This window comes from Pseudomonas sp. NPDC089407, from assembly GCF_044900445.1.
Lineage (GTDB): Bacteria > Pseudomonadota > Gammaproteobacteria > Pseudomonadales > Pseudomonadaceae > Aquipseudomonas.
This window is the reverse complement of record NZ_JBJDNB010000004.1, coordinates 114,810-170,652: the sequence shown is the minus strand read 5'-3', so window position 1 is coordinate 170,652 and position 55,843 is coordinate 114,810. Positions and strand designations below refer to the sequence as shown.

Annotated in this window: 55 protein-coding genes and 3 pseudogenes (2 of these 58 only partly in view); 38 read left to right on the top strand and 20 right to left on the bottom strand. The window is 61.6% G+C overall.

Annotated elements, in window-relative coordinates; translation table 11 throughout:
* The 4 genes from ACI2KG_RS05130 to ACI2KG_RS05115 form a co-directional block, all read left to right on the top strand.
* A protein-coding gene (locus tag ACI2KG_RS05130; RefSeq protein WP_404661059.1) for a (2,3-dihydroxybenzoyl)adenylate synthase crosses the window boundary here: on the top strand, positions 1-675 show its final stretch. Its footprint begins 975 nt before the window's first position; only the last 675 of its 1,650 coding nucleotides appear in the window; the start codon falls outside the window, past its left edge; its stop codon occupies positions 673-675.
* A gap of 1 nt (position 676) precedes the next feature.
* Entirely contained in the window at positions 677-1,447 is a 771-nt protein-coding gene (locus ACI2KG_RS05125) for a crotonase/enoyl-CoA hydratase family protein (protein WP_404661058.1), read from the top strand.
* A gap of 42 nt (positions 1,448-1,489) precedes the next feature.
* Complete coding sequence (locus ACI2KG_RS05120) at positions 1,490-2,683, top strand: acetyl-CoA C-acyltransferase (RefSeq protein ID WP_404661057.1); 1,194 nt, start codon at positions 1,490-1,492, stop codon at positions 2,681-2,683.
* A 61-nt stretch (positions 2,684-2,744) separates the two neighbouring features.
* Positions 2,745-3,683 (top strand): transporter, encoded by a 939-nt coding sequence (locus ACI2KG_RS05115; RefSeq protein ID WP_404661056.1) that lies wholly within the window; start codon positions 2,745-2,747, stop codon positions 3,681-3,683.
* Positions 3,684-3,827: 144 nt separating this feature from the next.
* Here ACI2KG_RS05115 and ACI2KG_RS05110 read toward each other — a convergent pair whose 3' ends face one another.
* Positions 3,828-4,289, bottom strand: coding sequence for a MaoC/PaaZ C-terminal domain-containing protein (locus ACI2KG_RS05110; RefSeq protein WP_404661055.1), 462 nt, complete (start codon positions 4,287-4,289; stop codon positions 3,828-3,830).
* A gap of 547 nt (positions 4,290-4,836) precedes the next feature.
* Between ACI2KG_RS05110 and ACI2KG_RS05105 the strand changes: the two genes are divergently transcribed.
* Positions 4,837-5,127, top strand: coding sequence for a hypothetical protein (locus ACI2KG_RS05105; protein ID WP_404661054.1), 291 nt, complete (start codon positions 4,837-4,839; stop codon positions 5,125-5,127).
* A 42-nt stretch (positions 5,128-5,169) separates the two neighbouring features.
* On the opposite strand, the gene ACI2KG_RS05100 is transcribed toward ACI2KG_RS05105, so the two are convergent.
* The gene (locus ACI2KG_RS05100) at positions 5,170-5,406 is read right to left on the bottom strand and encodes a hypothetical protein (protein WP_404661053.1); all 237 of its coding nucleotides are present in this window, start codon (positions 5,404-5,406) and stop codon (positions 5,170-5,172) included.
* Positions 5,407-6,250: 844 nt separating this feature from the next.
* On the opposite strand from ACI2KG_RS05100, the gene ACI2KG_RS05095 reads away from it, so the two are divergent.
* The 3 genes and pseudogenes from ACI2KG_RS05095 to ACI2KG_RS05085 form a co-directional block, all read left to right on the top strand.
* Positions 6,251-6,550: a hypothetical protein gene (locus ACI2KG_RS05095; RefSeq protein ID WP_404661052.1), complete on the top strand. Its 300-nt coding sequence runs from the start codon at positions 6,251-6,253 to the stop codon at positions 6,548-6,550.
* Positions 6,551-7,794: 1,244 nt separating this feature from the next.
* Positions 7,795-8,214, top strand: a complete 420-nt coding sequence (locus tag ACI2KG_RS05090) for a hypothetical protein (protein ID WP_404661051.1) — start codon at positions 7,795-7,797, stop codon at positions 8,212-8,214.
* A gap of 178 nt (positions 8,215-8,392) precedes the next feature.
* Positions 8,393-8,593, top strand: a pseudogene (locus tag ACI2KG_RS05085) (ABC transporter permease); the annotation flags it as partial.
* A 78-nt stretch (positions 8,594-8,671) separates the two neighbouring features.
* Here ACI2KG_RS05085 and ACI2KG_RS05080 read toward each other — a convergent pair.
* The 3 genes from ACI2KG_RS05080 to paaY form a co-directional block, all read right to left on the bottom strand.
* Positions 8,672-9,016 (bottom strand): helix-turn-helix domain-containing protein, encoded by a 345-nt coding sequence (locus ACI2KG_RS05080; protein ID WP_404661050.1) that lies wholly within the window; start codon positions 9,014-9,016, stop codon positions 8,672-8,674.
* A gap of 510 nt (positions 9,017-9,526) precedes the next feature.
* A complete protein-coding gene (gene paaX, locus ACI2KG_RS05075) occupies positions 9,527-10,450 on the bottom strand; it encodes a phenylacetic acid degradation operon negative regulatory protein PaaX (protein ID WP_404661049.1) in 924 nt (307 codons plus the stop codon).
* A gap of 77 nt (positions 10,451-10,527) precedes the next feature.
* Entirely contained in the window at positions 10,528-11,127 is a 600-nt protein-coding gene (gene paaY / locus ACI2KG_RS05070; RefSeq protein WP_404661048.1) for a phenylacetic acid degradation protein PaaY, read from the bottom strand.
* Positions 11,128-11,483: 356 nt separating this feature from the next.
* Between paaY and paaF the strand changes: the two genes are divergently transcribed.
* The 16 genes and pseudogenes from paaF (at position 11,484) to ACI2KG_RS04990 (ending at position 27,694) form a co-directional block, all read left to right on the top strand.
* On the top strand, positions 11,484-12,257 hold the full coding sequence (paaF, locus tag ACI2KG_RS05065) for a 2,3-dehydroadipyl-CoA hydratase PaaF (RefSeq protein WP_404661047.1): 774 nt from the start codon (positions 11,484-11,486) through the stop codon (positions 12,255-12,257).
* A gap of 34 nt (positions 12,258-12,291) precedes the next feature.
* The gene (gene paaG / locus ACI2KG_RS05060) at positions 12,292-13,083 is read left to right on the top strand and encodes a 2-(1,2-epoxy-1,2-dihydrophenyl)acetyl-CoA isomerase PaaG (protein ID WP_404661046.1); all 792 of its coding nucleotides are present in this window, start codon (positions 12,292-12,294) and stop codon (positions 13,081-13,083) included.
* Between the two features lie 2 nt (positions 13,084-13,085).
* A complete protein-coding gene (gene paaH, locus ACI2KG_RS05055; RefSeq protein ID WP_404661045.1) occupies positions 13,086-14,603 on the top strand; it encodes a 3-hydroxyacyl-CoA dehydrogenase PaaH in 1,518 nt (505 codons plus the stop codon).
* Positions 14,596-15,036, top strand: coding sequence for a hydroxyphenylacetyl-CoA thioesterase PaaI (gene paaI / locus ACI2KG_RS05050; protein WP_404661044.1), 441 nt, complete (start codon positions 14,596-14,598; stop codon positions 15,034-15,036). The genes paaH and paaI overlap by 8 nt, the downstream gene beginning before the upstream one ends.
* Positions 15,029-16,249, top strand: a complete 1,221-nt coding sequence (gene pcaF / locus ACI2KG_RS05045; protein WP_404661043.1) for a 3-oxoadipyl-CoA thiolase — start codon at positions 15,029-15,031, stop codon at positions 16,247-16,249. Before paaI ends, pcaF begins: the two co-directional genes overlap by 8 nt.
* 121 nt (positions 16,250-16,370) lie before the next feature.
* Positions 16,371-17,690: a phenylacetate--CoA ligase PaaK gene (gene paaK / locus ACI2KG_RS05040; protein ID WP_404661042.1), complete on the top strand. Its 1,320-nt coding sequence runs from the start codon at positions 16,371-16,373 to the stop codon at positions 17,688-17,690.
* Between the two features lie 276 nt (positions 17,691-17,966).
* Entirely contained in the window at positions 17,967-18,956 is a 990-nt protein-coding gene (paaA, locus tag ACI2KG_RS05035; RefSeq protein WP_404661041.1) for a 1,2-phenylacetyl-CoA epoxidase subunit PaaA, read from the top strand.
* A gap of 25 nt (positions 18,957-18,981) precedes the next feature.
* A complete protein-coding gene (paaB, locus tag ACI2KG_RS05030) occupies positions 18,982-19,263 on the top strand; it encodes a 1,2-phenylacetyl-CoA epoxidase subunit PaaB (RefSeq protein WP_400618640.1) in 282 nt (93 codons plus the stop codon).
* Between the two features lie 8 nt (positions 19,264-19,271).
* Positions 19,272-20,030, top strand: a complete 759-nt coding sequence (gene paaC, locus ACI2KG_RS05025; RefSeq protein WP_404661040.1) for a 1,2-phenylacetyl-CoA epoxidase subunit PaaC — start codon at positions 19,272-19,274, stop codon at positions 20,028-20,030.
* Positions 20,017-20,550, top strand: coding sequence for a 1,2-phenylacetyl-CoA epoxidase subunit PaaD (gene paaD, locus ACI2KG_RS05020; protein WP_400618646.1), 534 nt, complete (start codon positions 20,017-20,019; stop codon positions 20,548-20,550). Before paaC ends, paaD begins: the two co-directional genes overlap by 14 nt.
* 15 nt (positions 20,551-20,565) lie before the next feature.
* Positions 20,566-21,642 carry a 1,2-phenylacetyl-CoA epoxidase subunit PaaE gene (paaE, locus tag ACI2KG_RS05015; protein WP_404661039.1) on the top strand — a complete coding sequence of 359 codons (1,077 nt, stop codon included), beginning with the start codon at positions 20,566-20,568 and terminating at the stop codon, positions 21,640-21,642.
* Between the two features lie 226 nt (positions 21,643-21,868).
* Entirely contained in the window at positions 21,869-22,177 is a 309-nt protein-coding gene (locus ACI2KG_RS05010) for a DUF485 domain-containing protein (RefSeq protein WP_012272262.1), read from the top strand.
* Positions 22,168-23,736 (top strand): annotated as a pseudogene (locus tag ACI2KG_RS05005) (cation acetate symporter); the annotation flags it as partial. The gene ACI2KG_RS05010 and the pseudogene ACI2KG_RS05005, both read left to right, overlap by 10 nt.
* A gap of 39 nt (positions 23,737-23,775) precedes the next feature.
* On the top strand, positions 23,776-25,008 hold the full coding sequence (locus ACI2KG_RS05000) for an OprD family porin (RefSeq protein WP_404661038.1): 1,233 nt from the start codon (positions 23,776-23,778) through the stop codon (positions 25,006-25,008).
* Positions 25,009-25,046: 38 nt separating this feature from the next.
* On the top strand, positions 25,047-27,101 hold the full coding sequence (gene paaZ / locus ACI2KG_RS04995; protein WP_404661037.1) for a phenylacetic acid degradation bifunctional protein PaaZ: 2,055 nt from the start codon (positions 25,047-25,049) through the stop codon (positions 27,099-27,101).
* Between the two features lie 293 nt (positions 27,102-27,394).
* Positions 27,395-27,694, top strand: coding sequence for a hypothetical protein (locus ACI2KG_RS04990; RefSeq protein WP_404661036.1), 300 nt, complete (start codon positions 27,395-27,397; stop codon positions 27,692-27,694).
* 33 nt (positions 27,695-27,727) lie between these two features.
* Here ACI2KG_RS04990 and ACI2KG_RS04985 read toward each other — a convergent pair whose 3' ends face one another.
* Positions 27,728-29,371, bottom strand: a complete 1,644-nt coding sequence (locus tag ACI2KG_RS04985) for a hybrid sensor histidine kinase/response regulator (RefSeq protein ID WP_404661035.1) — start codon at positions 29,369-29,371, stop codon at positions 27,728-27,730.
* 116 nt (positions 29,372-29,487) lie between these two features.
* Here ACI2KG_RS04985 and ACI2KG_RS04980 point away from each other — a divergent pair, with 116 nt between their 5' ends.
* Together ACI2KG_RS04980 and ACI2KG_RS04975 are read left to right on the top strand one after the other, a co-directional pair.
* Positions 29,488-30,102 carry a LuxR C-terminal-related transcriptional regulator gene (locus tag ACI2KG_RS04980; protein ID WP_404661034.1) on the top strand — a complete coding sequence of 205 codons (615 nt, stop codon included), beginning with the start codon at positions 29,488-29,490 and terminating at the stop codon, positions 30,100-30,102.
* A gap of 148 nt (positions 30,103-30,250) precedes the next feature.
* The gene (locus ACI2KG_RS04975; RefSeq protein WP_404661150.1) at positions 30,251-30,421 is read left to right on the top strand and encodes a hypothetical protein; all 171 of its coding nucleotides are present in this window, start codon (positions 30,251-30,253) and stop codon (positions 30,419-30,421) included.
* A gap of 26 nt (positions 30,422-30,447) precedes the next feature.
* On the opposite strand, the gene ACI2KG_RS04970 is transcribed toward ACI2KG_RS04975, so the two are convergent.
* Together ACI2KG_RS04970 and ACI2KG_RS04965 are read right to left on the bottom strand one after the other, a co-directional pair.
* Positions 30,448-30,717: a DUF6555 family protein gene (locus ACI2KG_RS04970; protein WP_400618663.1), complete on the bottom strand. Its 270-nt coding sequence runs from the start codon at positions 30,715-30,717 to the stop codon at positions 30,448-30,450.
* Between the two features lie 143 nt (positions 30,718-30,860).
* Positions 30,861-31,070: a general stress protein gene (locus tag ACI2KG_RS04965; RefSeq protein WP_400618665.1), complete on the bottom strand. Its 210-nt coding sequence runs from the start codon at positions 31,068-31,070 to the stop codon at positions 30,861-30,863.
* Positions 31,071-31,333: 263 nt separating this feature from the next.
* Between ACI2KG_RS04965 and ACI2KG_RS04960 the strand changes: the two genes are divergently transcribed.
* On the top strand, positions 31,334-35,473 hold the full coding sequence (locus ACI2KG_RS04960) for a CheR family methyltransferase (protein ID WP_404661033.1): 4,140 nt from the start codon (positions 31,334-31,336) through the stop codon (positions 35,471-35,473).
* A 92-nt stretch (positions 35,474-35,565) separates the two neighbouring features.
* Positions 35,566-35,964: an NUDIX hydrolase gene (locus ACI2KG_RS04955; protein ID WP_400618671.1), complete on the top strand. Its 399-nt coding sequence runs from the start codon at positions 35,566-35,568 to the stop codon at positions 35,962-35,964.
* A gap of 171 nt (positions 35,965-36,135) precedes the next feature.
* Here the strand turns inward: ACI2KG_RS04955 and ACI2KG_RS04950 are convergent, their stop codons facing one another.
* On the bottom strand, positions 36,136-36,687 hold the full coding sequence (locus ACI2KG_RS04950) for an ATP-dependent Clp protease proteolytic subunit (RefSeq protein ID WP_404661032.1): 552 nt from the start codon (positions 36,685-36,687) through the stop codon (positions 36,136-36,138).
* A 191-nt stretch (positions 36,688-36,878) separates the two neighbouring features.
* On the opposite strand from ACI2KG_RS04950, the gene ACI2KG_RS04945 reads away from it, so the two are divergent.
* From ACI2KG_RS04945 to ACI2KG_RS04925, 5 genes are read left to right on the top strand one after another with little or no spacing between them, the layout of a single operon-like run.
* Positions 36,879-37,796: a DUF72 domain-containing protein gene (locus tag ACI2KG_RS04945; protein ID WP_404661031.1), complete on the top strand. Its 918-nt coding sequence runs from the start codon at positions 36,879-36,881 to the stop codon at positions 37,794-37,796.
* Positions 37,793-38,578 (top strand): endonuclease/exonuclease/phosphatase family protein, encoded by a 786-nt coding sequence (locus ACI2KG_RS04940; RefSeq protein ID WP_400618679.1) that lies wholly within the window; start codon positions 37,793-37,795, stop codon positions 38,576-38,578. The genes ACI2KG_RS04945 and ACI2KG_RS04940 overlap by 4 nt, the downstream gene beginning before the upstream one ends.
* A complete protein-coding gene (gene clsB / locus ACI2KG_RS04935; protein ID WP_404661030.1) occupies positions 38,575-39,777 on the top strand; it encodes a cardiolipin synthase ClsB in 1,203 nt (400 codons plus the stop codon). Before ACI2KG_RS04940 ends, clsB begins: the two co-directional genes overlap by 4 nt.
* The gene (locus ACI2KG_RS04930; protein WP_404661029.1) at positions 39,777-40,724 is read left to right on the top strand and encodes a lysylphosphatidylglycerol synthase domain-containing protein; all 948 of its coding nucleotides are present in this window, start codon (positions 39,777-39,779) and stop codon (positions 40,722-40,724) included. The genes clsB and ACI2KG_RS04930 overlap by 1 nt, the downstream gene beginning before the upstream one ends.
* A 31-nt stretch (positions 40,725-40,755) precedes the next feature.
* Positions 40,756-41,184 (top strand): hypothetical protein, encoded by a 429-nt coding sequence (locus ACI2KG_RS04925; RefSeq protein WP_404661028.1) that lies wholly within the window; start codon positions 40,756-40,758, stop codon positions 41,182-41,184.
* A 744-nt stretch (positions 41,185-41,928) separates the two neighbouring features.
* Here ACI2KG_RS04925 and ACI2KG_RS04920 read toward each other — a convergent pair.
* Positions 41,929-42,153, bottom strand: coding sequence for a metallothionein (locus ACI2KG_RS04920; protein WP_400618691.1), 225 nt, complete (start codon positions 42,151-42,153; stop codon positions 41,929-41,931).
* A complete protein-coding gene (locus ACI2KG_RS04915) occupies positions 42,150-42,614 on the bottom strand; it encodes a phosphotransferase system, HPr-related protein (protein ID WP_404661027.1) in 465 nt (154 codons plus the stop codon). The genes ACI2KG_RS04920 and ACI2KG_RS04915 overlap by 4 nt, the downstream gene beginning before the upstream one ends.
* 149 nt (positions 42,615-42,763) lie before the next feature.
* Here ACI2KG_RS04915 and ligD point away from each other — a divergent pair, with 149 nt between their 5' ends.
* Genes ligD through ACI2KG_RS04890 form a run of 5 tightly spaced genes read left to right on the top strand, consistent with a single transcriptional unit; the run spans position 42,764 to position 48,371 of the window.
* Complete coding sequence (gene ligD / locus ACI2KG_RS04910) at positions 42,764-45,265, top strand: DNA ligase D (RefSeq protein ID WP_404661026.1); 2,502 nt, start codon at positions 42,764-42,766, stop codon at positions 45,263-45,265.
* Positions 45,266-45,305: 40 nt separating this feature from the next.
* Positions 45,306-46,349, top strand: coding sequence for an acyl-CoA dehydrogenase (locus tag ACI2KG_RS04905; RefSeq protein WP_404661025.1), 1,044 nt, complete (start codon positions 45,306-45,308; stop codon positions 46,347-46,349).
* On the top strand, positions 46,346-47,101 hold the full coding sequence (locus ACI2KG_RS04900) for a PIG-L deacetylase family protein (RefSeq protein WP_400618703.1): 756 nt from the start codon (positions 46,346-46,348) through the stop codon (positions 47,099-47,101). The genes ACI2KG_RS04905 and ACI2KG_RS04900 overlap by 4 nt, the downstream gene beginning before the upstream one ends.
* Before the next feature lie 11 nt (positions 47,102-47,112).
* Entirely contained in the window at positions 47,113-47,712 is a 600-nt protein-coding gene (locus ACI2KG_RS04895; RefSeq protein ID WP_404661024.1) for an SAM-dependent methyltransferase, read from the top strand.
* Positions 47,709-48,371, top strand: a complete 663-nt coding sequence (locus ACI2KG_RS04890; RefSeq protein ID WP_404661023.1) for a glycosyltransferase — start codon at positions 47,709-47,711, stop codon at positions 48,369-48,371. Before ACI2KG_RS04895 ends, ACI2KG_RS04890 begins: the two co-directional genes overlap by 4 nt.
* A 50-nt stretch (positions 48,372-48,421) precedes the next feature.
* Here ACI2KG_RS04890 and ACI2KG_RS04885 read toward each other — a convergent pair whose 3' ends face one another.
* From ACI2KG_RS04885 to ACI2KG_RS04845, 9 genes and pseudogenes are all read right to left on the bottom strand, one after another.
* A complete protein-coding gene (locus ACI2KG_RS04885; protein ID WP_400618712.1) occupies positions 48,422-49,243 on the bottom strand; it encodes a Ku protein in 822 nt (273 codons plus the stop codon).
* 300 nt (positions 49,244-49,543) lie between these two features.
* Entirely contained in the window at positions 49,544-50,131 is a 588-nt protein-coding gene (locus tag ACI2KG_RS04880) for a nucleosidase (protein WP_404661022.1), read from the bottom strand.
* A 56-nt stretch (positions 50,132-50,187) separates the two neighbouring features.
* Positions 50,188-51,291, bottom strand: a complete 1,104-nt coding sequence (locus ACI2KG_RS04875) for a carboxylate-amine ligase (protein WP_404661021.1) — start codon at positions 51,289-51,291, stop codon at positions 50,188-50,190.
* A gap of 5 nt (positions 51,292-51,296) precedes the next feature.
* Positions 51,297-52,250 carry a methyltransferase gene (locus tag ACI2KG_RS04870; RefSeq protein ID WP_404661020.1) on the bottom strand — a complete coding sequence of 318 codons (954 nt, stop codon included), beginning with the start codon at positions 52,248-52,250 and terminating at the stop codon, positions 51,297-51,299.
* The gene (locus ACI2KG_RS04865; protein ID WP_404661019.1) at positions 52,250-53,581 is read right to left on the bottom strand and encodes an iron-containing redox enzyme family protein; all 1,332 of its coding nucleotides are present in this window, start codon (positions 53,579-53,581) and stop codon (positions 52,250-52,252) included. The genes ACI2KG_RS04870 and ACI2KG_RS04865 overlap by 1 nt, the downstream gene beginning before the upstream one ends.
* 24 nt (positions 53,582-53,605) lie before the next feature.
* Positions 53,606-53,803 (bottom strand): hypothetical protein, encoded by a 198-nt coding sequence (locus ACI2KG_RS04860; RefSeq protein WP_400618727.1) that lies wholly within the window; start codon positions 53,801-53,803, stop codon positions 53,606-53,608.
* A 58-nt stretch (positions 53,804-53,861) separates the two neighbouring features.
* A pseudogene (locus ACI2KG_RS04855) lies at positions 53,862-53,981 on the bottom strand (KGG domain-containing protein); the annotation flags it as partial.
* A gap of 204 nt (positions 53,982-54,185) precedes the next feature.
* Positions 54,186-55,469 carry an NTP/NDP exchange transporter gene (locus tag ACI2KG_RS04850; protein ID WP_404661018.1) on the bottom strand — a complete coding sequence of 428 codons (1,284 nt, stop codon included), beginning with the start codon at positions 55,467-55,469 and terminating at the stop codon, positions 54,186-54,188.
* A gap of 4 nt (positions 55,470-55,473) precedes the next feature.
* Positions 55,474-55,843, bottom strand: the end of a protein-coding gene (locus ACI2KG_RS04845) for an aldo/keto reductase (protein WP_404661017.1). The gene runs 539 nt beyond the window's last position; the window shows 370 of its 909 coding nt (coding positions 540-909); its start codon lies off the right edge, out of view; its stop codon occupies positions 55,474-55,476.

The window sequence follows — 55,843 nt, the reverse complement described above, 5'->3', positions numbered from 1 at the left end:
CTGACCGAGCATGTGCTGCGCAATTGCACAGTGCAGGAGAACTTCGGCATGGCCGAAGGACTGCTGATGTTCGTCCGACTTGATGACCCGCTGGAGGTGCGTCGTGAATCGGTGGGCCGACCGGTGTGCGAAGACGATGAGATCATGTTGCTGGGGGAGGACGACCAACCCGTGCCGTTGGGAGTACCTGGAGAGCTTTGCTGTCGCGGCCCTTATACCCTGCGCGGCTATTTCAATGCCCCCGAGCATAACGCACGGGCCTTCACTCCGGATGGGTTCTACCGATCCGGCGACATGATGCGTGAATTGCCCTCCGGCAACTATGTGGTCGAGGGCCGCAAGAAGGATCTGATCAACCGAGGGGGCGAGAAGATCTCTGCCGAGGAGATCGAAAACCTGGTGCTAGCGCACCCTGCAGTGACCAATGTTGCCTGCGTGGCCATGCCTGACCCGGTGCTGGGCGAGAAAATGTGCGCCTTTGTTATCCTAAAACCGGCAGCGAAGCTCAGCCTTGAGGAACTGGTCAGCTATCTGCAGACCCAGGAAATTGCCCGTTTCAAGCTCCCTGAACGCCTTGAGCTGGTAGACAGATTCCCGTTGTCGACCTTCGGCAAGGTGTCCAAAAAAGACTTGGTGGAGCGCGTCAGTGCAAAACTCAAGGAAGAGGCTGCCTGATATGAGCGACTTTATCGAGTACAGCTTCGACGAGGGTATCGTCACCTTGACCCTGTCCGCGCCAGAGCAGCACAACGCGTTGAGCCATCAGATGCAGTTCGATGCTATCGCTGACGTGTGTGGGCGGATCAATCGTGACCCTCGTGTTTCAGTGGTCATTCTCACCGGCGCCGGCAAATCGTTCTGCGCCGGCGGCAACGTCAAGGACATGAAGGCGCGAACGGGGCTTTTTGCTGGCAGTCCTTACGAGCTGCGCGACGGTTATCGGCATGGCATCCAACAGATTCCTCTGGCGGTCTTTCACCTGGAGGTGCCGACCATCGCGGCGGTGAACGGCGCCGCGATCGGTGCCGGTTGCGATCTGGCCCTGATGTGCGATATCCGAATCGCTTCGCAGCAGGCCCGCTTTGCCGAAAGCTTCGTCCGCCTTGGCATCGTTCCCGGTGACGGTGGCGCCTGGCTGCTCCCCAGAGCACTGAACAACCTTTCCCGAGCATATGAGTTGTCGTTTACCGGCGAGACCATCTCGGCGCAGCAGGCGTTCGAGTATGGCCTGGTGTCGCAAGTTGTCGAACCGGACGCCCTCATGGCCTGCGCACTCGATCTGGCCCGACGCATTGCTGCCAATCCTGGCCATGCCTTGAGGCTGACCAAGAAGCTGCTGCGTGAAGGGCAACACACCCGCCTGGAACCCTTACTCGAACTGTCGGCGGCCTATCAGGCACTTTCTCATCACACCGAAGCTCACCAGGCCATCGTCCAGGCGCTTTGATCATGGCCGGGTGCTGGCAACAGCGCCCGGCAGGAGAGTCCCATGCATGACGCGGTAATCGTTGCATACGCCCGGTCTGCCATCGGCAAGGCGTATCGAGGTGCTTTCAATCACACGCCAATGCCCAGCCTGGCCGCGCCGATCATCCAAGCCATTCTCGAACGTTCGGAGTTGAAAGGTGACGAGGTGGAAGAGCTGGTGATGGGCTGCGGTCGACCCGAGGGCACCCAGGGCAAGAACGTCGCGAGACTGAGTGCGCTGCGAGCTGGATTGCCGGACAGCGTGGCCGCGCAGACAGTCAGCCGACATTGTGCGTCTGGTCTTCAGGCGATCGCCAGTGCCGCCCAGCGCATTCAGCTCGGCGAGTGCTCAATCATGCTGGCGCTGGGTGGCGAATCCATCAGTCTGGTGCAGAACGCGCATACCAATGAGCACTTCGGCCAGGATCCGTGGTTGTTGCAGCACAGGTCTGACGCCTACATCAGCATGCTCGAGACCGCAGAACGGGTTGCTCAGCGCTACGGGGTAACGCGTGCTGACCAGGATGAATACGCGCTGATCAGCCAGCAGAGAGTCGCCCAGGCTCAGCGTGATGACCTGTTTGCGCAGGAAATCGTGCCGTTGGATGTGGTCACGCGCGCCTTGGACAAGGCCTCGTATGAGTATTACGACAAGCCTGTGCGTATGGACAAAGACGAATGCAACCGCCCTGGTACGCAGTCGGATCAGTTGGCCGCGCTAGCGCCGGTGCTCGACGGCGCACAACGCTCGGTCACAGCTGGCAATGCGTCACAGCTCAGTGATGGCGTTGCAGGGTGCGCATTGATGAGCGCTGATCACGCACGTGACCGTGGCCTCAAGCCGCTGGGCATATTCAGGGGATTTGCCAGCGCTGGCTGCGCCCCGGATGAGATGGGGATAGGCCCGGTCTTGACCGTACCCCGGCTGTTGGCTCGGCATGGGCTGAATATCGGCGACATCGACTTATGGGAGTTGAACGAAGCGTTTGCGTCTCAGGTGCTGTATTGCCAGCGCCAGTTGGGCATTCCATTGGAGCGGCTAAATGTCAACGGCGGTGCCATCGCGCTGGGACATCCATACGGCATGTCGGGTGCGCGCATGGCGGGGCATGTCCTGTTCGAGGGGCGTCGGCGCGGGGCTCGGTTTGTCGTGGTGACCATGTGCGTCGGAGGCGGGCAGGGCGCCGCAGCGCTCCTTGAGGTGTGTCATGACTGACGGCTAACAACAGGCATCACTCATCGCTGTGTCTCTACAACAACAAAAAGAGGGACTACCCATGAATGCTGTGCACGTTCGTGTTCTGCAAGCCGCCGGTTTGCTGATCTGTCTACAAGGTACTGCCAGCGCAACCGAGGGCAATGGCAACTCCTACCCGTTGGGTGTGGAGACCAACATGTCTGGGATGATGCTGCCTGAAGGCCTCAATGCTCTGTTGTACTACACCCACTATGAGGCTACGCACGTCAAAGCCAACGATGGTCGAGACAATCCCAACATTGCTCGCTATCGCCTCAAGTCCGATGTCGTATCCTTACGCCTCAGCTACGTATGGCCCGGTGTGAAATGGCTGGGCGCAAACGTCGAGACCCGAACAGCGCTTGCGGTACCTACCATCGATCTGACTTTGGACGTCGCGCGTCCATCGCCCTTGGCCCCATTGGATAAAGGCGGTACGGCTACCAACCTGGGCGACCTCAGCTTCGCGCCAATATTGCTTGGTTGGCATGCCGAAACCTTGCACCAAACGGCAGGCATAGAAACATTCTTGCCCACAGGCGACTACGACAAGGATGAGCCGGTGAATACGGGTCGCAACTACTATCAGTTCGCACCGTTCTACGCGGTTACTTGGCTACCGTCGGAGCGGTGGGAAGCAAGCGCGAAGCTGCGCTACGGCATCAACACCCGGAATGAAAAGACCGACTACCGTTCGGGTGATGAGACGACGCTGGAGTTCAGTGGCGGTTATCGCTTCAGCCAGGCGTTCAGTGCAGGTATCAACGGCTACCTGTACCGTCAAACCACCGACGACAGGCTCGACGGCGATGCGGTCAATGGCAACGGCAATCGCGGCTCGGTCAACGCCCTCGGGCCGTATGCCATGTACCGTTTCACCAAGGATTTCGCCGTAGTGGCCAAGCTGCAGGAAGAGTTCGGGGCGAAGAACAAGGCGGAAGGTACACGCATCTGGCTGCAAGCTCGACTGCCATTCTGAGCCATGAGCGCACCACACCACGGCGGCTCAAACACAACAAGGGCCGCGGCAGTTAGATGATGTAGGCTCTCTCGTGAGGTCAGATCTAGCCGAGCAATGGCTCGGTTAGATCTTGCACTCCTTGAAGCACAGGCCCTGGAGAAACTAGCCTGCTCGATGCCAACGTCCGATTAGGACTGTGACGTCGTAACTCAGCACCGTTACCCCCTCCACGTAAACCTTTACCGTGAACGTCACCCAGCCGCAGTCCTCTCGACGATGATGGGCATTAGTTTCCAAGACCTCGGCAGTAATGCTCAGAACATCACCCGCCACCACGGGCTTTCGCATGACGAAACAATCTATCCTGTGTCCGGCTACGACCTTCGTTCTTGTGAACAAAGCGTCGCACAGCATCCGCTGCGAAAGGGCGAAAGTGTGAACACCGCTCGCGCAGTGCATACCCAATGGCTCGTTCAAGGCAAGTTCAGGGTCTGTGTGAACTATCAGAGGGTCAAACTCCTTGGCAAACGCAATGATCTCATCTTGTTGGAGAGCCATTGACCGCTGATTCTGCCAAGTCTGACCGTTCGAAAAGTCTTCCCAGCCATATATTTTATCGTTCATGAGAAGCTGAGCCTTCCTTGATGATCAACGCTTTTGAACTCTGCATAACGTCGCCTCGACCGTCCCGTTGGCGAAGCTGGCGTGATCGCAGGCGGCCAAGTTTACCTCATACCTTCCCTTGAAGCAGAGTCAATAGATGACCCTATGCTCGGGAATCAGCCTAGGAGCTTCCGAGCCCTTCAGATGCATCAGCAAATAGAGCCACGAGATCGATACCGAAGACCCGGCCGCTGCGTTTAATGATCCGCCCATCCGCGATGACCGTAGTGGCTTTTTTAGCCGTACCGTCCATTTGGTAGACGTCCACGGAGAATGCTGAACCACAGCCATGATTGACGGATCGAATGATGATCAAGTCCCAGCCTTGACCATGTGATCCTTCCACACGTCATTTCAGAGAAGAAAATTTGTACAAGAAAATTTATTTGTATCAGAAATCAAACCAGTTGTCCGATACCGATACTTGTCGATATCACAGTCATTGAACCGCCGTCTTGCTTTGCTATGGTTAGGTTTCCGTATAAGACTAAAGTCGTAGGAGGGCGGCATGCGTATTCGTGGTGATGTTTTTTGGGATTGGGCTGATCCAGTGCTTCATCATCGTACCCATGACGAGGAGCTCGATGATGGCACGACCATCGATGTCCAGGTCAGGCTATCGCGGACAGGCCAGACGCAAATGTTCATCGGCGTTTACGCCGGTGGTGGGATGGCTTTACACGAAGAAGCCTTCGATTCACGGCCCGGTGAATCCATGACCCGAGCTCTAGCTTGGGGTGTCGGACGCGGAAGGCGTCTTGCTACAGATAAGCAGCCTGCCGTAAGACAGGTGGCTTAAGCCTTTAAATCTAGGCTTACAGGTGGTCGCTTCACCCCAGGGTCAACGGCCACCGCCTTCATAAATCCACGCGGTGTATGCAGATATCAACGTCGGTGAGAGCTCGGGCAAGGCATCCGAGGTCTCAACCAACCGGGTTGGGCTTTTGAACCAATCCGCTAACCAGGCGAGTAGTCGAAGCCTGGACGTCGGGCAGGTCTCAACCTGTCTTTCCAGCTCATCAGCGATCAGTCCGAGTTGCTCGATATCTTTATCCAGCTGATCTATCTGGTTTGTCATGAGCCGCTTGATCTCAGTTTAAGGAAAGCTTTTGCAGCCGGCTGTCGATCTCGTCCCGCTGTCCAGATCATAGTTCTCGTGATCCTCTCGCCCTCTCGAACCTTTTCATGGGAATGGTGATCGAGATCTATGTCGGCCCAAGCCCAAATATCTCGCCTCGATGTCCCATCCATGTCTCTTGGCAAATATCCATTCAGGAAGCTTAGACCGTATCGTCTAGATCGGCGGTTTCGGATGATTTCCAGTTGTGGCAGCGATATCAAATTCACTCGGTACCGCTGTGTGCACCATCGTAAGCGGAGCGCGCCGGCCCAGGGACGGGCCATAGGCGTGAGGGTGGAAACCCCTTAGGGCCCAGACCGGCAGGGTCGGGCTCTCGGGTTACGACAGCCGTACCCGGCAGGTGCCCGCCCAGGTATGTCCGGAGCGATTCCCTGTAATGTCGGTAGCTACTTTTCAATCTTCTCGATCCTACCCCCGCAAGCCACATACTTTTCTTTGTAACCAGAGCGGCAGTAATTGGCCACCTTGGTGGGGCTCGGCGTAGGAGGACAGGCATTGGGCGAATTGGAGGTATTGAAGTGCTCGCACTGCTGCGTGGAACGTGCCTGCGTTCGTCTGTGGGGCGATGTAGCGATATTGAGTGCAGGCTGTCAGCAGAACCGCCAACGCTAAAAAGGAAAGTCTGGTCAACAACGTCGTGGCTCCGTGCAGTATGCGCCTGACTGATTCGAGCATCGGAGAAGATATCGGTTCAGCGGCCCGGTCAATCTCGTAGCGTCCAAACCAAGCCTCGGCATCTCTGTCAGAATGCTAGGCTGCGAATTCACGTGTAAGGAACATCATGCTCATAGCGTCGGAATTCAGGTTATTAGCTCGAGCCGCACAACAAAGTCTTCCATCTTGGTCGCGCTTCGTGGCTCAGACGGAGTTTGTCTGGCAAAACCCTGCTTTGGTGTTAGATCCTGCTGCGTGGCAGAAGCTCTGGTTTGAGATGGAGATCGTCAACGCCCTAGCCTTGGCCGAGTGGGAGGAGGAGGGCTGCCCTCAAGATTGGTCGCACCGGTGGAGAGAAAGATACGAACAGGATGTGCGCGGCTTGGTTTCAGAGCTTACTCTTTTGATCGCCGCAGAGACAAACTGACGCGGCTATCGAGTATGTGTGCGGATTTCAGTTAGCTTCGTCCTCGCAGCGAGGGATGGCTGAAATCGGAAAGCGGAGCGGCCATCGACCCTGGTAGCACCCTTGAACCCTGGTATTCCTCCATCATTTTGCAGGATGCTCGATTTCGGAGCGCAGGCTGTCAACGAGATCTGCTGGAGGTCTACCGTCTGCTCACTCAGACAAAAGTCCCCGGGATTGCCATGCCAGCGCAAAGCGTGGATAGGAAAGGAAGTGGGTTTTGTGATTAAAGAAATCATCCTAATGCGTCATGGTCAGCCAAATCTGACCTTTGTAGACAAGGTTTCTGCGCTCGAGATGAAACTATTCAGCTGTACAGCGATTCGCTCACGCAATGCGGTATTTAACATAATATGCATTATGCGTGAGTCTGTATATGGTCACCAGGTCATGAGTCAGCCACTTTTGGACCAGGACAAGTACTCCAGTCGACCCTTGCCGCATCGGTCACTCTTTCTGAACACCATTACCAATGCTCAACAGGAATTGCCTAAGCCTATTCCGGCCACAGCTCTAGGTACGACAGCACTCTGCGCTGCGATCCACGGTTAAGTCTCAGCATTCATACCTTGACGCTGGCGTGACTGCACGTCCTGAAACCCGTGGCAACGCTGCGCAACACAGATATCGGTTCCTGGTCGGCTACGTGATCTCACTACCTGCAGCGCCACTGCGCCATTGACGGCCACGCTAAACAGGTTTGATGTGCGCCAGATTCACAGGCGACAACGTCAAGCATGCGAGGCGCTTGCACCAAGCTTACGGTTAACAGTGAAATCTCGCTATTCAGGCTGTTTCAGGACTCTTTAAACCCGGCGCCACGCGTTACCGCAGTGGTTTGCTCACAGTCACGGTTTACCCGTGTCGACGCTTGGTGCAGCCCACACAGAGCACGGATTTCGACCGCGCCTGCAATTTGAACGTCGTGGGAAGACGTGCCAACTTTGCTCTGCAACTCAGAATTCACGCTTTAACACAGACCCTAAGGGCTGCGTATCAGGGCAATTGTTTAATCGCTGTAGTTGTATTGGTTTGATTGTTTGCACGTGTAGAATGCCCTGCTTTAGTATATATATTGAGTGCGATAAAATTATAACTACGCTAAATACTCATTTAGTGTAGTTATTGCTGCGCACTTAGCGAACATCTCAGGAAACATGAGATTATACCCTTCTCTGAAGCCACTCTCACTCGGGACCGGAATCATGCGCAGGTCGATGCTGTTGCTCGCAATCACGGCAGTTGCTGGTTGTCAGACGCCCATGCCAACTCCCAACCCCCAGATGGCCTGGGTCGATCTCTCGGTGCCCTTCCCCAATGACAGGGTGTTGATGGCCGAACGCCTGGATAGAGAGCGTTTGCGCGACGGGCGCTTTTTTCAGGTCAGCCCAGGTAGCCATGTGTTGCTCGTTCGCTTCGACTATGAAGTGGGCGGTGGCGGCGGCATGAGCTTAATGGGCGGCACCACTGTTCGCGAATGCTACCTGACCCTTTCATACGCGTATTTCAACGCGGGTGAACGTTACTTGCTGGAGGCTCGCTCGATGGCGCTGACACCGGAGGCACGCTTGTACGATGCCAAGCGCAATGTGGTGGCAGAGGTCAGCGAATTCTATTGCCTGTGATCATCGCTGCCGGCATGCCAGCGCTGCCTGAGCGAAACAGCGTCATTGAGCTGAAGTCCAAGGCCCCTGCCCTTGTTGCCGTTGATGGTGGTAATGACATTGATTGCCGTCGCCCTGGGTATCGAGCGCATGACCCGCGAACTGACTAGCCAGCGCCCGGTGGTGGACATGGTCCTGTGTCAGCTTGCCGGGCATGATGACCGGGCAGATTCTGGCCGGTCAGCAGCCCGAAGATGCCGTGCTCTATCAGATTGTCATCATGTTCCTGATCGCCGCCGCTTCGGCGCTGGGCACGGTCTGCGCCGTGCTGATGACCTTCAACCGGCTGTTTTCGCCCGCACACCAGTTCATGGCGCACAAGCTGGTCAGGCGGGGCTGAGACTGGCCAGCTCCGCTCTTTTGCATTTGGACGCTCTCACTGCTTTTCGGGAGCTATATAAGATGTACACGCGCGACATCAGAATGCCCTTGGCTTGGGCTTTGCCAACCGAACGCGCCTGGTTGCGATACCCTCCAACGGATCGCTAGCTTGAGTAAAACGTGTGATCTGTGAGCTGTTTTCCAATCCTTCCAGTGAAGCGAACACGGTATCGCTGATACCAAGCCGCCATAGCACCAGCATGAACGAACGCAGGTCAACATGCTCTGAGCCGCCCTCGATCTTGCGCAAGGTGTGCGCTGAAACGCCGATGGCAGCCTTGAGGTCGGCCTGGCGCATGCCGAGAGCCAGGCGGCGTGCCTTGACCAACAACCCGGTTTTGCTAAGCGTATCGGCACATGTGACGGGGAAATAGTCCGGCATAAGGTCTACCATGGTTGACGTTAATCCATATAAGGTTAACCCTCATGAATCTTATGTGGTGGAAATTTAAGATTGATGGCGATCTAGTATCAAGGCAGGCACAGAACCTGTAGGTGCGGCCTTGCGTCGCGATGGCCCCGGCAATTTGTGCATCTGTGCGCAAACCCCGGGGCTGCTGCGCAGCCCATCGCGACGCAAGGCCGCTCCTACAAAGGCCAGTGCTGCAGGAGAGATATGTAAGGCAGTTGCTGCCACATCTGTTCCTGGCCAATCACTCCTGTGACATTTTTGCGCCCTCTCGCGCACGGCGCAATATCGAGTCGTACAGACAAGGCGGACAGCGATGATCCCAAAGGAGAGACTGGCCTGAAACAGATGTGGGAGCGGCCTTGTGCCGCGAAGCGCCGCGCGGGCGGCGCTCGATCTCACCAGCACCCCAAGTCTCAAGGCAAACCCTAGTCAGTCCTTACCGCTTGACTGACTGGGATAACACCATAGTGAGCCTTATTATCAGGCCAACCCACCAAAGCGCTTGTAGAAGCTCTCGTTCACATCAGGCAAAGGCCCATCCGCCGTCTCGAGCGCTGCGTTAAGCCATTCTTCCGCCTTGGCGTACACCAGGCGATACAGGTTGCGGCACAGTTGGCGGGCGGCGCGGCCTTCCCAGTCGCCGGGCAGCAGTTCGTCCGGCAGTTGCGGGTCGCGCAGCAGCAGCCTGCGGTACTCGTGAATAAGCAGTGTGCGCGCCAGGAAGCAATCCTGGGCCTCCAGCGCATCCTGCTCTTTAAGGCTTTGCCATAACGGCCGGAACAGCTGGATGAACTCGCTGTACTGCTGGCCCAGTTCGTCGATACGCCAGCTCTCCCGTACCTGGGCGCGCATGGCCTTGGAGGCCAGTACTTCCTGGGTATGGGTTTCAAAGACGATGCTGTCGTCGCTGGCTTCCAGTTCGCGCAAGGTAGCCGCCAGGTCGCCTCGGTCGGCGCGTGGGCAGCCGAGCAGGTTAGGTGCCATCGCCCCGAAGCCTTGCCATTCCAGTTCTTCGCGCACGGCCTTGCGCTTGCCGGCGTCGAGTTGCGACAGCAGCACCAGGGTCCAGGCGCCATCCCAGGCCGGCTGGCTTGGGCTATAAACGCGCTTGAAGGCTTTTTCGAAGCGCCGACGCCCCGTGCCGGTCAGGCTGTAATAGCTGCGTCGGCCCACCTTTTCGGCGGTCAGCCAGCCTTCCTTGGTCAGGCGGAAAATCGACGTGCGGATCAGGCGCTCATTGATGCCGATCGGCTCCAGCAGGTTGATCAGGCTACCCAGCCAGACGGTGCCGCCGTGCGGTTCGATGGCATCGCCATACAAGGTGATGATCAGCGAGCTGGCGCGGATTGGCGTCTGCTCCTGGAAGCGGGTGATCAAAGTGTTCAGTGGGGCAAGAGTGCTCATGGGCGAACTGTGCGCGGATAAAGCCCCGACTATACCTGCGCGGCGGGCCGCCTGGCCATTGCGTGTCGCTGCAAGGCTCATGCGCTGGCCTGGCCTTTTGGGCGGACTCCGGTATCTTCCATGCGCGGGCGCCCAGGTTCGGCTGCAGTCAGCGGCGGGCATTCGACCATGCTGTTCATGCAGCGCTGCGCCAGGTGCTGGTACTCGGCGGTGCCGCGCTGCTTCCAGGCCAGCTCCTGATCGGTCAACGGGCGTTTGACCTGCGCAGGCGCACCCATCACCAGGCTTTGCGCCGCACACTCGAAGCCTGCCTTGACCAAGGCCGTGGCTGCGACAATGCAGCGTGGCGCAACGTGGGCGCCATCCATCACCACTGCATTCATGCCGATCAAGGCGTCTTCGCCTACGCGGCAACCGTGCAGCACCGCGCCATGGCCAATGTGCCCGTTGCGTTCCACCACCGTGTCGCCACCCGGGAAACCATGCATCACGCAAGTGTCCTGCAGGTTGGCGCCCTCCTCCAGCACAATGCGGCCGAAATCGCCCCGCAGCGAGGCCAGCGGGCCAATGTAGCAATGCGCGCCGACGATAACGTCGCCAATCAGGACTGCGCTGGGGTGCACATAGGCTGTCGGGTGAACCACCGGCGTCAGGCCGTCCAGTCGATAGCAAGGCATGGCAAAACTCCTGAAATGATTCGAAACGTGGCCTGATCTTGTATCACTCTGTATTTGAGCGTCAATTGCTTAAATCGTGTATCACTTCTGCTGCCTAGGCCCGCGAGCCATTATCGCTAGTGATCCTCTGCGAAATCGACTGGAAAAATCGTTTTTATGACGCTTGCGTCGTATTTTTGATACCTATATGACTTCCATAATAAGATACACGAAACAATTTATCATCTTGCATTCATGTATCGCGTAATGCATATACTGGCTGCACGTGGACGTGATCCCGCATCTCGCCCCCTGCAAACAATTCCAAGAAATGCCGGCCCCACGATGTGCCGTGCGTGCAGCCAGAGGAACCCGATATGCCGCGATATCTCGCTGTGCAGGCGCCCGAACACGGCGTACAGCTCATTACCCTGCAACGGCCCGAGGCGTTGAACGCCCTGTGCACCGAGCTTCTGGCAGAGCTGGCTGCGGCATTGGGCGCTGCCGATCAAGACCAGCAGGTTGGCGCGGTAGTGATCACCGGCAGTCGCAAGGCATTCGCTGCGGGTGCCGACATCCGCGAAATGGCCGAGCGCGACCTGGTCGGCATTCTCAATGACCCGCGCGTAGCCCACTGGCAACGCATCGCTGCCTTTGCCAAGCCGCTGGTTGCCGCCGTCAACGGTTATGCGTTGGGTGGTGGTTGCGAGCTGGTGATGTGTGCCGACATCGTCATTGCCGGCAGCGACGCCCGTTTCGGCCAGCCAGAAATCAACCTCGGCATCATTCCCGGTGCCGGTGGCACCCAGCGCCTGTTGCGCGCGGTCGGCAAGCCGCTGGCCATGCAGATGGTGCTGACCGGCGAAGCGATCACCGCCCGCCATGCCCAGCAAGCCGGCCTGGTCAGTGAAATCACCCAGCCCGAATTGACCGTCGAGCGCGCCCTACAAGTGGCCCGCAGCATCGCCGCCAAGGCGCCGCTGGCCGTGCGCCTGGCCAAAGAGGCGCTACTCAAGGCCGGTGATACCGACCTGGCCAGCGGCCTGCGCTTCGAGCGCCATGCCTTCACGTTGCTGGCCGGTACTGCCGACCGCGACGAAGGCATCCAGGCCTTTCAGGAAAAACGCCAGGCCCGTTTCCTGGGCCGCTGATCATCCTTCCCTCGACTGACGGAGCGAGTCTTTCATGACTTTCCAGCACATCCTGTTTTCCATCGAGGACGGCGTTGCCCTCCTTTCATTGAACCGCCCTGAGCAGCTGAACAGTTTCAATACGGCCATGCACCTGGAAGTGCGAGAAGCGCTCAAACAAGTGCGCCAAAGCAGCGACGCGCGCGTGCTGCTGCTGACGGCTGAAGGCCGCGGCTTCTGCGCCGGCCAGGACCTGTCCGACCGCAACGTCGCCCCCGGCGCCGAAATGCCAGACCTGGGCGAATCGATCGACACGTTCTACAACCCGCTGGTGCGCACCCTGCGCGACCTGCCGCTGCCGGTCATCTGTGCGGTCAACGGTGTGGCCGCCGGTGCCGGCGCCAATATTCCGCTGGCCTGCGACCTGGTGCTGGCCGCGCGCTCGGCCAGCTTCATCCAGGCCTTCTGCAAGATCGGCCTGGTGCCAGACTCTGGCGGTACCTGGCTGCTGCCGCGCCTGATCGGCATGGCGCGGGCCAAGGCCCTGGCCATGCTGGGCGAGCGCCTGGGCGCTGAGCAGGCCCAGCAATGGGGGCTGATCCACCGCGTGGTAGACGATGCGGCGCTGCGTGACGAAGCACTTACCCTCGCCCGCCAGCTCGCCACCCAGCCTACCTACGGCCTGGCGCTGATCAAGCGCAGCCTCAATGCCAGTTTCGACAACGGTTTTGATGAGCAACTGGAACTGGAGCGCGACCTGCAGCGCCTGGCCGGGCGCAGCGAGGATTACCGCGAAGGCGTCAGCGCCTTCATGAATAAGCGCACACCAGCCTTCAAGGGGCGCTGAACATGGGCGCACTTGCAAACACTGTACAGGTGGCGGTAATCGGTGCCGGCGCCATGGGGGCCGGCATCGCTCAGGTCGCAGCCCAGGCCGGCCACCCGGTAAAACTCTATGACAACCGCCCGGGCGCAGCCGCCCAAGCGGTGGCAGGCATTGATCGGCAACTGGCTCGGCTGATGGATAAAGGCAAGCTGCCAGCCACTGAGCGCGAAGCCATCAGCGCCCGGCTGTGCCCGGTCGACAGCCTGGAGGCGTTGGCTGATGCCGGCCTGGTGATCGAAGCCATCGTCGAGAACCTGCAGGTCAAACAGACGTTGTTCAGTCAGCTTGAAACCCTGTGCGCCAGCGACTGCATCCTCGCCAGCAACACCTCGTCGCTGTCCATCACCAGCCTGGCTGCTGGCCTGCAACGCCCCGGGCACGTGGTTGGCATGCACTTTTTCAACCCGGCGCCGCTGATGGCGCTGGTCGAGGTGGTGTCGGGCCTGGCAACCGACCCGGCGATAGCCGCCTGCATTTACGCTACCGCCCAGGCGTGGGGCAAGCAGCCGGTGCACACGCGCTCTACCCCGGGCTTTATCGTCAACCGTGTGGCGAGGCCGTTCTATGCCGAAAGCCTGCGGCTATTGCAAGAAGGCGCAGCAGATTGTGCCAGCCTCGATGCATTGCTGCGTGACGCAGGTGGCTTTCGCATGGGCGCGTTCGAACTCACTGACCTGATCGGCCACGACGTCAACTATGCCGTCACCTGTTCGGTATTCGATGCCTTCTATGGCGATTTCCGCTTCCAGCCTTCGCTGGTGCAGAAAGAACTGATAGACGCTGGCCGCCTTGGCCGCAAGACCGGCCAAGGCTTCTATAGCTACGGCGAAGGCGCTGAACGCCCGCAGCCAGCAGAGCTGCACAGCGCCGCCCGTGTAGAAGCCTGTGTGATCGAGGGCGCCCTCGGGGTCATGCAGCCGCTGGTCGAGCGCTTGCGCCAAAGCGGCATTGCCGTGACCCAGCGTGCAGGCACCGGCCTGATCCAGGTCGGCGATGCCACCCTGGCCTTGTCCGATGGTCGCCTGGCCAGCCAGCGCGCCCGCGAAGACGGCCTGCGTAACCTGGTGCTGCTCGACCTGGCGCTGGACTACGGCAGCGCCAGCCGGCTGGCCATCAGTTGGTCGGCCGATACCAGCGACAGTGCTCGCGACCACGCCGTGGCGCTGCTGCAGCGCGCCGGCCTGAAAGTGACCGGCGTTGCCGACCTGCCCGGCCTGGTGGTACTGCGCACCGTGGCCATGCTCGCCAACGAGGCCGCCGATGCCGTGCTGCAGGGCGTCGGCAGTGCCGCCGACATCGACCTGGCCATGCGTGCCGGGGTCAATTACCCCTGCGGCCCGCTGGCCTGGGCCGCGAACATCGGCATAGCCCAAACCCTGCGCGTACTCGACAACCTGCAGCGCAGCTACGGCGAAAGCCGCTACCGCCCTTCCCTGTTGTTACGCCGCTGCGAAGCCAAAGGAGGCACCCTGCATGACTGAAGTGGAACTGGCACAAGCCTGTGCCGACGCCATGTACGCCCGCGACCAGGCCACCCAGGGGCTGGGCATCAGCCTGCTGGATGCCGGCCCGGGCCAGGCAACCCTGCGCATGCCGGTGCGTGCCGACATGATCCAGGGCCACGGCACCTGCCACGGCGGCTTCCTGTTTGCCCTGGCCGACTCGGCGTTCGCCTTTGCCTGCAACAGCTATGACCAGGCCACCGTGGCGCTGGGTTGCAGCATCGACTACCTCGCCCCGGCGTTGCGCGACGACGTGCTCACCGCTCACGCCAGCGAAGTCAGCCGCAAAGGCCGTACCGGCCTGTACGACGTGCGCATCGACAACCAGCGCGGTGAGCTGGTGGCGATGTTCCATGGCAAATCCTACAAAGTGCGCGGCACCGTGCTGGCGCAGGAGGCACAAGATGACTGAACCCACCCTCGCCGATGCCTTGATCATCGACGCCGTGCGCACCCCGATTGGCCGCTATGCCGGGGCCTTGAGCGGCATGCGTGCCGATGACCTGGCCGCCGTGCCGCTAAAGGCGCTGCTGCAGCGCCACCCCGAACTGGACTGGAAAGCGGTCGATGATGTGATTTTCGGCTGCGCCAACCAGGCGGGTGAAGACAACCGCAACGTGGCGCACATGGCCAGTTTGCTGGCCGGGCTGCCGCTGGAAGTGCCGGGCACCACCCTCAACCGCCTGTGCGGCTCCGGCCTGGATGCCATCGGCAATGCCGCCCGCGCCCTGCGCTGTGGTGAAGCCGGGCTGATGCTGGCGGGCGGTGTCGAATCGATGTCGCGTGCGCCATTTGTGATGGGCAAGTCCGAGCAGGCTTTCGGCCGAGCCGCCGAGCTGTTCGACACCACCATCGGCTGGCGTTTCGTCAACCCGCTGATGAAAGCGGCTTACGGCATTGATTCGATGCCGGAAACGGCGGAAAACGTGGCTGAGCAGTTCGGCATTTCCCGCGCCGACCAGGATGCTTTCGCCCTGCGCAGCCAGCACAAGGCCGCAGCAGCACAGGCCCGCGGCCGCCTGGCGCGGGAAATCGTGCCGGTCGAGATCCCGCAGCGCAAAGGCCCGGCCAAAGTGGTCGAGCATGATGAACACCCCCGCGGCGACACGACGCTGGAGCAACTGGCCAGGCTGGGTACGCCCTTTCGCGAAGGCGGCAGCGTTACCGCCGGTAATGCCTCGGGTGTCAACGATGGCGCCTGCGCCCTGTTGCTGGCCAGCAGCGCCGCTGCCCGGCGCCATGGCCTGAAGGCTCGCGGGCGGATCGTCGGCATGGCGGTGGCCGGCGTGGAACCACGGCTGATGGGTATCGGACCGGTACCGGCAACCCGCAAGGTGCTGGAGCTGACCGGTTTGTCGCTCGCTGACCTGGATGTCATCGAGCTCAACGAGGCGTTCGCCGCGCAAGGCCTCGCCGTGCTGCGCGAGCTGGGCCTCGCTGACGATGACGCACGGGTCAACCGCAACGGCGGCGCCATTGCCCTGGGCCACCCGCTGGGCATGAGCGGAGCGCGGCTGGTGACCACGGCGCTGCATGAGCTGGAAGAGATGGGCGGCCGCTATGCCCTGTGCACCATGTGCATCGGCGTTGGCCAGGGTATTGCCATGGTCATCGAGCGCCTCTGAGCGGTTCCGACCCACCGCCTGTTACCGAACAGAACGCAGCCGTATATGCTGCCTCCATGACACTCACCGCGCGGCCTGCAAGCGGGTTTGCGCGGCGTACAAGAACAATTCGAGTGAAGCCATGAACATGTACCATGATGCCGATCGTGCCCTGCTGGACCCGATGGAAACCGCCAGCGTCGACGCCCTGCGCCAGCACCAGCTGGACCGCCTGCGCTGGAGCCTGAAGCACGCCTACCACAACGTGCCGCTGTATCGCCAGCGCTTTGCCGAGTGCGGCGCGCACCCCGATGACCTCAAGTGCCTTGAAGACCTGGCCAAGTTCCCCTTCACCGGCAAGAACGACCTGCGCGACAACTACCCCTACGGCATGTTTGCCGTGCCCCAGGAAGAGGTTGTCCGCCTGCATGCCTCCAGCGGCACCACGGGCAAGCCGACGGTCGTCGGTTATACCCAGAACGATATCGACACCTGGGCCAATGTGGTCGCCCGCTCGATCCGTGCGGCCGGTGGGCGCAAAGGCGACAAGGTGCACGTGTCCTACGGCTATGGCCTGTTCACCGGCGGGCTTGGTGCGCACTACGGCGCCGAACGCCTGGGCTGCACGGTAATCCCCATGTCCGGCGGCCAGACCGAGAAACAGGTACAGCTGATTCGCGACTTCCAGCCCGACATCATCATGGTCACGCCGTCGTACATGCTCAACCTGGCCGATGAGATCGAGCGCCAGGGCATCGACCCGCACCACCTCAAGCTGCGCCTTGGCATCTTTGGTGCCGAGCCCTGGACCGACGAGCTGCGCCGCTCGATCGAACAGCGCCTGGGTATCGATGCCCTCGACATCTATGGCCTGTCGGAAATCATGGGCCCCGGGGTGGCGATGGAATGCATCGAAACCAAGGACGGCCCGACCATCTGGGAAGACCACTTCTACCCCGAGATCATCGACCCGGTCACCGGCGCGGTGCTGCCCGACGGCCAGCTGGGCGAGCTGGTGTTCACCTCGCTGAGCAAAGAGGCGTTGCCGATGGTGCGCTACCGCACCCGCGACTTGACCCGCCTGCTGCCCGGTACCGCGCGCCCCATGCGCCGGATCGGCAAGATCACCGGTCGCAGCGACGACATGCTGATTATTCGCGGGGTCAACGTGTTCCCGACGCAGATCGAGGAACAGGTGCTGAAAATAAAACAGCTTTCAGAAATGTATGAGATTTATTTGTATCGTAATGGCAACCTGGACAGTGTTGAAGTGCATGTGGAATTGCGTGCGGAGTGCCAGCACCTGGATGAAGGCCAGCGCAAGTGGGTGGTTGGCGAGCTGAGCAAGCAGATCAAGACCTACATCGGCATCAGCACCCACGTGCACCTGCAGCCGTGCGGCACGCTCAAGCGCTCCGAGGGCAAGGCTTGCCACGTGTATGACAAACGGTTGGCCAGCTGATCTCATTCGACTGCCATTTCGGCCCCGGCATTGTCCGGGGCTTTTTTTTGCCTGTGAGAATGCAGGGGGCGCTTTGCGCCCCAATCGCGACGCAAGGCCGCTCCTACACGGGTCCGCGATTCCCTGTAGGAGCGGCCTTGTGTCGCGATCGGGCTGCGCAGCAGCCCCTAGACCAGCAATGCGATACACAAAACTTATCCGATACACATAAAACTGTTTGACCATCTCTTTTGTATCGCTTACAAATGACTCATGCCTCAGCAGGAGTCTGCCCCCATGTACGCACAGCTAGTGGAAACCGGAGTCAAGCGCATCAAGTCTCTGGAAGAAATGTCCCCCGAGGAACGCCACTTCCAGGAAAAAATCGACGCCGAAATCAAGATCGAAGCCAAGAACTGGATGCCCGAGGCCTACCGCCAGACCCTCATCCGGCAGATCTCCCAGCACGCCCACTCGGAAATCGTCGGCATGCTGCCCGAAGGCAATTGGGTCACCCGTGCCCCCAGCCTCAAGCGCAAGCTGCAGCTGATGGCCAAGATCCAGGACGAAGCCGGCCACGGCCTGTACCTGTACAGCGCCATGGAAACCCTCGGCGCCGACCGTGACGAAGAAATCGCCAAGCTGCACAGCGGCAAGGCCAAGTATTCGAGCATCTTCAATTACCCGACCCTGAGCTGGGCCGACATGGGTGCCGTGGGCTGGCTGGTGGATGGCGCCGCCATCGTCAACCAGGTGGTGCTGCAGCGCACCTCCTACGGCCCCTACTCCCGCGCCATGATCCGCATCTGCAAGGAAGAGAGCTTCCACCAGCGCCAAGGCTACGAAATGCTCCTGACCATGATGCGCCACGGCACCCAGGCGCAGCAGGACATGGTCCAGGACGCCATCAACCGCCTGTGGTGGCCGGCGCTGATGATGTTCGGCCCCAGCGATGAGCATTCGCCCAACAGCGCCCAGTCGATGGCCTGGAAGATCAAACGCCAGACCAACGACGAACTGCGCCAGCGCTTCATCGACCAGACCGTGCCACAGCTGGAACTGCTGGGCTGCACCGCCCCAGACCCTGAACTGAAGTGGAACGACGAGCGTGGCCACTACGACTTCGGCGACATCCAGTGGGACGAGTTCTACGAAGTGATCAAGGGCAATGGCCCTTGCAACCTGGAACGTGTCGCCACCCGGCGCAATGCCATAGAGAGTGGCGCCTGGGTACGCGAGGCCGCCGTGGCCTACGCGCGCAAGCAACAGAACAAGAACGCCGCCTGAGCGGCGATTGATGCGGAGATCGAAAATGTCTGTCTGGACCCTCTACGAAGTGTTCGTGCGCAGCAAGCACGGGCTTAACCACAAGCATGTCGGCAGCGTGCACGCCGCCGATGCCGCCATGGCCATCGAAAACGCCCGCGAGCTGTACACCCGCCGTAGCGAAGGCGTGAGCCTGTGGGTGGTGCCTTCGGCGCTGATCACCGCCTCTTCCCCTGACGAGAAAGACCCGCTCTTCGCGCCCTCGGACGACAAGGTCTACCGCCATGCCAGCTTCTACGAGCTGCCCGATGACGTCGGACACATGTGAGGTCGACCATGCATAACGAAGCCCTTATTCCGTATCTGCTGCTGCTTGGCGACACTGCCCTGGTCCAAGGCCAGCGCCTCTGCGAATGGTGTGGCCGCGCCCCGGCCATCGAAGAAGAACTGGCCCTGATGAACGTCGGCCTCGACCTGATCGGCCAGGCGCGCAACTGGCTGGATTACGCGGCCGAGCTGCTCGATGACGGCCGGGACGCCGATGCCCTGGCGTTCCGCCGGGACGAGCGCGCCTACCGCAACCTGCTGCTGGTCGAGCAACCCAACGGTGATTTTGCCGTGACCATGACCAAGCAGTTCCTCTACGACGCCTGGCACTTCGCCCTGCTGCAGCGCTTGGTCGAGTCCGCTGACGAGCGCATTGCCGGTATTGCCGCCAAGGCCCTGAAGGAAGTCACCTACCACCTGCGCCGCTCCAGCGAATGGGTGCAGCGCCTGGGCGGCGGTACCGAAGAAAGCCGCCAGCGCATGCTCGCTGCTATCCCGGCGCTGTGGCGCTTCACCGTCGAACTGAGCGCTGCCAGCGACAACGAAGTACGCCTGGCCGAAGCCGGTATCGCCGCCGACCCGTCTGCAGTAGGCGCGGCCTGGCTCAGGCAGGTGGCCGAGACTTTCGCCACGGTTGAACTGCCACTGCCGAAAGCCGCCAGCCATTTCTACCTGGATGGCCGCAAAGGCCTGCACACCGAGCACCTGGGCCTGTTGCTGGCCGAGATGCAGTGCCTGCCAAGGGCCTACCCCGATGCAACCTGGTGAGCTGATTGCCGGCGACCGCGGCGCGCGGGCGCAACAGGGCGACGACCTGGCGCGGGCCTGGGCGGTGCTGGGCCAGGTCATGGACCCGGAAGTGCCGGTGGTCAGCGTGGTCGACTTAGGCATCGTGCGCGACCTCGACTGGCGTGCCGGGCACCTGCACCTGGTGGTCACCCCGACCTATTCCGGTTGCCCGGCCACTGAAGTGATCGAGGGCGACATTCGCCAGGCGCTGGAACAGGCCGGCTTCACCGCCCCGGACCTTGAGCGCCGGCTGACCCCGGCCTGGAGCACCGACTGGATCAGCGAACTGGGCCGCGAGCGCCTGCGCGCCTACGGCATCGCCCCGCCACAGGGCAGCGCCAGCAAGCGCAGCCTGCTCGGTGACGCGCCCCGGGTGTGCTGCCCGCAGTGTGGCAGCGCCCATACCGAATTGCTCAGCCAGTTCGGCTCCACGGCCTGCAAGGCGCTGTACCGCTGCCGCGAGTGCCTGGAGCCGTTCGACTATTTCAAATGCATTTGAGCCGTGGAGAACACCATGAGCCAGTTTCACAGCCTGACCATCAAGCAAGTGCGTAATGAGACCCGTGATGCGGTGTCTATTGCCTTTGACGTACCCGAGCACCTGCAGGACCAGTTCCGCTTTACCCAGGGCCAGTACCTGGTCATGCGTACCCAGCTGGACAACGAAGAAGTCCGCCGTTCCTACTCGATCTGCAGCGCTGTGCAGGACGGCGAGCTGCGCGTGGCCGTCAAGCGTGTGCCGGGCGGGCGTTTCTCGGCGTTTGCCAATGAAGTGCTCAAGGCCGGCCAGCAACTGGAAGTGATGCCGCCGTCGGGCAGCTTCCATGTGCCGCTGGACCCGGCACGCCAGGGCAACTACCTGGGTGTAGCCGCCGGCAGCGGCATCACGCCGATTCTGTCGATCATCGCCACCACCCTGGCCAGCGAGCCGAACAGCCGCTTTACCCTGCTGTACGGCAACCGCTCCAGTTCCGGTGCGCTGTTTCGCAACGAACTCGAAGACCTGAAGAACCGTTACCTCGACCGCCTGAACCTGATTTTCGTGTTCAGCCGTGAGCAGCAGGACGTCGACCTGTACAACGGCCGCATCGACGCTGACAAATGCGGCCAGCTGTTCTCGCGCTGGCTGGATGTGCCCGGCCTGGATGCCGCATTCATCTGCGGCCCGCAGGCAATGACCGAGACCGTGCGCGACAGCCTGCAGGCCAATGGCCTGGGCAAGGCGCGCATCCATTTCGAGCTGTTCGCCGCTGCCGGCAACGAAGCCCGCCGTGAAGCCCGCGAGGCCGCGCGCCAGGTGGACGCGGCACTCAGCCACATCACCGTGATCAGCGACGGCCGCGCCCTCACCTTCGACCTGCCGCGCAACACCCAGAACGTGCTGGACGCCGGCAATGCCATCGGCGCCGAGCTGCCTTATTCGTGCAAGGCCGGTGTGTGCTCGACCTGCAAGTGCCGGGTGGTCGAGGGCGAAGTGGAAATGGACAGCAACCATGCCCTGGAAGACTACGAAGTGGCGGCCGGGTATGTGCTGTCGTGCCAGACCTACCCGGTGAGCGACAAAGTGGTCCTCGACTTCGACCAGCTCTGAAGAAAATGCACGGGCTGCTAACGCGGTCGCTGTAGGAGCGGCCTTGCGTCGCGAAAGGGCCGCAACGCGGCCCCAGGATCTCGGCCCTGATCACAGATTGCCGGGGCTGCTGCGCAGCCCTTTCGCGACGCAAGGCCGCTCCTACAAAGACCGCACAGGCAACACCGGCAAGCAACACCCGCGTGACCTCACAAAAAACAATTACAACACTCAGAGATCGCAACCCATGACACCCGAACGCATAGAAAGCATCGCCAACCACCCCGACTTCCAGCACCTGGTGCGGCGCAAGCGCCGCCTCAACGGTAGCCTGACCCTGGCCATGCTGGTGATCTACTACGGCTTCGTCCTGCTGGTGGCATTCTCCCCCAGCACCCTCGGCCAGTCCCTCAGCGGTGGCGTGACCACCGTCGGCATGCTGGTGGGCGTGCTGATGGTGCTGCTGTCCTTCGCCCTCACCGGTATCTACGTGCACCGTGCCAACAACGTGCTCGACCCGCTCAACGACAAGGTCAAGCAGGAGTGCGCACAATGAACTGGACCGCCATTTCGATGTTCATGGTGTTCGTCTGCTTTACCCTGCTGGTCACCCGCTGGGCCGCCTTGCGCACCCGCTCGGCCAGCGACTTCTATACCGCTGGCGGCGGCCTGACCGGCATGCAGAACGGCCTGGCGATCGCTGGCGACATGATCAGCGCCGCATCATTCCTGGGTATTTCGGCCATGATGTTCATGAACGGCTACGACGGCCTGCTATACGCCTTGGGCGTACTGGCCGGCTGGCCGATCATCCTGTTCCTGATCGCCGAACGGCTGCGCAACCTGGGCAAATACACCTTTGCCGACGTGGTCAGCTACCGCCTGGCGCAAACCCCGGTGCGTCTGACCTCCGCGTTCGGCACCTTGGTGGTTGCCTTGATGTACCTGGTGGCGCAAATGGTCGGCGCCGGCAAGCTGATCGAGCTGTTGTTCGGCATCAGCTACCTGTATGCGGTGATGCTGGTTGGCGTGTTGATGGTCGCCTACGTCACCTTTGGCGGCATGCTCGCCACCACTTGGGTGCAGATCATCAAGGCGGTGATGCTGCTGTCGGGCACCAGCTTCATGGCCTTTATGGTGCTCAAGCACTTCGGCTTCAGCACCGAGGCGATGTTTGCCAGCGCCGTTGCCGTGCATGCCAAGGGCCAGGCGATCATGGCGCCCGGCGGTTTGCTGTCCAACCCGATCGATGCCATATCCCTGGGCCTGGGCATGATGTTCGGTACCGCCGGCCTGCCGCATATCCTGATGCGCTTCTTTACCGTCAGCGACGCCAAGGAAGCCCGCAAGAGCGTGTTCTACGCCACGGGCTTCATTGGTTACTTCTACCTGCTGCTGATCATCGTCGGCTTTGGCGCCATCGTCATGGTCGGCACCGAGCCGTCGTACCGCGATGCCACTGGCGCCATCATCGGCGGCGGCAACATGGTCGCGGTGCACCTGGCTCAGGCCGTGGGTGGCAACCTGTTCCTTGGCTTCATCTCCGCCGTGGCCTTTGCCACCATCTTGGCCGTGGTCGCCGGCCTGGCGCTGTCCGGCGCGTCGGCGGTCTCCCACGACCTGTATGCCTGCGTCATGCGCAAAGGCAAAGCGACCGAGCAAGAGGAAATGCGCGTGTCGCGTATCGCCACGCTGGTCATTGGCTTGCTGGCGGTCATCCTTGGCCTGATGTTCGAGTCGCAGAACATCGCCTTCCTCTCCGGCCTGGTGCTGGCGGTGGCGGCGTCGGTCAACTTCCCGGTGCTGCTGCTCTCGATGTTCTGGAAAGGCCTGACCACCCGTGGCGCGGTGTGCGGCAGCATGGCCGGGCTGGTCTCGGCGGTGGTGCTGGTGGTGCTGGGCCCGGCGGTGTGGGTCAACGTGCTGCACAACGAATCGCCACTGTTCCCCTACAGCAACCCGGCACTGTTCTCCATGAGCCTGGCCTTCCTCGGCGCCTGGGCGTTCTCGGTCACCGACAGTTCCGAGCGTGCCACTGAAGAGCGCGGCCGCTATCTGGCCCAGTTCATCCGCTCCATGACCGGTATCGGCGCTGCCGGCGCCAGCAAGCACTGACTTCAAGGACGAACCACCATGTCGGGTAAAACAACAACAATGAACCGCACACACTTCATGTCAGCCGCCTGGCTGGCCACCCTCGCCCTGCCGATGTCGGCCATGGCCGATTTTATCGGCGACAGCCACGCGCGGGTGGAGCTGCGTAACCACTACATCAACCGCGACTTCCGCCAGAGCAACGCGCCCCAGGCCAAGGCCGAGGAATGGGGCCAGGGCTTTACCGCCAAGCTGGAGTCGGGTTTCACCGACGGCGCAGTCGGCTTTGGCGTCGACGCCATGGGCCAACTGGGCATCAAGCTCGATTCCAGCCGCGACCGGCGCAACACCGGCTTGCTGCCGTTCGGCCCGAACAGCCATGAACCGGTCGACGACTACAGCGAACTGGGCCTGACCGGCAAGGTACGGGTGTCCAAGAGCACCCTGCGCCTGGGCACCTTGCAGCCGATCCTGCCAGTGGTGGTGTACAACGACACGCGTCTGCTGGCCTCGACTTTCCAGGGTGGCTTGCTGACCAGCCAGGACCTTGAAGGCCTGACCTTCAACGCCGGCCGCCTGACCCAGGCCAACCTGCGCGATTCCTCGGGGCGCGACGACATCGGCTATGGCGCGGCGGCCAGCGACCACCTGGACTTTGGCGGCGGGAGCTACGCCATTACCCCACAAACCAGCGTCAGTTACTACTACGCCAAGCTGGAAGACATCTACCGCCAGCAATTCGTCGGCTTGGTCGACACCCGCACGCTGGCCGAGGGCATAAGCCTGCGCAGCGACCTGCGCTATTTCGACAGCCGTAACGACGGTGCCGAACGCGCCGGCAACATCGACAACCGCAACTTCAATGCCATGTTCACCCTCGGCGTGCGGGCGCACAAGTTCACCGCGACCTGGCAGCAGATGTCCGGCGACAGCGCGTTCCCGTTCGTCAACGGTGGCGACCCGTTCACCGTCAACCTGGTCACCTACAACACCTTCACCCGCGCTGGGTTGGACTCGTGGCAAGTGCGCTACGACTACGACTTCGTCGCCATGGGCATCCCCGGCCTGAGCTTCATGACCCGCTACACCGATGGCCGCCACGCCGAAACCGCCACGGTCAGCAATGGCCGCGAGCGCGAACGCGACACCGACCTCACCTACGTCATCCAGAGCGGCCCGTTCAAAGACGTCAGCCTGCGCTGGCGCAACGTCACCTTCCGTTCCGGCAATGGCCTGACCAATGCCGTGGACGAAAATCGCCTGATCATCGGCTACACCCTGGCGCTGTGGTAACCGCACGCCCCTACATTTTCAACAGCACGGAGAACAGCATGTCTGCCGCCCCTACCCTGCAGAGTTTCATCGCCGGCCGCTGGCTTGGCCAGCACGGCGCCCAGGCCCTGCGCAGCGCCCTCGACGGCCATGTGCTTGCCTATAGCCATGAAGAGCGCCCGGACTTCGCCGAAGCCGTGGACTTTGCCCGTGCCCGTGGCCTGGCCAGCCTGATGGCCATGGACTTTCAGCAACGCGCGCAACGCCTCAAGGCCTTGGCCTTGTACCTGGCCGAACGCAAGGAGCAGCTCTACGCCCTGTCGCACCACAGCGGCGCCACCCGTGCCGACAGCTGGATCGACATCGAAGGCGGCAATGCCACGCTGTTCGCCTATGCCGGCATCGGCAGCCGCGAACTGCCGTCGGGCAACCTGGTACACGAAGGCCCGGCGATCCCGCTGGGCAAGCAAGGCCATTTTGCCGGCAGCCATATCCTGGTGCCGCGCGCAGGCGTGGCCGTGCACATCAACGCCTTCAACTTCCCGATCTGGGGCATGCTGGAAAAGTTCGCCCCGACCTTCCTGGCCGGTATGCCGTGCATCGTCAAGCCGGCGACTTCGACCAGCTACCTGACCGAAGCCGTGGTGCGCCTGATGAATGCTTCCGGCCTGCTGCCCGAAGGCAGCCTGCAATTGGTGATCGGCAGCACCGGCGACCTGCTCGACCGCCTGCAAGGCCAGGACGTGGTGACCTTCACCGGTTCTGCCGACACCGCCGCCAAATTGCGGGTCACGCCGAACCTGATCCGCAACTCGGTGCCGTTCACTGCCGAGGCCGACTCGCTGAACTGCGCCATCCTTGGCCCGGACATAAGCCCGGGCAGCGAAGCGTTCGACCTGTACATCAAGGAGGTGGTGCGTGAAATGACCACCAAGGCCGGGCAGAAATGCACCGCCATCCGCCGCGCCATCGTGCCGGCCAAGCACATCGACGCGGTGGCCACGCGCCTGCGCGAGCGGTTGAGCAAGGTGGTGGTCGGTGACCCGTCGCTGGAAGGCGTGCGCATGGGCGCCCTGGCCTCCCATGACCAGCAGCACGACGTGGCCGAGCGGGTGCGCAGCCTGCTCAACAGTTGCGACCAGCTGTTCGGCGCCAGCGATGGCTTTGCCCCGCGTGGCGAAGGCGTGGCCGAGGGTGCCTTCTTTGCCCCGACCCTGCTGCAGGCCCGCGACCCGCATGCCGACGGCGGCGCCCATGATATCGAAGCGTTTGGCCCGGTCAGCACGCTGATGGCCTATGACGACCTGGACGAGGCCCTGGCCCTGGCGGCCCGTGGCAAGGGCAGCCTGGTGGCGACCCTGGTGACTGCCGACCGCAGCATCGCCGCCAAGGCCATCCCGGTGGCTGCTGCCTGGCATGGCCGCCTTTTGGTGCTCGACAGCGAGGCTGCCAAGGAGTCCACGGGCCACGGCTCGCCGCTGCCGCAGCTCAAACACGGCGGCCCGGGCCGCGCGGGCGGTGGTGAGGAACTGGGCGGCCTGCGCGCAGTCAAGCACTACCTGCAGCGCGCCGCCGTGCAAGGCTCGCCAAGCATGCTCACGGCGGTGACCGGCGAATACGTGCGCGGTGGCGAAGTGATCGAAACTGAGGTGCACCCGTTCCGCCGCTACTTCGAGCAGCTGCGTATCGGCGAGTCGCTGCTGACCCACCGCCGCACGGTCACTGAAGCCGACCTGGTCAACTTCGGCTGCCTGTCGGGCGACCATTTCTACATGCACTTCGACGAGATTGCCGCCAAAGCGTCGCAGTTCGGCAAGCGCATTGCCCACGGCTACTTCGTCTTGTCGGCGGCGGCCGGGCTGTTTGTCTCACCAGGTGCCGGGCCGGTACTGGCCAACTATGGCCTGGATACCCTGCGCTTCATCAACCCGGTGGGCATTGGTGACACCATCCAGGCGCGGCTGACCTGCAAGCGCAAGATCGACCAGGGCAAGACCAGCCCGCTGGGCCAGCCGCAGGGTGTGGTGGCGTGGGATGTGGAGGTGACCAACCAGCTGGGCGAGCTGGTGGCCAGTTATGACATTCTGACCTTGGTGTTGAAACAGCCCGACTAAGGCGCTGACAGGCGTACACAGAACCTGTAGGAGCGGCCTTGTGTCGCGATGGGCTGCAAAGCAGCCCCGGCAATTTGTGCACCAGCCTGAAATCCTGGGGCTGCTCCGCAGCCCATCGCGACACAAGGCCGCTCCTACATGGGACTTCGTTCGTTGTAGGAGCGGGTTTACCCGCGAAGAGGCCGGTACAGGCTACATAAAGGCCAAGGGCCACCTCGTACATCTGCCCTAATCGCCCCACCACCCCCTCGGCGTTATAGTCCAGTGAGAACAACGCCAAGGAAGTCCCCATCATGCACCCCTTCAAGCTCGTCCTCAGTGCCGCCCTGCTGGTCGGCGTCGCCGGCTGCCAGACCATCAACCCTTCCGAAGACACCCTCAAGCAGCGCACCGAATTCGTCCTCAACACCAAGGTCTCGAAAGTCGCCGACGTGCGCAGTGACAGCACCCTCACCTACTACACCGCCACCACCGCCAAAGGCCAGTACGAGTGCCAGATGCCCAGCGGTGCCATCGTCGCGGTTGGCGGTATGGGCCTGTACCAACCCACGCCTTCGTGCATGAAAGAAGGCCAGGCCATCATCCTGCAATAACCCCCCGCACAGCCTCTGCGCCCTCGCGCCGGTCTAGCCGACCGGCGCCGCCGGCGCCTCGCGCAATGCGCGCAGGGCCGCACGCAACTCAGCCGGGCGCACCGGTTTGGAAAGCACGGTGATATTGCGCTCATGCACCACTGCCTGAATTTTTTCCGGATCATGCCCGGTCATGATCAGCGCCGGCACTTCCCAGCCGCGCTCGGCGCGCAGCCGGTCGATGCAATCGACCCCGGTTGCCTCCTGCCCCAGGTCATAATCGGCGACAATTACCGCACAATCACTGCTCAGACCCACCGGCGAGCTGTGCGCTTCAACCTCGCACCCCCAGCGCTGCAACAGCGCCGACGTCGCCCGCAGCACGTTGTGGTCGTCCTCAACCAGGCACACCCGCAACCCGCCGAGCAGGCCGGCGGCTGCAGCCGAGCGCTCATCCGCCACCTGGGCTGGTTGCGCAGCCAGGCAGGGCAAGCCTTGCAGGCTTACCGCCGTGCCGTGCCCTGGCCGCGAGCGCAACTGTACCTCAAGGCCCATCAGGTACCCCAGCCGCCGTACGATCGACAAACCCAGGCCCACCCCCTCGACATCCTTGTCGCGTACCTGACGCACCCGGTAGAACTCTTCGAACACCAGCCGCTGGTGCGTTTCTTCTATGCCCCGTCCCTGGTCGTAGACCACGATGGCAAGGCCATCGGCACGGCGCCGGACCCCCAACAGCAAGGGCCGATGGGCCGCATACTTGAAACTGTTGGACAGTACGTTCTGCACCATGGTGGCCAGCATGCCGCGATCGGCACAGGTCCAGTAACGGCAGGGGCGCAAGCGTATCTCTACCCCGGCCCAACGGGCGGCCTCGCTGTTCTGGCGCACCAGGTCGGCCAGGAATGCAGCCAGGGCAAAGGCTTCGTTTCGCGGTTGCACACGGCCGTTGTCGAGGGTGTAAAGGTCGAGAATGGAGCGAAACAGCTGCGACACGTTAAGCAGCGAACGGTCGATGCTGTCGACCAGCCGCCGTTCGTCCTTGCCCAGTTGCGACTCGCGCAGGCAGGCGGTGAACAGGCCGATAGAGTGAATGGGTTGGCGCAGGTCATGGCTGGCCTGGGCCAGAAAGCGGGACTTTTCGCGGTTGGCTGCTGCGGCCTGCTCCGAAGCCTTGCGCGTTCGCTCCAGCAGCAGGTGCGCATAGATCGGGATCACCGTACTGGTAGTGAGCAACATCAGTACCATGAACGGGTTGGCCTGCCAGTAAGGGGTGATTTGATACACCACCAGCAATGCCGCCAGCGCCAGCACCGTGGCAATGACCAGGTAACGCGAGCCGAAGCGCATGCCGTTGCCCAGGTTCACCCACACCATCACCGCATAGATCGGCAGCGCCGCCTCGCCGCCCACCACCAGCCCGAAGCAGGTACCGGTGTAGTCGTGCACCATGCCCAGCACCCGTCGCCAAGGGTAATGCCCTGGCCAATGGGCGATGGCCTGGCGAAACGCGATGGATACCAGCACAAAAGCGCTGATGTAGTAGATGACCGGCAGGTATGGCGCATGCGAGCTGCCCGGCAGAAAGCCCAGCACGGTCATGTAGACCAGGGCGCAGCAGGCAACGATGACGCGCAGGTTGGCTTGATCGAGTTCGTTGTTGGTGGTGTTGTTGGTGTTGTGGCTATCCGGTTGCATGGCCAGTGTCCCTGTGCACGGGGTCGCATTACCGCCATCCGTAGGCAGCACCCTTTGTCCGTGGCTGCTAAGTTAACATGGACCACCCCACTCACGGCCACAGGGAGTAGCCACGCGTGACGTGTCGTATCATCGTGGCGGATGACCATCCGCTTTTCAGGGAGGCTTTGGCGCGCACGGTGCAGTGCGTGTTACCGCAGGCCTGCGTGGAAGAAGCGGGTTGCCTTGCGCAAGTGCTCGCGCTGGCCGATACCGGCGAAGTCCCGGACACCCTGATCCTCGACCTGCGTTTCCCGGGGCTGGTCGACGTCGAGTGCCTGGTGCAGCTGCGCAAGCAGTTGTCGCGCACTACCCTGATCATCGTGTCGATGGTCGATGACCCCGGTGTGGTCGAGCAGGTCATGGCTACCGGCGTAGATGGCTTTATCGGCAAGAGCATTGCTGCCGACGAGATCGGCGCAGCCATACTGGCCATACGCGAAGGCGAGGTGCTGGTCAGGTATGCACCCTCAGGGCTGTTGCCCGACATGGGCGGCGAATGCGCGGTGGAACAGCTTACCCAACGCCAGCACGAGGTGCTGCGGCTGATAGCCCAGGGCAAGACCAACAAGGAAATCGCCAAGGCGCTGGATATCTCGCCGTTCACAGTGCGGATACATGTGTCCTCCCTGCTTAGGGCACTCGGTGTTTCGTCACGCACTGCCGCCGCGGTCAAATACACCGGCAGCTGACACCGTTGGTCAGACACCGAAGAAGATAATGGGAGCGCTGGCCCTGACTGAGGCTCTTAACACATGAGGGGTGGTCAATGGCTTCGCCTCTCACTCCTGTGTTGGCCCGCCGCCGAGGCGGGCCTTTTTTAGCGAAACGGAGGCAGGCATGAACAACCAACGATGGATGGGCGGCGGCAACGTGCAGGACGACTGGCCTGAGCTTGAACCCGATCAGCGCAATGATCGGGTAGATGACCCGGATACAGACCCTGACCTGACCGATGACGAGCAAAACCGGCCCGGCGTACCGGCCAGTGATCCCGAGTCCGGGGCGTGACCGTGAACATGCTGTTGCAGGCGGTTTCAGGCAATGGTGGCGGGGTCTTCAACCGAGCGGCCAGGCTTGCTGCCTGATTCCCGCCAACTCACTTCGGTCACCCCATAGCGCTCCGCCATGGGCCTGCTCACCTTTCGGATCTTTTCGCGGCCGAACTTGGGAATGATGCCAATCCCTGCGTCGCAACTGGCCCAGTGCCAGGCTTCGGCATTGTCCAGGCGTTCCAGACGGATGATGAAGCTGCGAGGCTTGCCGTGCAGCAGGTAATCAATGATGTACAGCTGGGGATTAGGCATTGCTGAGCCCTCCTCTTTTCCATGGATGACTTCTCATGGAGTCGGGCATTGGCAGAAAAATTCAAAAAGATATAAGACCCTTCGCATGAAGGGTTGCCTGGCGGAATGTCCGCCAGGCAAACCATACACGTTAAAATGGCCGTTTACGGGTTACGACCGCCGCCGTGGCTGTTCTGCCCACCTTTGCGGCCTGCTTCGGAAGCACGCTCCCGGTCATTGGCAAAATTGCCGCCAGAAGCCTGGCCACCTTTCTGCCCCGCCCGGGACGCTTTTTCGCGGTCGTTGGCAAAGTTGCCCGGGTTGGTTTCCTTGGTTCCGCCACGTTGGCTGGTCTGGTCCTGATCTCTAGCCATGTCGTTTCTCCTTGCGATGGGGAAGTAGTCACGGTGATGTGCCGTGCCCTAACTCCGAACCTGATCACGGGCGCAGTGCTCCTTCTGTTATGTCGCTAACGGACGAGTGGCGCCAAATGATTGCTCGCAGGTACATTGGCGCGCCGCTCGTTGGTGCAAACTCCAGGCAGTCGCGGCGGCGCTGCAAGCCTGCCTATAATGGGCCCGACACAGCCCGGCGATGCGTCGATGGGCCATTTTTCAGGTCTGTATAAGGCACCGCCATGAAGTCGACTGCTAGCCAGCCCGCTGCTCCGCAGAACCCTAACCTGACGACCAGTCACCTGAATTTCCCGGTGGTCGGTATCGGTGCCTCGGCGGGGGGGCTGGAAGCAATCTGTACCTTGTTCCGGCAAATGCCTGCCGACTCGGGTATGGCATTCGTCATCGTCCTGCACCTGTCGCCTGATCACCAGAGCGTTGCCGATCGCATCATCCAGGAGACCACCGACATGCCGGTGCGTCAGGTTACCGAGCCGGTGCCGATACAGCGCAACCATGTGTATGTGATTTCGCCGGCAAACCGGCTGTCGACCAACGATGGATACCTGCGCGTAGCGCCCGCCAATCGGCGCCGCGGAGACCATGTCGCCATCGACCTGTTCTTCCGCGACCTGGCAGACGTGCACAAGGACCACGCGTTTTGCGTGGTGATGTCCGGCACCGGTGCCGATGGTGCGGTCGGCCTGTCGCGGATCAAGGAGCAAGGGGGTGTTACCCTGGCGCAATCCCCGGACGACGCCCAATACGACAGCATGCCGCGCGCGGCGATAGAGACCGGCATGGTCGATGTCATTTTGCCGGCCGCCGAGATACCGCAAAAACTGTTGGAATTGTGGCAGAACGCCAGCCGGGTAAGGCTGCCGCAGATCGAGGACGATACCCTGCCACCTGCCTTGGGCACCCGTGTAGGCGACCCGCAAGCTTCCGACCCGTTGCTGGAAGAAATCCTCCTGCAATTGCGCAGCACTACCGGGCATGATTTCCAGCATTACAAGCGCGCCACCGTGCTGCGCCGCATCGAGCGGCGGCTGCATGTCACCGGCCAAGCTGACCTCGGCGCCTACCTGCGTTATCTGGAAGAGCACGCCGATGAGTCGGCGCAATTGCTGGCCGACATGCTGATCGGCGTGACCAACTTTTTCCGTGACCGCGAAGCGTTCGAGGCGCTTGAGCGCCATGTGCTGCCGCAGTTGGTCAGCGAGCCAGAGCCCAACGAGAGCGCCGGTGAGATACGCATCTGGTCTGCCGGTTGTTCCACCGGCGAAGAAGCCTATAGCCTGGCCATGCTGGTAAGCGAGCAATTGGCAGTTGAGCAGCGCGCCAGTCAAGTGCAGGTATTTGCCACCGACCTTGACGAGCGTGCGATCGGTATCGCTCGGGGGGGCTCCTACCCGGAGGCAATCATTACCGATGTGCCGCCCTCACGGCTGCGCCAGTTCTTTGTCAAGGAAGACCAGCATTACCGCGTGCGCAAGGAAATCCGCGAAAAGGTACTGTTCGCGCGCCACAACCTGTTGTCTGACCCGCCCTTCTCGCAAATCAACCTGATTGTCTGCCGTAACCTGCTGATCTACCTCGACCGTGAGATCCAGCAAGACATCCTGCGCATGTTCCATTTTGCACTGCGGCCCGGTGGTTACCTGTTCCTCGGCTCATCCGAATCTGCCGACATCGCTGCGGAGCTGTTTGCCGTGGTCGACAAACGCAACCGCATCTACCGTGCCCGTGATGTCAGCAATGCCGGACGACGCCCGGCCCGCCAATTGCCAGGCCCGGACCTGGCCCACTTGTTGCCGCCAGCGCAGGGCAAGCGCAAAACCGGCCGCAAGCCGGCCTATGCCGAACTCCACCACCGTGCGCTGGCGCGCCGTACCCCGCCCAGCCTGATCATCGACGGTGAAGGCGCCATCCTGCACCTGAGCGACGGCGTCGGCCGTTTCATGCAGCTGGGCGCCGGCGAGCTTAGCCGCAATTTGCTGAATCTGGTGTTGCCAAGCTTGCGCCTGGCGTTGCGCAGTACCCTGTTCCAGGCCCGCCAAGGCACCGAGGCGGTTACCTCACGCCCAGTGGACCTGGGGGAAGGCGAGCAGCGGGTGCAGGTCGAAATAACCGTGCAACCGCACAAAGATGAAATGAGCGCGGGTGAATACCTGCTGGTGGTGTTCGAGGAGCGCGCGCCGGACCCGTCGATCCCCCTGCCCGGTTCCATTCGCCAGACCGACAGCATGGTCCTCAACAACCTCGAACGCGAGCTGCAGCGCACCCGTTTGCAATTGCAGGAAACCATCGAACAGTCGGAACTTTCCAGTGAAGAGCTGACCGCCTCCAATGAAGAGATGCAGGCGATCAACGAAGAGCTGCGCTCGGCCAGCGAGGAGCTGGAAACCAGCAAGGAAGAGTTGCAGTCCATCAACGAAGAGCTGCTCACGGTCAATTACGAGCTTAAGAACAAGGTCGAGGAAACCGACAAGGTCAACGACTACCTCAGCAATCTGATTGCCAGCACGGACATCGCCACGGTGTTTGTCGATCGCAACCTGCACATCCGCTGGTTCACCCCGCGCGCCAGCGACTTGTTCAACGTGCTGCCGGTCGACACCGGTCGTTCGTTGCTGGACATCACCCACCGCCTCGACTACCCGGCGCTGGCCGATGATGCGCGCGCGGTGGTCCAGGGCGAAAACATCATCGAGCGTGAAGTGGGTGGCCAGGATCAGCACTGGTACCTGGCGCGGCTGCTGCCGTACCGCTCCAGCGAACAGAAGATCGACGGCACTGTGTTGACCTTCATCGATATCAGCAAGAGCCGGGCAGCCGAAGAACGCGTGCGCCTGGGCGAAGAGCGCATGCGGGTGGTGGCCGAAAGCACCCATGACTTCGCCATCATCCTGCTCGACGAGCAAGGCTTGATCACCGACTGGAATACAGGCGCCACTTTGATTTTTGGCTACAGCAAGGCCGACGTGCTGGGCCAGCACTACCAGCTGATCTTTACCGACGAAGACCGCCAGCACAACATTCCCGAACAGGAGTTGCACGCCGCGCGCATCAACGAGCGCAGCCAGGACGAGCGCTGGCATGTGCGCAAGGACGGTAGCCGGTTCTATTCCAGCGGAGAAATCTCTCGGCTCAAGGGCAGCACTTTGCGCGGCTATGTCAAGATTGCCCGCGACCTGACCGGGCACAAGCGCCTGCATGACGAGCAGACCAAGCAGCTGGCCGAGTCGCAGAGCACCAGCCACATGAAGGACGAGTTCTTCGCCATCATGTCGCACGAACTCAAGCATCCGCTCAACCTGATCCAGCTCAACGCAGAGATTCTGCGACGGCTGCCGTCAGTTGCCCACATTCCGGCCGCGAGCAAGGCAGTGGGCACCATTCGCGAAGCGGTCAGCAGCCAGGCGCGCATCATCGACGACCTGCTCGATGTTGCCCGTATTCGCACGGGCAAGCTCAAGCTCAAGACCGAACCTGTAGATTTCTCTGCCATAGTCCAGGGTATTCATACCGTGGTGCTGAGCGAGCAGCCCGTATGCAGCGTCGCCCTTGAGTTGCCGGCAGACGGTTTGCCCGTGCTCATTGAGGGCGACATCACCCGCCTGGAACAGGTTGTCTGGAACCTGCTGCACAACGCCTTGAAATTCAGCCCGGCTGGTGGGCTTATTCGCCTGGTGCTGAGCCATGGCAATGAGCAGATGACCTTGCGTGTGGTAGATAAGGGCATTGGCCTGGACACCAATAGCCTGGAGCATATTTTCGACTTGTTCAGCCAGGCCACACCGCAAACGGGCACCCACAACCGTGAAGGTCTGGGCATCGGCCTGTCGCTGGTGCGACAACTGGTCGAGGCCCATGGTGGTAGCGTACGGGCGCATTCCGAGGGCATGGGCAAAGGCAGCACCTTCTCCGTGACGCTACCCCTTTACGAGGGTGGCCGTCGGCCAGAGACCGCAGCAGATAAGGTTCAGGCGACCGGCCGGCTCGACGGCATTCATGTCCTGCTGGTCGACGATTCTGCAGAAGTGCTTGAGGTGATGAAAGAACTGCTGGAGATGGAATGTGCACAGGTCAGCGCCTACAGCGACCCCCGCCAGGCTTTGCAAGCTGCAGCCAGCACAACCTACGATATCATTCTCTCCGACATCGGCATGCCGGGCATGGACGGCCATGCGCTTGTCAAGGCACTTCGCGGGCTTGCCCACCTGCGGCACACCCCGGCAATCGCGCTGACGGGTTATGGCGCCAGCGCGGATCAGCACAAGTCCCGGCAAGCAGGCTTCGACCGCCACTTGAATAAACCCGTAGGCTATGACGAACTGGTGGAAGCAATCGAGGGGCTGCACGGGTCGGAGCCCTACTGACCATTCGTCTGAACCCAGTTGCATTAAACACAACGTTCCTTGCGCTTCTGGTGACTAATTCCTTATAGGAATAGGCGTCACCAGGAGTAAGCATGAAACCGGTCAAACCTCGCGCTACCGTCATATGCCGCCATGGCAAGCATGCCCGTAAATGGCTGTGGGTCAGGAAGCCCAACGCCGCCTGGACCCTGCCGGGTGGCAAAGTGGAGCCCGGTGAATCACCGCAGCAGGCGGCCGAGCGCGAATTGCTGGAGGAAACGGGCCTGCAGGCGCAAACCCTGACCCTGCTGATGCGTCATGAAACGCCGGAACGTACCCACTTTGTATTCGAGGCGGAGTTTGCCGATGCGCCTCACCCTACCGCGCTGCACGAAATAGCAGACTGCCGTTTCGCCCATTTCGACCATATGCCGGTACTCAAGGGTGAAATCAGGTTGCTGATTCGCTCCCTGCTGGCCTGCGATCAAGCTACAGCGGCTTCGGTGCGTTGAGCGCCGCATGGCACCGGCTGTGCCGGTGTTCGCGGCCACGGCCGCTCCCACAGGGACCGCGACAGCCTGGGGCCCGCACAGTACCTGTGGGAGCGGGTTCACCCGCGAAAGGGCCAGTACAGGGATCACGTCGTTAACGGGAATGGACAGGTCCAAACGGCAGTGACCGCGTCACGCATGCACGCTCCACTGGTGCGCATCCGGGTCGATCGGCATTTCGTCGATGGCATGGATCATGCCGCTTTTCAGTGCTTCCTGAGGTGCGAGGATACGCGGATAGGCCATCAAGTAACGGGGCACATCCAGCACCTCGCTGCTGCCTTGGGTGCGTTCCGCCACGATTTCCGCGTAGAGCCGCAGGTCATAATCCAGGCTCATGGCGTATTCAGCCATGCGCGCGTGGTCGACAGAACCATGCAGCGTCCAGTGAAACGGATGAAACAGGAACTTGCTGTGGGCACAGGCAGTGCGCTGCTCGCCCGCCAGGAACAGGATATTGCCCATTGACTCGACGGTGCCCAGGTTGTGCGTATGCAAGGGCACCGGCAGCCCTCGCAGGAAGTTGTACAGGGTGAAGCCGTAGCTGCACTCGCCGCCCATGGTGGCAATATTCAATTGCAGCAATTCGGCCCCCTGCTGCAGGGCCTTCGAACAGGTGCTGATGAGGTTGCCACAGGTAGATGAGTTGATCGGGCCGGTGAAATGGATGATATGTCTGGCCATGCGTTCCTCCAGGCTGATGCAGAGGGTTCTTCCAGTGAACGGGAGTCCTGGCTGCTAAAGGGTGGAATCGCAAGGGGCAGCAAAGTTCAATTCGCCCCCGCAGGCCGCCGTCGATCCTTGCGCTTGGAACCCTTGAGCAGTTGCACCGGTCGCAAATGATGAACCGTGTAACAAGAAGATGAGGAGGCAGCGTGAGCGAAGTGCGTGTCGGCATTTCAGGATGGCGCTATGGCCCCTGGCGCAAGGATTTCTACCCCGCTGGCTTACGTCAGGACGATGAACTGGCGTTCGCTTCACGGGCGGTCAACACCATCGAGATCAACGGGTCTTTCTATAGCCTGCAGACGCCAGAGCGGTACCGTAGCTGGGCCCAGGCTACACCGGACGATTTTGTGTTCTCGGTCAAAGCCCCCCGCTACATCACCCATGTAAGGCGCCTTAAGGACATCGAACAACCGATGGCCAATTTCTTTGCCTCCGGGCCTTTGCTGCTCGGCGAAAAGCTCGGCCCGATACTGTGGCAGTTCCCGCCCAACATGAAGTATGACGAACCGCTGTTCAGCGCTTTCCTGGCGTTGCTGCCGCATGACCGAGAGGCTGCGCGGAACATTGCCGAAGGCTGCGCCGAACGTCTCAAGGGCAATGGTGGCACCGCGATCCAGGGTAACGGTCCGCTGCGCCATGCCGTTGAAATACGTAATGAGAGCTTTCTGTGCGAAGCCTTTGTCAAGCTGTTGCGCAAGCATCACGTAGCGTTGGTGGTTGCAGACAGCGCCGGCAAATGGCCGTACGTCGAAGACGTGACCGCCGATTTCGTCTACATGCGCCTGCACGGTGACGTGGAACTGTACAGCAGCGGCTATACCGTGCGCGCACTGCGCCGCTGGAAGCAGCGCATTCAACAATGGAGCCAAGGCAGCCAGGCCGATGACGCCGCGCTGATCGTGCCAGGCCCGCCGCCGCATCGCGCTTCGCGGGATGTGTACTGTTACTTCGACAACGACCAGAAAGTGCATGCCCCTTATGACGCCCGGCGCCTGCTGGAAAAACTGCACCTGGACCATGACCTGATGACCGAACCTGGTGTCGAACCGCAGGTGCAGCTATGAACAGAACCCTGCCCGCACCCAGTTGCATCATCGACAAGATCACAGCAGTTCATCGGCTCAATGTGCTCACCCTCAACGTTCACAAGGGCTTCACCTTCTTCAACCGTCGCTTCATCCTGCCAGAACTGCGTGAAGCCGTGCGCACCACCGGTGCCGACCTGGTGTTTCTGCAGGAGGTGCATGGAAGCCACCAACAGCATGCCGTGCGCCACCCGGCATGGCCGGAAATCCCCCAGTACGAGTTCCTGGCGGACAGCATGTGGCCGCAATTTGCCTATGGGCGTAATGCGGTGTACCCCCATGGTGATCACGGCAATGCCCTGCTGTCGAAGTTTCCGATCACCCGATTCGACAACCTCGACGTCTCTGTTCACGGCAACGAGCAACGCGGCTTGCTGCATTGCCAACTGGAAGTACCGGGCCACGAGCAGGTGCATGCCATCTGTGTGCATCTGGGCCTGCGTGAAGCGCACCGGCAAAGCCAGGTGAAGCTGTTGCTTGAACTGCTCGAACGTTTGCCCGCCAAGGCCCCGGTGATCATTGCCGGCGACTTCAATGACTGGCGGCTCAAAGCAGACGCGGTGTTGTCGCAGCGGCTGGTCGAGGCCTTTGGCGAACGCTTCGGCACACCCGCTCGCAGTTTTCCGGCGCGCATGCCGCTGTTGCGCCTGGACCGCATCTATGTGCGCAACGCCATGCCTGGCAAAGCGCAGGTGCTGTCCAGTTACCCGTGGTCGCATCTGTCCGATCATGCACCCCTTGCCGCGGAGATCATCGTGTGAAAAGACCTTGGGTAGGTGGCAACTGCGTAGAACTGCTGATCAACGGCGAAGCGTTCTACCCCCGTGTATTCGAGGCCATGAGCCAGGCACGGGAAGAGATCTTGCTGGAAACCTTCATCATCTATGACGACAAGGTGGGTCAGCAGCTGCAACGGGCGCTCATCGACGCCGCCAGCCGCGGGGTTAGAGTCGAAGTGGTAGCAGACGGTTATGGCACCGCTGATTTATCTGCCGAGTTCGTCGCAGCCATGACCGATGCCGGCGTGAGCTTTCACTTGTTCGACCCCCAGCCGCGGCTGGTTGGCATGCGCACCAACCTGTTTCGCCGGCTGCACCGCAAGATCGTGGTCATCGACGGCGAACGGGCGTTTATCGGGGGCATCAACTACAGCGCCGACCACCTGGGGGACTTCGGGCCCATGGCCAAGCAGGATTATGCTGTCGAGGTCACCGGCCCCGTGGTGGCGCAGGTGCATGCAGTGAGCCGACGACTGATGTCGCCAGTGCTCGAGCCCCCCAGTGAGGTGCGCCCGGTCACCGAGCCTGCCGGTGACATGACTGCCGTATTGGTAGAGCGTGACAATGGTCAACGCAGTACGGCCATCGAAGCCTATTACCTGGAAGCGCTGCGCGGCGCGCGTCAACGCATCGTGATAGCCAACGCCTACTTCTTCCCCGGGTATCGTCTACTGCGCGAGTTACGCAACGCCGCGCGCCGTGGCGTGGACGTCACCTTGATCATGCAGGGCCAACCTGACATGCGTTGGGTCCGCGCCCTTTCGCGGCTGCTTTACAACTACCTGCTGCGCGACGGTGTGCGCATCCATGAATACTGCCAGCGCCCGCTGCACGGCAAGGTAGCGCTGGTGGACGATGACTGGGCCACGGTCGGTTCAAGCAACCTCGACCCGTTGAGCCTGTCTTTCAACCTCGAAGCCAACCTGTTCATCCGCGACCGCGCGTTTACCCGGCAGCTGCATCAGCATCTGCAATCGCTGGCAAATGAACAATGCAAGCCGGTCACTCTGGAGCGGATGATTCGTGGTTACTGGTGGCGCGCCCCGCTGATTTTCATAAGTTTCCACGTGGTTCGTCACTTCCCCAGGATTGCTGGCTGGTTTCCGGCGCACCGCAAGCGCATCAAATCATTGCAGCCTGAAATCGAGACGCAAGGCAACCTGCACGAGGGCAATACTTGATGGAGCGAAAGCGTTGGCAAACCTGGGCCAAGCGCCTGTTCACCGTACTTTTCCTGATTCTGGTGCCAGCGTTGCTGTTCATGCTGGCGCGCAACCTGGACTGGAACGAAGTGCGTCAATCCTTGCTGGCTTACAAGCCAGGAACGCTGGCAGTGGGCCTGTTGATGGCCTTGGTCAGTTTCCTGATCTTTGCCAGCTATGACCTGCTTGCGCGCAGCTATACGGGGCACAAGCTGCCGGCACGGCAGGTATTGCCAGTCGCCTTCGTGTGCTACGCCTTCAACCTCAATTTCACCACGTGGGTAGGCGGTGTTGCCTTGCGTTATCGGCTGTACAGTCGGCTGGGCCTGGATACGCCTACCATTACCCGCATTCTCACCTTGGGCCTGCTGACCAACTGGATGGGCTACATGCTGCTGGCGGGCGGTGTGTTTGCGCTGCGTCTGGTGGAACTGCCGGCCAACTGGGCCGTGGGCACCACCGGCCTGCAGCTGATCGGCTTCATACTGGTGGCGATAGCACTCGGCTACCTGTTGGCCTGCGGCCTGGCAAAAAAACGCACCTGGCGCTGGCGCGATCATGAACTGACCTTGCCTTCCCTGCGCCTGGCGCTGTGCCAGGTTGCGTTGGGCGCGAGTAACTGGGCCATGATGGCCCTGTTGATCTATTGGTTGTTACCCGGTGAGGCTTTCTATCCCTCCATTCTGGGCATCCTGCTGATCAGTTGCGTGGCCGGCGTTGTTGCCCATATCCCGGCTGGGCTGGGCGTGCTGGAAACGGTATTTCTCGGCTTGCTGCATGGGCAGATGGCTCAGGGCAGCCTGGTCGCAGCGCTGTTGGCTTACCGAACCTTGTATTACCTGATACCCCTGGTGCTGGCAGTCATCACGTACGTGGTGCTGGAAAAACGCGCCAAGGCCATGCGCCGGCGCGAGAAGCCAGCTTGAAATCAATCACGGCCACGGCCGGGAGGTGTGCATGCGTGCCTTTATCATGATTGCCATGCTTGCGAGCTTGGCGAGCGGTGAAGCGTTGGCTGAAGCGTGTGATGTGATGACCCGATCATCCAGCGAAGCGGTGAAGCCGGTGGAGCAACATACGTGCTACAGCTACGCCAACATGCCCCCAGAAGCGCTGAGCTGGTCATGCAGCAATGAAAGCAAGGAGATGCTCAGTTCGCAGAAGCACAAGGTGGCGCGGTGTGCTGATGGCAGCGTGGGCAGCTGCATTGCCCCCCTGACCCAGGAAGCGCTGGCCAACCCCAAGGCGACTGGCAACGACGAGCCCTCGACACGCCCGAGCCTGCCAAAGGATGCGCGGGTGGTAACCTACTATTACGACACACCAAGCCTGGGCCAGGCGCGTTCCGACTGTGAACGCAGCAACGGTATCTGGCAAACCCACTGAATCACCGCCAGATAATATTTGCCGTTGCCGTTGCCGTTGCCGTTGCTTTTGCTTCTAAGCGCGCGATAGCTCAGGCGATGCAGATTGCGACTTCAGGAGGCCGAGCGAAGGGCTTGCGGAGGGAGATGACGGGCATGGATGCCCGTCAAGCGCTGAGGCCCCATGGATGGGGCCTGCAGCGCGTGCTCCCGGGAGCAAGCCCGTAGCGAGGGGACCCCGGAGCGAAGCGTAGGGGCCGGATGATAGGAGCCAGCGTTTTTTGGTTACTTTTTGTCGCGTTTGACAAAAAGTGACTCGCCGTAAGGGCGAAAAGGTGAGTAAGCGTCGCCATCGCAAATGGACTTTTCGCTTTATCAAAACCGGCGCTTAAGCTTCTGAGCTTCTGAGCCGTGGGCACTCATATCGAGTAGACATTCATTAGCGCAGGTGGCGCTTAGTCACCTTTCCGCCCTTACGGCGGGTCACTTTTTGTCAAACGCGACAAAAAGTAACCAAAAAACGCTGGCTCCCGTCATCCGGCCCCTGCGCTTCGCTCCGGGGTCCCCTCGCTACGGACTTGCTCCCGGGAGTACGCGCTGCAGGCCCCATCCCTGGGGCCTCAGCGCTTGACGGGCATCCATGCCCGTCACCTCCCTCCGCAAGCCCTTCGCTCGGCCTCCTGAAGTCGCAATCTGTGTCGCCTGGACTATCGCGCGCTTAGAAGCAAAAGCAACAGCAACAGCAACAGCAACAGCAACGAGGTTGTCAGGGGGAAATTGGATCGCTGGCAGGGAAGGTTTCGTCGAGGGCATTGTCCACGTTGGTTTCCTTCGGCTGGGCTACCTGCGCACAATTGCAACTTGGCATACGGCACGGCTCACCGTTCCGGTGCCCTGTTGCACACGCTTCACAGCAATAAGCCTTGCCATTTTGCGGGGCAGCATCCACGGTGCAGGAACATTCACTGCAAGCGCATCGTAATTCGCTCATCGGTTACCCTCCTCGTCTTCGTCGATCACATCATCGGTCCAGGGCTTGCCATCCAGCGGCGCTGAACGGGCCAGCTCGGCCTCATCCAGGCCAATACCACCACCGATCTCCTCGGCGTCCACATGGCGCAGGCTCTGGTCCGCTGGCCCGCCGTGGCCAGGCTCGTGTGGGTCACGAGCGCCGCTTTCGTCCAGCAATGTATCCGGGCTAAGGTCGTCATAAGTGACATTGTCCTCGTGCAGACTGTCCGTCAGCGCTTCGCCACCGGTCATCCCACTCTCTGCTACTCGCCGGGCCGGAAATTCTTCGGCAATTTCCTGCTCCGGGCGTTCATCCCCTGCCCGCCCCTCGCGATCATCCCGGCGCTCACTGAAATCCAGCTCGTGAACACTGCCCATGCGGTCCTCGATCGTGTCGATTTCAGTTGGGGTATAGGGTTTCGGATCATCAGGTCTGGACATGATTGTCTCCATCAGTTGGCTTACCCACGGTCGACTCCTGCAAGCCTCGGATGATTCAGAGTTTTTTTTGCAAGCCCAAACGGTTTTTTGAACTACGCGCTGCGTCGTCAGCTCCCAACGATAAGACCGCGATCGCTCCGGAGCCCGCCATGGCCAAGCCGCTCGACGAATATGCGCGCAAGCGCGACTTCAACGCCACACCCGAACCCAGTGGCAAGCGTAGCCGCAGCAAACGCGCCCATGCGTTGCAGTTCTGTATCCAGAAACACGACGCCAGTCACCTGCACTACGACTTTCGCCTGGAACTGGACGGCACGCTGAAAAGCTGGGCAATCCCCAAAGGGCCATCGCTGGACCCGAAAGTGCGGCGCTTGGCCGTGCACGTCGAGGACCACCCCCTGGACTACGCGGACTTCGAGGGAAATATTCCCGAAGGCCATTACGGGGCTGGAGACGTGATCGTCTGGGACCGAGGCATCTGGGAACCGGAAGGTGACGCCCAGCAAGCCTATGCCAAGGGCAAACTGCGCTTCCGGTTGCAGGGCGAGAAGCTCAGCGGCGTGTGGAACCTGTTTCGTACCCACCTGGCCGGCAAGAAAGAACAGTGGATGCTGGTCAAGTCACAGGACAGCCAGGCCCGCAGCGAAAGCGAATACAGCATCGTCGACGCCCAGCCTGACAGTGTCATCAGCGAGCGTACCTTGGTGCCGAAACGCAGCGCGGCAAAAATCGCCAAAGCCAAACCGGCAACCCTCGAGCGGGCGAGTACCGGCGAGAAAGCTCCCTTGCCAGACTTGTTGCAACCACAACTGGCCACCTTGGTTGATTCGCCACCCGCTGGCGACTGGCGCTATGAAGTCAAATTCGACGGCTACCGCATCCTGGCTCGTATCGAAGGCGATGACATTCGCTTGTTCACCCGCAATGGCCATGACTGGAGCGCCAAAATGCCCGCACAGGTGGCTGCGTTGCGCGACCTGGGCGTTGACTCCGCGTGGCTGGACGGTGAAATGGTGGTCAACAACGAACAGGGCGTGGCGGATTTTCAGGCCTTGCAAAATGCGTTCGATACCGAACGCGACGAGCAGATCACCTACTACCTGTTCGATCTCCCCTTTCTCGGCGGTCGCGACCTGCGCCAGGTGCCGCTGCAGGCGCGCCGCGAGGCGCTGCGCCAGTTGCTGGAGCACAACGACGCCGACAACCTTAAATTTTCCGCCGATTTCGATCAGCCCGTCGACTCACTGCTGGACAGCGCATGCCGCCTGCAGCTCGAAGGGCTGATCGGTAAGCGCGTGGACAGCCCCTACGTAGGCCGCCGCAGTGCCGACTGGGTCAAGCTCAAGTGCAAGCAACGCCAGGAGTTCGTGATCGTCGGGTTCACCGACCCCAAAGGCAGCCGCAACGGCTTCGGTGCGTTGCTGCTGGCCCTGCACGACAACGACAGCGGTGAGCTGCGGTATGCCGGCAAGGTCGGCACCGGCTTCAGTGCCACTACTCTGGACAGCATCCACGCTCGCCTCAAACCCCTCGAGATCACCAAGCCGGCCCTCCCCAGGCCGCCCACAGGGGCGGAAGCGCGCGGTGTTCACTGGCTAAAACCACAACTGCTCGCCGAAGTCGCCTACGCCCAGATGACCCGTGACGGCATCGTACGCCATTCGGTATTTCACGGCCTGCGTGACGACAAGCCCGCCACCGCCATCGACCTGGAGCGCGCCATGCCCGGCAAGACCGTGCCCAAAGCCAACCATGCATCCAAGCCGGCGCAAGGCTTGGCAGACCTGCGCCTCACCCACCCAGAGCGTGTCATCGATGCCAGCACCGGCATGACCAAGCGCGATGTCGCCGAATATTACGCCGAAGTCAGTCAATGGCTCCTGCCGCAACTCAAGGACCGCCCCGTAGCGCTGGTTCGCGCGCCTGAAGGCCTGGCTGGCGAACTGTTTTTCCAGAAGAACGCTGGCCAGCTGCATATCCCCAACGTGCTCAGTTACGAAAAAGCCGAGGCGGGCCAGGCGGCAATGGTCATCAATCGCCCGGATACCTTGTTGGGTGCAGTGCAGATGAACATGCTCGAACTGCATACCTGGAACGGCACCGACAAGGATTTCGACAAACCGGACCGTTTTGTACTGGACCTCGACCCGGACCCTGCACTGCCGTGGAAGGCCATGCTGGAAGCCACCCAGCTGACCCTCACCCTGCTCGACGAGCTTGGCCTGAAGGTGTTCATCAAGACCAGCGGTGGCAAGGGCATTCACTTGATGGTGCCGCTGACCCGCAAGGCCGGCTGGGACGAGGTGAAAGACTTCAGCCATGCCATCGTCAATTACCTGGCCAAACTGTTCCCGGACCGCTTGACCGCGGTGTCCGGGCCAAAGAATCGGGTCGGGCGTATCTTTATCGACTACCTGCGCAACGGCAAGGGCGCTACCACCGCCTGTGCCTATTCGCTGCGAGCGCGTGAGGGCCTGCCGGTTTCGGTGCCCGTCTGGCGCGAAGAACTGGCCCAGCTTAAAGGTGCCAACCAGTGGACCATCGGCAACGTGCGCGAGCGCCTGGCAGAGGTTGACGACCCTTGGGCCGACATGGGCAAGGTGCGGCAGTCCATCACCCTGCGCATGCGCAAACAACTCGGGCTGAAATGATGGCGCGAGCACCCATGATCCACGCTAAGGAGGTACGCCCATGAGCATCGTTCAGGATTTCAACCTGACCACCCTCGACCGGCTGCTACGCACCTTTGGCGAACGGCAGCAACCACTCAACCTTGATACTCAGCTGCCGCAGCTGATCCAGGCCCTGCGAGCGGATCACCTCGACTTGCTACCATTGCCTGGGCAAGGCAACACCTTGAGACGTTGGCAGACCCTGGCCAGGGTTGCTGGCTGTGACCTGGCGTTGGCCAAACTGTATGAAGGCCATACCGATGCGCTGGCGATTCTTGCCGAATGCGGCGCAGCGCATTACGTAGCAGAGGGTACCTGGGGAGTATGGGCTGCAGAACCACCCGATGCGCGCACGTTCATCACTGCCCGTGAAGGTGCCCAGGTACGCCTGAACGGCCGCAAGGCATGGTGCTCGGGCGCGCTGCAGATTGACCGGGCGCTGATCACTGCGTGGGACGAAGATGGCCAGACGCAGCTGGTAGCCATCGAGCTGTCACAACCCAGCCAAGGGCTGAATATCGAGCATTGGCAGGCGGTGGGCATGGCCACCACGGCCAGCGTTGACGTCGAGTTCACCGATGCCCCCGCTACGCTGGTCGGTAGCCCGGGGCAGTACCTGTCTCGCGCAGGCTTCTGGCAAGGAGGTGCCGGCATCGCGGCCTGCTGGTACGGGGCCGCCGAGGCCCTCGCAGATTACCTACGTGAGCACTGCCGCAAGCCGCGCCCTGACCCGCATGCCAATGCCCATCTGGGCGCTGTTGATGCGGCGCTATTCGGTGCTCGCGCGGCGCTGCGTGAGTGCGCAGCATGGATCGACCGGCAACCCGGCGCGGACGCCAGCTTCGAAGTACGCCGCACGCGGGCCCAGGTCGAGCAGGCGGTGGAACAGGTCATCTCTCACGTCGGGCGAGCACTGGGGGCGACGCCGTTTTGCCGCAGCAGCCACTTTGCCCGGCTGAGCGCCGACCTGCCGGTGTTCCTGCGTCAGAGCCACGCCGAGCGCGACTTGGCCGTGTTGGGCGAACAGTCGGCCCACGTGCCGGCCGGAGCATGGCAACTATGAGTGAAAACCTGATCAATGCCAGCAGTGGCACACCTTGGGCCGCCTGGCAGCAGGGGGCGCATCTGGCCCGCGCAACCTGGCTTGACCCCAGCCAACTATGCCCGCCCGGGCGGCGCCTGGTGCTGATCGCCCCACACCCGGACGACGAAATCCTGATGGCCGGTGGGCTACTGGCCGGCTTCAAGGGCCGTGAAGATGAACTGGTGTTGATTTCGGCAACGGATGGCGAAGGCAGCCACCCCGGTTCCAGTCATTGGACCGAACACCGCTTGCGTCGGCAACGCCCGCAGGAAAGCCGCCTGGCGCTGCAACAACTCGATCTGAACCCTAACCGCATGGACTGGCGCCGGTTGCACCTCAAGGACGGGCAGCTGCCACGCGAGGAAGCCTTTCTGGTGAGCCATCTTACCCAACTGCTTCGGCCTGATGATCTGTTAATGGCTACCTGGCGCCATGACGGTCATTGCGACCACGAAGCCGTTGGCCGTGCAGCGGCGCATGCGGCGGCGGCGCGACAGGTGCAGGTTGCCGAAGTCCCGGTCTGGGCCTGGCACTGGGCCGGGCCGGATGACCCGCGGTTGCCATGGCCACGGGCGCATCGGCTGCAGCTGGATGAAACCCGGGTGGCACGCAAGCGCAAAGCCCTGGCCGCACACGTCAGCCAGCTGCAACCCGACGGCGATCAGGCGCCGGTGCTGCCGCCGAACCTGCTGGATTGCCTGCTGCAACCTTTCGAACTGGTGTTCCTTTGAGTGGAGTTGTCATGAGCCTCGATGCGCAGTATTTTGCCGACCTGTACGCCGCCAGCGAAGACCCCTGGGCGTTTCGCACCCGCTGGTACGAAAAGCGCAAGCGCGATCTGGTCATCGCCAGCTTGCCGCGCCAGTGCTACCAGCGCGTGTTCGAGCCGGCCTGTGCCAACGGCGAGCTCAGCGCTTTGCTGGCTGATCGCTGTGCTGAACTGCTGTGCCAAGACATCGACCCCACTGCAGTTGGCCTGGCCCGTGACCGGCTGGGCGACATCGCGCATGCCTCGGTGAGCCTGGCGCGCTTGCCAGGTGACTGGCCGGGTGGCCACTTCGACCTGATCGTGCTCAGCGAGGTGGGGTATTACCTCGACCCTACGGACTGGTTGCAGGTTATCGAACAGTCAGTGGCCAGCCTGACCTACGAGGGCGGCCTGCTCGCCTGCCACTGGAAGCACCCGATTGCCGGCTGCCCGCAGGATGGCCGGGAAGTGCATCGGATGCTGGCCAAACACATGCCGCTTTATCCGGTTTACCGCCACGAAGAGGCCGATTTCATCCTGGAATACTGGTCTTGCCAGCCTAGCGTGGTCGACCTCGACGAGATCTGCCCATGATTGCCGTAATTATCCCCGCGCACAACGAGGCGCGGCGCTTGGGGCGTTGCCTGAAATCCGTGAAAACGGCCGTAGACCAGGCGCAACAGGCAGGCCATCAGGTGGAGGTTGTGGTAGTGCTGGACAGCTGCACCGATAGCAGCGCGGCCGTCGCCAAACGCCACGGTGTCCATTTGCTGCACATCGATGCGCGCAATGTGGGCACTGCCCGGCGCTGCGGCGCTGCGTTCATGCTCAGGCGTGGCGCTCGCTGGCTGGCCTGCACCGATGCCGATAGCCAGGTACCGCCGACCTGGTTGCTTTCACAGCTGGGCTGCAGTGCCGAAGTGGTATGTGGCACGGTGCATGTCCAGCACTGGCAACCCTGGCAGACCGCCGACCTGCGCAAGCTGTACCGCAGCCGATACCAGGCGCAGGAAGGCCACCGGCATGTGCACGGGGCAAACCTGGGCATCTGCGCCGCTGCTTATGAACGCGTAGGTGGCTTTCAACCCTTGCCGGCGCACGAGGATGTGCAGTTGGTGGCCGACTTGCAGGCCAGCGGCGCCCGGATCGTCTGGACCGCCCGGCACAGCGTGGCCACCAGCAGCCGGCGTGACAGCCGAGCGCGAGACGGGTTTGCCGACTATCTGGCGGGGCTACAGGCGCATCTTATGTGACGCGTATGTGGGGCTGCTTCGCGGCCCCATGGGCGCTCCCAGGTTTGCGGCTATGAGGCCTTGCGGGTTTTCTTCGCCGGTTTCTTGCCCCCCAGGCTGCGCTTGAGCAGCTCGGTGAGGTCGAGAATGTCTGCGCCTTTCTCCGAACCGCCGGCCTCGCCCTTTTCCACCGTCTCGATTTTGCCCTTGCTCGCTTTTTCCTCCACAAGGTCCATGATGGTCTGGCGAAAGGCATCATGATACTCCTTGGGCTGCCAAGCGCCGCTCATGTCTTCGACCAGGCGCTTGGCCATGTCCAACTCTCGCTTGTCCACCTTGGCCTCGGTGACGCTACTGTCGAGTTCCAAGGTCTCCAGCCCCCGCACTTCCTCAGGCCAGCGCAAGGTAATCATCACTAGCGCATCGTCCAGCGGTCGCAGCAGCGCCAGGTGTTGTCGGGTATGCAGCACTACCGTGGCCAGCGCCACCTTGCCGGTTTTTTCCAGCGTTTCGCGTAGCAAGGCATAGACCTTGCCGCCTCGGCGGTCGGGGCTCAGGTAATAGGGCGTGTCAAAATGCTGCAACGGGATTTCGCCCGCGTCGACGAAGGAGAAGATATCGATGGTTTGGGTGGCCTCGGGCCGCGCCTTGCGTATCTCCTCCTCGCTGATTACCACATAGCGGCCTTTCTCGTATTCCACGCCCTTGACGATGTTTTCCTTGTCGATGTCCTTGCCGGTAACCTTGTTCACTCGCTTGTAGCCCACCGGTTCCATGCTGCGCTTGTCGAGCCAGTCGAAGTCGACCCGCTCGGTGCGCACCGCCGTATTGAGCGACACAGGTATATGGACCAAGCCAAAACTGATCGCGCCTTTCCAGATTGCTCGAGCCACGGAGATTCTCCCAGGTTTGTCTGCAGATACCTCAAGTGACTGCTGCGCACCGGGAAGGTTTTACTGCGACGCCGTGTGGTAGCGGCTCGCCGATGTGTGAACGCCACCGATCAATGTAGGAGCGGGTTCACCCGCGAATGCGATGGCGGCTGCAACGGTGAACGGCCAGTGAAATTGGCCCGCAGGTCCGGCCTATTCGCGGGTAAACCCGCTCCTACAACGGGCTGTAGCGGGTCGCCGAGCTGCGTTTTCAGCCACCAACGGAACAGGGTTCTTGCCCGCAAGAACACCACCCCGCGGTCACCCGTGGCTGAACAGCACCCGCTTGAACGCTTCGGCCGCCAGATGCACCTGCACCGCCCAGTCCCCCGCCGCATCGCTGCCGGCGTCATCAGAAATATACTTCAGGCATACGAACGGGATGCCTTCGCTGCGTGCTATCAACGCCAGCACATAGGCTTCCATATCGACCACGTCATAGGGCGCCTCAGCATGATTGATCTCGAAGCTGTCGCCGCTGCCGCATGTTTCCAGGGGCAGGCCGGGGATCAACGTCCCGTACTCCAGCAGCACCGGGATATCCGACAACGGCGTTTCATAACGGGCGAAGCCCAGCGGCGTTACGTCCATGTCACGCTGCACGAAGCGAGTGCAGCACACCACTTCGCCCTTGCCGTGGCGCTGGCTGCCCGCCGAGCCGAGGTTGACGATCAGTTTTGGACGGCGCGTTGCGATGGCTTTGGTCAGAGTGATGGCGGCATTGACCTTGCCTATTCCGGTGAATACGGTATTGACCTCGGTGAATACATCACCGGCCTCGGCCTCCAGGGCGAAGACGAACAGCGTGTCATCCAGAGCAATTTCAGGGTAGTGATTGATCAGCATCATGGAGCAGATGTTTCCGAATGGCTGCGAGGGGCGCGGCCATTGTCGGTCAACCTCGGCTAATTGCAAGTCCCGGCGGCCACCACAGTCCGTAGTGCTTGCGCCTTGCTCAACCCGCTGAGGGCGGCCCGTTGCAGGCAGCGCATCTGCTGATCAGCATGGGTACCGTCACGCAGCAGGTGCTGGGCATGCTGATACGCGCGTTCAGCGTCAACACTGTCGATGGGCACGCGCTCTTGTAACTGGGCCAGCCAGCCGGCAGCCGTCACCGGTTGTTGCTGGTGCAAGCCGATGAACTCACCGTGACGCCCATGGCGCATGGCGCGCCAATAATTCTCCTGAGCAACCCAACGTAACTCGCGATTGCACGCAGCGTCATGCCGGTAGCTGATAGCGTGCTCCACCAGATGGCGGAACAGCGCGGCAATGCACAAGGCGTCTTCCAGCTGCGGGCAGCTGTCGCAAATGCGTAACTCTACTGTGGGATAGCGCCGTGAGGGGCGTATCGCCCACCAGAAATCACCTTCTGCCGTCATTGACCCGGTACGCTGCAACAGTGCGCGGTAACGCTCGTAAGCGCCCCAATCCGGCAAGGCTTCGGGCAGCCCCATGTGTGGCCACTCGCCGCAAATGACCCGGCGATAACTCATGTAGCCGGTAAGCTGCCCTGACCATAGCGGTGACGAGGTACTGAGTACCAGCAAAAGCGGCAGCCAGCCTAGCAGGCGATTGATCAGTTGCATGCGGTCGCAGCTTGGCGGAACACCAACATGCACATGCAGGCCATTGAGCAGGCTGCGCCGGGCGACATGGCGGTAGTCTTCGAACAACTGCCGGTAGTGAGGCGACGCAGCGGGCTGCTGGCGCAGCCAGTCGGCATTGGGGTGGCTGGCTGCGCCGTACAGGCCCAAGCCCTCCTCGTTCAACACCGTCCGCAATCTGCTGCGACTGTGCTGGAAGAATTCACGTGCCTCAAACAGGTTGGCGAACACAGGAGAGGCAACTTCGATCTGGCTGCGGAACATCTCCTGGGCAAAATGCGCGCCTATGGCTTCGCGGCAGCGCCCGATTATCGCTGGCGAGGGGGCCGCCGGCACTCGCCCGGAACCCAGGCTGACCAGCAGGTATTCTTCCTCGATGCCGAATGTGCAAGCCTCAGCCATGCGGGTCAGCCGTTACGGGTAACGGTAAGCGCTACGGCAGCGATGCGTTCGACGTGCTCATAGCCGCGCTCGTCCAGTTGCTCGCCGAATACATCCGGGTCGATTTCCCGGTACACCCAGGACCATTCAGGCCCGGCCAGGCGCAGTCGGATGGCCTCGAGCAAGGCATCACGCCCCTCAACCATGGCCACTCCTGTATAGAGTAACAATGAACCCCCGGCGCTCAGGCGTTCTCGCGCCTGTTCGACGATGCGCAGCGACAGCTCTGCCCCCAATGAGCCGCCGCCATGGCGATACGTGCGTTCGCCAACGTCCAGCATGTAGGGCGGGTTAGCCACAATCAAGTCGAAGCTGCCGGTCACGCCGTCGAGCAGGTTACTGTGTTCGACAGAAACGTTGCTTACGCCAGCCAGGGCCGCATTGATCGCGGTATAGCGCAGTGCGAGCGGGTTGATGTCCACGGCTGTAACCTGCGCATGCTGCGCGGCTCTGGCAATAACCAAAGCACCAACGCCGGTGCCGCAGCCAATATCCACGGCATGCTCAACGCGCTTGGGGCTAGTTTGCAGGTGCTCGTGGATGACCTGGGCAAACCGGTAGCTGTCCGGACCAAAAAATACCGCGTCACTGGCCTCGGTCGGATAAGCAGAATGCACCAGCAGCAGGTCATCGAGCGTCGACCAGCGCACGGTGCTCTGCAGCAGCTCGCCTTGCCCGGCAAGCAGTTCGGCGCGTTGCAGCTGGCCCAGTTCGTCGGCAGACACCAATGCCGGAGCGAACGGGCGGCTCCAGCCGAACACGTCGCGCAATGTGTGCGCCTGCGCGGCGCCTTCGCGGGCGTTCACGCGGGCATGGGTAGCGGGCGTAACGCAAGTGAACCGATAACCATCGGCACGCAGGCGCTTGCCCAGTTGCAATAGCGCCTGGTCGGTTGCAAGTTGTTGCGGGTCTAGCATCATCAGCGAGGTTCCTCCTGGATCAGGCCGGTAGCGCGCAGGTAGGCGCGAGTGGCCATAAGGCCCTCGGGCGCCGCATGGCGATTGCCCGACATGTGCTCGATCAACGTCTCGATATCGGCCTGCGCAGCCTTGGCAGGCTGCTCGTCGGCTTGCAGCGGTACGTCCCAGCTGCCAGGCGGGACGCGCTTGATTCGCGAATGCCAGCCGGCCGCAATCCAGTCGTGCCACAATTGTTTCTCGTAGGCGGTGAACACCCCGTACATGGGTGCCGACGGCCCTTCCACCAGCTTCCACCAACGGCTTTGGGCCGGGTCCTCGCCACGGCGAATCCAGCCTTGGGCTTGCAAGGCGTCGAGGAAACCCGGCATGGCACCCGGTTCGGCCAGCCACTGGTTGACGGTGCGCCCCTGCAATCGGCAGCGGTCGGAATGCATGAACTGGCCAAAATTACGCTTGTGTTCCAACGCCTGGATAAGCTCGGCTTCAAGGTCGAAATTGCTGATCAGGCTGGGTGTATCGACACCCAGGTCATTCAGGCGATAGCCGAGCCGTACGCGCTGATAGAACTCGCCCTGGTTGTCGGCCGGGCACAGTTGGCGCAAAGCCTGTATCGCTAGCTGGGCATGGCCGCTAGCGGCATTGTCGATGGTGACATGCAGCTGGAAATACTGGCCGTCGATACCCAATTCGGCCAATTCATAGGTGGTGATGAGCAAATGCAGCGGTGGTTGTTCGTAGCCAAGGTTATAGCCGATCACTTCGGGCAGGAAATCTTCGCCAAATCGCCCAAGCGCCAGCTGCACAGTGCCTTGCAGGTAGCGTTGGTCATCCAGCTGCAACGGCTCAAGGCAGCCCAGGCGGGTCATCAGGCGCTGGTAGATCAACACGTGATTGCAGCGCGGGTCTCCGCTACCCAACTCCTCGATATAAGTGCGTATGAGACCGTGGTAGCGGGGGTCGCCCCAATGCCGCAGGGCACTGTACAGCCAGGCACCGTCGACAGCCTTGGTTGGCGCAACCTGTTGCAAAAACCATATCGCCTGGGCGCGATTGGCAAAATACCGGCGCGGCGCCCCTTCCCGGCGGTGCTCCAGATACAGTGCATAGGCTCCCGCAACCTGGGCGGCATGATCGGCGCTCCAGGCTTCGAGTTCAGCGGGGTTGGCAGGCAAGTCATCCGGTATACGCTGCGCGCGTGACAATTGCTCGTTCAACCAGGCCACGCCTGCAGGGTCTGGCCCTTCAAGCAATGCGTGGTAACGCTGTTGCAAGGTCGGCCCGGTTGGCGAGGCCGGAACCATTGCGGCGGTCTTGCGAGTCATGACCGTCATGCCGAAATCCTCGTGCGCGGTTAGTTATTGGCTAGGTTTCTGCCCTGGCATAGGCTCAGGGTCGGGCGCAGGTTGGGGTGCAGGCTTGTCACCAGGCTGCTGCATCTGCAGCGATGGCTTGCTTGGGTCGGCATCCTTGCCTGGGTGATTGTTATCGCGGTCGAAACAGCCGCCGACCAAGGTCAGCGTGCCCAGCAGGGCGATCAGAGATGTCAGTCGCATAGGGTCCTCCGCTGCGGAAAAACCGCAGTGCCGGCTGCCCGGCACTGCGTAGCCTCACTTACGAACGGCCGCCCTTGCGGCTGGAATCGCTGCTCTGGCCGCCACCGGAGTGCTGGCCGCCTTTGCGCCCTGCCTCGGAAGCTTTCTCACGGTCATTGGCAAAGTTGCCTGGGTTCTTGTTACCGCCCTGGCTGCCTTGTTGATTGCCGCTACGGCTGTTGTCTTTAGTGGCCATGGTCTAAAACCTCGTATGACTTCGGAATGCACGGCGTATCTGCCGTACATCTGTTCGGAGTTCGGACATATGGCGGGATTCGTTTTATCGCCAAGGGTTCGGACCGGCGGTATTAAATAAACGAGGAAGCCTTATTTGGTACGCCGTTCAGTGGCGCAGCGGGCTATCCAGGCGCGCTTGGTGGCGACCCAACCAGCCACCGATCGTCGCCCAGCCCAAGGCCAGCAGGGCACCGATCAGCATCGCCAGCTGGGGATGCTCCCCCAGCACGTCCAGCGCGCGCTTGACCCAGCCGCTGAAAGCATCACCGCCACGGTAAACCACGGTGTCGATGAAGTTCTTGGCCTTGTACTTGTCCTCGGCAGGCAGCACGGTGAACAGCATCTCGCGCCCGGGCCTTACCAGCGCATATTCACCGGCCCGGCGTACCACCATCACCACCACGAACGCGGCGAATACCGGCGCCAGGGCCAGCCACAGGAATCCTGCGGCCATCACCAGCGGTACCGCCACCAGCAATACCCCTACCCCCATCCGCCGCGCCAGGCGCCCGGTAAGGAACACCTGCGTGAGGATAGCCAGGGCCTGCACGAGGCTGTCTATCAGGCCAAACACCTGGGTTTGCCGGGTGCGGTCGGTGAAGGTTTCGCTGACGATGCGCGCCTGCTCGAAGTACAGGAACGTGCTGACGCTGGCCAGCAATACCACAAACAGGGCGATGCCCAGCAGATACGGCGAGCGCAACACCGCGGTCGCCCCGGTAAACGGGTTGCCGCCCAATGGCCGCGAGTCGGGGCGCTCAGCCTGCGTCGGCAACACTTGGCAGGCTCGCCAGCGTTGCAGGAACAGGCTTGCGCCGACACTGCCTAGCAGAAATACCGCGGCCAGCAGTAGCAGCCCGGCATGGCCCAATGGCGCCACCAGCAAGGTGCCAAGGATCGGACCGCTAAGGCCGCCCAGGCTGGCCCCGGCTGCCAGCAGGCCGAAGAGTCGCTTGCCCTGCGCGGTCGAGAACAAATCGGCCAATACGCTCCAGGCCAGCGAGATGGTCAGCAGGTTGAACACCGACAGCCAGATGTAGAACGCGCGCGCGGTCCACAGGTCGTCCGGGTGGCGGGCGAGCAGCGCGGCGAACAGCACCAGGTTGCTGGCAAAGAAGCCGTAGGTCCATGCCAGGATATGCCGGCGTTGCACCCTGGACGCCAGCCAGCCAAATAGCGGCAGGCACGCCAAGGTGGCAATGAAAGTGCCGGTGAACAGCCATTGCAGGTTGTCCACACCACCGGCAACGCCCATGGTTTCGCGCACCGGGCGCAGCATGAAGTATCCGGTGAACAACAGGTAGAACAGCAGCAAGCCGGCGATCACCGCCGGCCCCTCGCCGGGCTGGATGTTCAGCCCTTGGTCCAGGCGCCGCCGCCAGGCGCTCATGGTCCTAGGTAAACTGCTTGATCAGCGCTTGTTGCTGCGCCTGGGTAAGCATTGGCTCATGCCCGGCCTTGAGCTGGTCGAGCTGGCGGTCCGGGCGCCCGGTAGCAGGAATGACCGTGGTCACCGCCGGGTGGCTGATGGCGAACTTGAGAAACAGCTGCGCCCAACTGCCGATGCCGGCATCTGCGGCCCAGCCGGGCAATGGCTGGTGTTTGACCCGGGCAAACAGGCGGCCATCGTCGAAGGCGCGGTTGATCAGCACTGCAACCCCCTTGTCGTGGCACAGCGGCAGCAGCTCGCGGGCAGCGTCGGGGGCGTTGACCGAGTAGTTGATCTGGATAAAGTCCAGCGGCTCGCTGCGCACGATACGGGCA

Excerpts from the sequence above, each read along its gene's own strand:
- ACI2KG_RS05125 (WP_404661058.1), top strand. The coding sequence starts at position 677 with ATGAGCGACTTTATCGAGTACAGCTTCGACGAGGGTATCGTCACCTTG.
- ACI2KG_RS05120 (WP_404661057.1), top strand. The coding sequence starts at position 1,490 with ATGCATGACGCGGTAATCGTTGCATACGCCCGGTCTGCCATCGGCAAG.
- ACI2KG_RS05115 (WP_404661056.1), top strand. The coding sequence starts at position 2,745 with ATGAATGCTGTGCACGTTCGTGTTCTGCAAGCCGCCGGTTTGCTGATC.
- ACI2KG_RS05110 (WP_404661055.1), bottom strand. The coding sequence starts at position 4,289 with ATGAACGATAAAATATATGGCTGGGAAGACTTTTCGAACGGTCAGACT.
- ACI2KG_RS05105 (WP_404661054.1), top strand. The coding sequence starts at position 4,837 with ATGCGTATTCGTGGTGATGTTTTTTGGGATTGGGCTGATCCAGTGCTT.
- ACI2KG_RS05100 (WP_404661053.1), bottom strand. The coding sequence starts at position 5,406 with ATGACAAACCAGATAGATCAGCTGGATAAAGATATCGAGCAACTCGGA.
- ACI2KG_RS05095 (WP_404661052.1), top strand. The coding sequence starts at position 6,251 with ATGCTCATAGCGTCGGAATTCAGGTTATTAGCTCGAGCCGCACAACAA.
- ACI2KG_RS05090 (WP_404661051.1), top strand. The coding sequence starts at position 7,795 with ATGCGCAGGTCGATGCTGTTGCTCGCAATCACGGCAGTTGCTGGTTGT.
- ACI2KG_RS05080 (WP_404661050.1), bottom strand. The coding sequence starts at position 9,016 with ATGCCGGACTATTTCCCCGTCACATGTGCCGATACGCTTAGCAAAACC.
- paaX (WP_404661049.1), bottom strand. The coding sequence starts at position 10,450 with ATGAGCACTCTTGCCCCACTGAACACTTTGATCACCCGCTTCCAGGAG.
- paaY (WP_404661048.1), bottom strand. The coding sequence starts at position 11,127 with ATGCCTTGCTATCGACTGGACGGCCTGACGCCGGTGGTTCACCCGACA.
- paaF (WP_404661047.1), top strand. The coding sequence starts at position 11,484 with ATGCCGCGATATCTCGCTGTGCAGGCGCCCGAACACGGCGTACAGCTC.
- paaG (WP_404661046.1), top strand. The coding sequence starts at position 12,292 with ATGACTTTCCAGCACATCCTGTTTTCCATCGAGGACGGCGTTGCCCTC.
- paaH (WP_404661045.1), top strand. The coding sequence starts at position 13,086 with ATGGGCGCACTTGCAAACACTGTACAGGTGGCGGTAATCGGTGCCGGC.
- paaI (WP_404661044.1), top strand. The coding sequence starts at position 14,596 with ATGACTGAAGTGGAACTGGCACAAGCCTGTGCCGACGCCATGTACGCC.
- pcaF (WP_404661043.1), top strand. The coding sequence starts at position 15,029 with ATGACTGAACCCACCCTCGCCGATGCCTTGATCATCGACGCCGTGCGC.
- paaK (WP_404661042.1), top strand. The coding sequence starts at position 16,371 with ATGAACATGTACCATGATGCCGATCGTGCCCTGCTGGACCCGATGGAA.
- paaA (WP_404661041.1), top strand. The coding sequence starts at position 17,967 with ATGTACGCACAGCTAGTGGAAACCGGAGTCAAGCGCATCAAGTCTCTG.
- paaB (WP_400618640.1), top strand. The coding sequence starts at position 18,982 with ATGTCTGTCTGGACCCTCTACGAAGTGTTCGTGCGCAGCAAGCACGGG.
- paaC (WP_404661040.1), top strand. The coding sequence starts at position 19,272 with ATGCATAACGAAGCCCTTATTCCGTATCTGCTGCTGCTTGGCGACACT.
- paaD (WP_400618646.1), top strand. The coding sequence starts at position 20,017 with ATGCAACCTGGTGAGCTGATTGCCGGCGACCGCGGCGCGCGGGCGCAA.
- paaE (WP_404661039.1), top strand. The coding sequence starts at position 20,566 with ATGAGCCAGTTTCACAGCCTGACCATCAAGCAAGTGCGTAATGAGACC.
- ACI2KG_RS05010 (WP_012272262.1), top strand. The coding sequence starts at position 21,869 with ATGACACCCGAACGCATAGAAAGCATCGCCAACCACCCCGACTTCCAG.
- ACI2KG_RS05000 (WP_404661038.1), top strand. The coding sequence starts at position 23,776 with ATGAACCGCACACACTTCATGTCAGCCGCCTGGCTGGCCACCCTCGCC.
- paaZ (WP_404661037.1), top strand. The coding sequence starts at position 25,047 with ATGTCTGCCGCCCCTACCCTGCAGAGTTTCATCGCCGGCCGCTGGCTT.
- ACI2KG_RS04990 (WP_404661036.1), top strand. The coding sequence starts at position 27,395 with ATGCACCCCTTCAAGCTCGTCCTCAGTGCCGCCCTGCTGGTCGGCGTC.
- ACI2KG_RS04985 (WP_404661035.1), bottom strand. The coding sequence starts at position 29,371 with ATGCAACCGGATAGCCACAACACCAACAACACCACCAACAACGAACTC.
- ACI2KG_RS04975 (WP_404661150.1), top strand. The coding sequence starts at position 30,251 with ATGAACAACCAACGATGGATGGGCGGCGGCAACGTGCAGGACGACTGG.
- ACI2KG_RS04970 (WP_400618663.1), bottom strand. The coding sequence starts at position 30,717 with ATGCCTAATCCCCAGCTGTACATCATTGATTACCTGCTGCACGGCAAG.
- ACI2KG_RS04965 (WP_400618665.1), bottom strand. The coding sequence starts at position 31,070 with ATGGCTAGAGATCAGGACCAGACCAGCCAACGTGGCGGAACCAAGGAA.
- ACI2KG_RS04960 (WP_404661033.1), top strand. The coding sequence starts at position 31,334 with ATGAAGTCGACTGCTAGCCAGCCCGCTGCTCCGCAGAACCCTAACCTG.
- ACI2KG_RS04955 (WP_400618671.1), top strand. The coding sequence starts at position 35,566 with ATGAAACCGGTCAAACCTCGCGCTACCGTCATATGCCGCCATGGCAAG.
- ACI2KG_RS04950 (WP_404661032.1), bottom strand. The coding sequence starts at position 36,687 with ATGGCCAGACATATCATCCATTTCACCGGCCCGATCAACTCATCTACC.
- ACI2KG_RS04940 (WP_400618679.1), top strand. The coding sequence starts at position 37,793 with ATGAACAGAACCCTGCCCGCACCCAGTTGCATCATCGACAAGATCACA.
- ACI2KG_RS04930 (WP_404661029.1), top strand. The coding sequence starts at position 39,777 with ATGGAGCGAAAGCGTTGGCAAACCTGGGCCAAGCGCCTGTTCACCGTA.
- ACI2KG_RS04925 (WP_404661028.1), top strand. The coding sequence starts at position 40,756 with ATGCGTGCCTTTATCATGATTGCCATGCTTGCGAGCTTGGCGAGCGGT.
- ACI2KG_RS04920 (WP_400618691.1), bottom strand. The coding sequence starts at position 42,153 with ATGAGCGAATTACGATGCGCTTGCAGTGAATGTTCCTGCACCGTGGAT.
- ACI2KG_RS04915 (WP_404661027.1), bottom strand. The coding sequence starts at position 42,614 with ATGTCCAGACCTGATGATCCGAAACCCTATACCCCAACTGAAATCGAC.
- ligD (WP_404661026.1), top strand. The coding sequence starts at position 42,764 with ATGGCCAAGCCGCTCGACGAATATGCGCGCAAGCGCGACTTCAACGCC.
- ACI2KG_RS04905 (WP_404661025.1), top strand. The coding sequence starts at position 45,306 with ATGAGCATCGTTCAGGATTTCAACCTGACCACCCTCGACCGGCTGCTA.
- ACI2KG_RS04900 (WP_400618703.1), top strand. The coding sequence starts at position 46,346 with ATGAGTGAAAACCTGATCAATGCCAGCAGTGGCACACCTTGGGCCGCC.
- ACI2KG_RS04895 (WP_404661024.1), top strand. The coding sequence starts at position 47,113 with ATGAGCCTCGATGCGCAGTATTTTGCCGACCTGTACGCCGCCAGCGAA.
- ACI2KG_RS04890 (WP_404661023.1), top strand. The coding sequence starts at position 47,709 with ATGATTGCCGTAATTATCCCCGCGCACAACGAGGCGCGGCGCTTGGGG.
- ACI2KG_RS04880 (WP_404661022.1), bottom strand. The coding sequence starts at position 50,131 with ATGATGCTGATCAATCACTACCCTGAAATTGCTCTGGATGACACGCTG.
- ACI2KG_RS04875 (WP_404661021.1), bottom strand. The coding sequence starts at position 51,291 with ATGGCTGAGGCTTGCACATTCGGCATCGAGGAAGAATACCTGCTGGTC.
- ACI2KG_RS04870 (WP_404661020.1), bottom strand. The coding sequence starts at position 52,250 with ATGATGCTAGACCCGCAACAACTTGCAACCGACCAGGCGCTATTGCAA.
- ACI2KG_RS04865 (WP_404661019.1), bottom strand. The coding sequence starts at position 53,581 with ATGACGGTCATGACTCGCAAGACCGCCGCAATGGTTCCGGCCTCGCCA.
- ACI2KG_RS04860 (WP_400618727.1), bottom strand. The coding sequence starts at position 53,803 with ATGCGACTGACATCTCTGATCGCCCTGCTGGGCACGCTGACCTTGGTC.
- ACI2KG_RS04850 (WP_404661018.1), bottom strand. The coding sequence starts at position 55,469 with ATGAGCGCCTGGCGGCGGCGCCTGGACCAAGGGCTGAACATCCAGCCC.